Genomic DNA, 56,727 nt, shown 5'->3' on the forward strand with positions numbered 1-56,727 from the left:
CCAAATGACCAACGGATCCCACCTTTACGGGGGTCCGCATCACAGATAAGGATCGACGCGTGAGTCAACTCCGAGCGCTGTTGGTCGGCGGCAGCGGCCCGACCGGCCCGCACGTGGCCGCCGGGCTCGCCAAGCGCGGCTACGCGGTCACCCTGTTGCACCGCGGCACGCACGAGTTGCCGGAGCTGAACAGGTTCGAGCACATTCACGCCGACCCGCACTTCCGTGAATCGCTGGACGAGGCGCTCGCCGGGCGCTCGTACGACGTCGTGGTCGCCGCGTACGGCCGGCTCCGGGTGGTGGCCGACGCCGTCGCGGGGCGCTGCGGCTCCCTGGTCGCCGTCAGTGGGCTGCCCGCCTACGCCGGCTACCACGAGCCGGGCCGCCTCGCGCCGCACGGAATGCCGGTCCAGGCCCGGGAGGACGCCGCCGACATCGGACGGGCGACGCGGCCCGAGGACGTGGCGGCGGAGGGCGGCGGCGAGGCGTTCTCCCGAAAGATCCGCGCGGCGGAGCACCATGTGCTCGAGCTGCACGAACAGGCCGCCTTCTCCGCCTCGATCTTCCGCTATCCCTCGATCTACGGACCGCGCCAGGTCTACCCGCGGGAGTGGTCGGTGGTCCGGCGGGTCCTCGACGGGCGCGACCGAATCATTGTGGCCGACAACGGACTTACCGTCACGATGCGCTGCGCGGCGGTGAACGCCGCTGCGTACCTACTCGCGGCCGTCGACCGGCCCGACGCCGCAGCCGGTGAAATCTTCAACATCGGCGACCGCGACCAACTCTCGATGCGTCAGTGGGTCGAGGTCTGCGCGGCGGCGGCCGGAGGCGCGCTGCGCCCGGTCTCGCTGCCCTTCGACCTGGCAGGCCCCGGCCGTGGTCTCTACCCGCTCTCCCACGACGATCATCTGCTGGTCGACGTCCACAAGGCCGCCGACCTGCTGGGCTACGTCGAGCCGACGCCGGCCGTGGTGGCGTTGGCCGAGACGGTGCGCTGGTACGTCGAGCATCCGCCGGTCGAAGGGGCTGCCGATGCGCTGGCCGATCGCTTCGACTACGCGGAGGAGGACCGACTCGTCGAGGCGTACCGTCGCGCGACGGCGGCCCTGCGCGCCGAGCAGCCGCCGGCCGCGAGGGTCGTGCACCCGTATGCCCACCCCAAGGTCGCCGGGCAGCGCGACCACCGCGACCGATGAGCCTGGTCAGCGAGCAGATGCGAGCCTCGCTGGGGGCTGTGGCCGATTGGCGGGTGTCGTTCCCCGTCGCCGCCTCCGACATCCGGCGGTGGGCGATCGCCGTCTACTACCCGGATCCGCCGCCGGCGCGTTTCGTCGCCCCCGGCGGCGGACTGCTCGTGGCGCCCGAGGAGTTCAATCCCTTCGCCTGGGTCGTGGCCGACCGGATGGTGCCCGCGGTGGCGCCGTTGCTGCGCGACACCGACCGGCTGGAGAAGGCGATCGGCATCGCCGGCCCTGGACTGCGACACCAGATCAACGGAGGCAGCGAGGTCGTCTACGGCGCCCCGGTACGTCCGGGCGACGTGATCCGCTCCGAGACCCGTCTGCACTCCTACCGCGAGAAGACCGGGCGGATGGGGCCGATGCTGGTCACGGTCATCGAGGTGGAGTGGACCAACCAGGACGGCGCTCGCGTCAAGCTCGGCCACGACACCTCGATTCGCTACTGATCCGGAGGAGCCACGATGAGCGCGAGAGTAGAGGTGCGGGTCGGCGACGTGATCGCCGCCGGTGCGCGCCGCACCGGATACCCGGAGTGGAACCGCTTCGCGGCCGTCAACGACGAGTTCGTGCCGATCCACATGGACGACGACGAGGGTCGCAGAGCCGGCTACCCCGGTGCCATCGCGATGGGCAGGCTGCACTGGTCCTACGCTCACCGGATGCTGCGCGAGTGGCTGCCCGGGGCTCGGGTGGTCGCACTGGCCCTGCAGTTCCGCGGCCCGACGCTGCGCGGCGCGCTCTTCGACGTCAAGGCCCGCGTCACCGAGGTGCGCGAGGAGGCGGGAGACCGTCTGGTCGACCTCGCGCTGTGGATCGAGGACGAGGCGGGCACCGTACTCGCGCCCGGTACGGCGACCGTCGCGGTGCCCTGAGGCGCCGCGACGGTCGCGCGTCAGCGCCCGCGGATCAGCGGTAGCCCACACCCGCGACCGAGTGCATCGGCTCGCCCACGACGACCACGCCGGCGCCGATCAGCTCCTCGATCTCCGCACCCGACAGTCCCGCCTCGCCGAGCAGTTCGCGACTGAACTCGCCGTGGCCGGTCGCCCGCATGACCGGGTACGGCGCATGGCCGCTGAAGGTGACCAGGCGGTGGGGAAGGAAGGTCGAGTTGCCGTCCGGCCAGACCAGCTCCGTGACGTGGCCGTCGGCCAGCAGCTCGGGGTCGTCGACCACCTCGCGGAAGTCGCGTGCGCGGACCGCGGCGCCGCCGGCCCTGGTCACGGCTGCCACTGTTTCGGCCGAGGTAAGCGCGCTGATCGCCGTCCCGATGAGCTCGGCGAGCGCATCCGCACCCACCTCGGCGCGGGAGACCTCCGGCAGCAGCCCTGCGTCGACCGCCTGCGCCGTCGAGTGCAGGTGCACCCTGACCCAGCCGTCCGCGCACGGGTAGAACCGGGACAGCGGCCCGGGCCCGGGAAAGTCCCGGCCACCGGTCTCGGCGGCAGGCCGGCCGGCGTAGCGGACCAGCTCACCGCTCTGCATGAACGTCGCGGCGACGGCCAGCGAAGAGGTGACGTGCTGACCGCCGCGGCCTGCGGCACGCTGATAGAGCGCCGCGCAGGTGCCGAGCGCGGCCAGGCACGCGACCGTCACGTCGTTGATCGCCAGCGTGGAGAAGACCGGCTCGGCGCTGCCACCCTGGGCCTTCATGATCCCGGTCAGCGCCTGGACCACCGGGTCGTAGCCGGGCCGGCTGCCGAGCGGACCGTCGGCGCCGTACCCGGTGATCGAGGTGGTGACGATGTCGGGTCGGCACTCGGCGAGCGTCGCGTGGTCGATGTGCAGGCGCTCGAGGACGCCCGGTCGGTAGTTGTCGAGCACGACGTCGCTCGCCGTCACGAGCCGCAGGAAGGCGTCGTACCCCTGCGGATCGCGCAGGTTGATGCCGAGCCCGCGCTGGCCACGGGCGATGCCGTAGCCACGCACCCGCAGCTCGTCTCCGGTCACCGTCTCCACCTTCGCCACGTCCGCGCCGAGCGCGGCGAGCAGCATTCCGGCGTACGGTCCGGCCAGCACCGTGCCGAGATCGGCGACCTTGATGCCGGCCAGGGGACCGGTTCCGGTGGGCGGCGCGTCCAGCGGCGAGGGGAGGCCGGCGCGCGGCTCGGCCCAATCGGCGTCGTCGGCGAAGATCCGCGCCCGGTGCTCGCGAAGGCCACCGCGGGACAGTTCGGCGCCGACCCCGCCGGTCACAGCGTCGCCGACGAGCGGGTCCTCGAGCTCGACGCGCTGGCCCAGCGCGGCGACCTGCGGATGGTCGAGCCAGTCGTCGCGGTCGCCCACGAGGCTGACCGGGCACCCGGCGGCGGTGAGCTCCTCGAGCCACACGGCGCGGGTACGGCGCGAGAACGCCTCGGCCAGTCGCGCGCGCACCCAGTCCCTGTTGCCGGGTGCGTAGAGCCGCTCGCGCACACCGTCGATGCGCGGGTCGACGACGATGTCGGTGGTGCCGAGGTGCTCGAACGCGATGTCCTGGAACTTCGAACCCAGCGCGCCCAGAAACAGCCACTCGCCGTCGGCGCAGCGGTATGTCCCGAACGTCGGGTTGGGGCCGCCGGGGCCGACGGTGGTCGCCGGGAGCGGCTCGGTCGGGCTGACCAGCATGGTGGTGATCGTGGTGACCATCGAGCCGTGCAGCGGGTCGACCACCACCCGCTGACCGCGGCCGGTGCGGATCTTCTCGACTAGCGCGGCGATGCCACAGGTGGCGCCCCAGGCGCCCTGCATGGACGACAGGAAAGGGTAGACCTCGTCGACCGGCCCGCCGCCGAACGAGGTCTGCCGCCGCGCTGCGCCGAAGTCGGCGGAGACCATCCGGTCGCGGGTGTAGGGGTCGAGCCCGTCCTGCTCGTCGTGCCACAACGGCAGGTGCAGGTGGACCAGGCCGGCCGGAGGCTCGTCGTCCAGGCCGAGGCCCAGCGCGGCCGCCGTGCGCGCATCGGTGGTGAGCACCAGGTCGGCGTCCGCAACCAGGGCCGAGCCGCGCTCACGCGGCACGATCGTCTTGTTGCGATGCCAGGCCACGGCCCCGGGCAGGTCCGCGTCCGAGGGATCGTCGAGCCGGATGACCTCGGCGCCGTAGTCGCCGAGCGCCATCCCGGCCAGCGGGCCCGCCACGCCCCGGCTCGCGTCGAGCACCCGCACGCCGTCCAGTGCCGGACGCTCCGAGGTCATCTGGGTCGTGTCGTCCACGGTCAGCCTCTCGATCTTCATAATAGTTCTGCTAACTATGTGCAATCTACATCACTAGTGATGGAAGCGGTTAAACAGTTGTGTTCAAGACATGGTTGAATCGAAGAACCCCGACACGTCCCAGGAGGCGCACATGGTCCGCGAGCTGAACCACTGGATCGACGGCAAGAGCGTTCCGCGAGGAGATCAGGAGGCGCTGACCGTCTCCGGCCCCTTCGACCGCAGCCCGATCGCCCGGATCGCTCTCGGGAGCCGCGACCACGTCGACCTGGCAGCGGACGCCGCACGTCGTGCCGCCCGCGCGTGGGCGGACCGAGCACCGGTCGAGCGTGGCCGGCTGCTGGCGGCGGTCGCGCGTGCGCTGCGCGAGCGGGCCCAGGAGTTCGTCGACGTCGAGGTCGAGGAGACGGGCAAGCTCGTCGCCGAGATGCGCGGCGGCCTCCAGGTCGCCGCCGACTACTTCGAGTACTACGGCGGCGTGGTCCGGGCACTGTTCGGGGAGACGATCAACCTCGGCGCCGGCGATCACGCGTTCACCAGCCGCGAGCCGTACGGCGTGGTCGCGGTGATCACCCCGTGGAACGGGCCGCTGACCCAGGCGGCCCGCGGTCTGGCGGCCGCACTGGCCGCCGGCAACACCGTGGTGATCAAGCCCTCGGAGTTCACTTCCGGCACCACGGTGATGCTGGCGCAGCTCTGCGAGGAGGTGGGCGTCCCGGCCGGCGTGGTCAACGTGGTGCTGGGTGCGGGGCCGGAGGTCGGCGGCACCCTGGTCGAGCACCCGTCGGTGCGACTGGTCGCGTTCACCGGCTCGGTCGTCACCGGCAGGCGGGTGGCCGAAAGCGCTGCCCGACGGCTGATCCCGACGATCCTGGAGCTGGGCGGCAAGTCCGCTAACGTGGTCTTCTCGGACGCCGACCTGGATCGGGTGGTCGACAGCGCGCTGACCATCTGCACCGGCGCGGGTCAGCAGTGCGCGGCGCTGAGCAGGCTGCTGGTTCAGGACGAGATCCACGATGCGCTGCTCGAGCGCGTGGCGGCACAGATGCGGGCCAGGGTCCCGGGGGAGCGGCTGGCGCCGATGACCACGGAGGCTCAGTTCGAGAAGGTGATCGAGTATTTCGACGTCGCCGCGCAGGACGGCGCCCGTCTGGTGACCGGGGGGCACGCCGCGGGCGGCGCGCTCGCGGCGGGACGCTACGTGGAGCCGACGGTGTACGCCGACGTCACGCCCGAGATGCGGATCTTCCAGGAGGAGGTCTTCGGTCCGGTCCTCGCCGTGAGTCGCTTCGCGACCGAGGGGGAGGCGATCGAGCTGGCCAACGACTCCGAGTACGGCCTGGTGGCCGGCGTCTGGACCGGTGACTCCGCCCGCGCCCTGCGGGTGGCCTCGCGGCTCGAGGCCGGCCAGGTGATCGTCAACGGCGGTCGCACCGGGATCGAGACGCCGTTCGGCGGCTACAAGGCGAGCGGGCTGGGGCGCGAGAAGGGCTTCGAGTCGCTGCTGCACTACACCCAGCTGAAGACCACCGTCGTCTCGACCCGGTGAGCACCGGTTCCGCAGGGACACCGCGCAGCGGTGTGCTATCCATGCGCCATGTCTCGTGACCAGGACCTGACCAGCGTGGACGAGCTGCTGCTGCGGCTCGTCCGTTCGGTGCGCCGACCGTCGTACCGCCGGCGCATCCTCGAGGGCGTCTCACACATCCCGGGGACCGAGGCGCTGCGCGTGCTGCGCGCTGTCGAGCTGCGCGAGCAGCGCGGAAAGCTACCTTCCATCAGCGATGTGGCCGATGATCTCGAGATCGAGCAGTCGACCGCCAGCCGTGCGGTCAACGCCGCCGTCGAGCGCGACCTGGTGGTCCGGGCCCCCGACGCCGACGATCTGCGTCGTGTCGTGCTCCGGCTCACCGAGTCCGGACGGGGCGCGCTGAGCACGGCCACCGCGAACCGGATGGCGCTGATCGAGGAGATCACCGCCGACTGGCCGGCCGCGGACCTGCATGACCTGGCCCGGCTGCTCGAGCGGTTCGTGGCTCGCTACGAGGCCGTCGAGCCGCCGCTCTGACCGATCCACCCCACGCTATCATGTTGCACATTATTTACATGCAGCATACATGCATCTATGGTTTCATCATTGCTCCATAAGAGAACGGCAGGGGAGAAGTGATGAGCACAGTTGAGTACGACCTCGTGATCCGCGGTGGTGAGGTGCACGACGGCACCGGCGCCGAGGGAGTGATCGCCGACATCGCGGTCAAGGACGGTGTCATCGTCGTCGTCGGCGAGGTCGCCGGACGTGGTGCCGAGGAGATCGACGCGGCCGGCCGGATCGTGACGCCGGGCTTCGTCGACATCCACACCCACTACGACGGGCAGGCGGTCTGGGACGACGCCACCGCCCCCTCGTCGCACCACGGCGTGACGACAGTGGTGATGGGCAACTGCGGCGTCGGCTTCGCTCCGTGCAAGCCGGAGCACCGCGACGGGCTGATCGAGCTGATGGAGGGCGTCGAGGACATCCCGGCACCCGTGATGCACCAGGGCCTGACCTGGACGTGGGAGACATTCGCGGAGTACCTCGACGTCCTGGAGCGCACCCCGCGCGACATCGACATCTGCGCACTGGTGCCGCACGCGCCGGTTCGAGTCCATGTGATGGGGGAGCGGGCGTTCAAGCTGCTGCCGGCGCTGCCCGAGGACGTCGAGCAGATGCGCGTCATCGTCGCCGACGCGATCCGCGCCGGCGCGTGGGGCGTGTCGACCAGCCGGTCGACGGCGCACAAGAGCGTCGCCGGGGACTACACCCCGACGCTCCTCGCCCGCGAACGTGAGATCGTCGGCCTGGCCATGGGCATGGCCGACGCCGGCCGGGGTCTGTTCGAGTTCGTCGCCGAGGTGCAGGACCCCGACGTGATCGGCGAGTTCGAGATGGTCCGCCGCGCGCTGAAGAAGTCGGGGCTGCCGGGCGTCTACAGCCTGGTGCAGAGCGGTCAGACGGCGGATGCGAACCAGGACCTGTGGCGTGACCTGCTCGCGTACTCCGGGGCGGCGAAGGACGACGGCGTCGACCTGCGCCCGGTCGTCGCGCCGCGAGCGGTCGGCCTGCTGATGGGGCTGGAGGGAAGCCAGAACCCGTTCTCGGCCACGCCGAGCTACCGCGCGATTGCCGATCTTCCGCTCGTCGAACGGGTGGCGCGAATGCGCGATCCCGAGGTGCGCCGCCGGATCCTCTCGGAGGATCCGTACGCCGAAAGCGCCTGGCCGCTACTGGAGTTCCTTTCCTACAGCCGGATGTACCGCTTCGAGAACCCGCCGAACTACACCCCCGACGTCGCCAACTCGCTGCAGGCGATCGCCGACCGCGAGGGGCGTCCGGTGCAGGAGGTGGTCTATGACGTCCTCCTCGAAGACGAGGGGATGGGCTTCATCCACGTCCCGTTCGCCAACTACGCCAGCGGCGACCTGCGGGTCTGCCAGGAGATGCTGGAGGACCCCAACTCGATCATGGGCTTGGGCGACGGTGGCGCGCATGTCGGCTTCATCCTCGATGCGGGCTTCCAGACCTGGATGCTGACCTACTGGGTCAAGGAGCGCGGGGTCATGGCGCTGCCGGAGGCGATCCGCCGGATGGCCTCCGACACCGCGGACGTGATGGGCCTGGCCGACCGCGGCCGGATCCGCGAGGGACTGCGGGCCGACCTCAACGTGATCGACCTCGGCCGGCTCACCTTCGGCTCGCCGTACATCGCCCACGACCTGCCCACCGGCGGAAAGCGGCTGATGCAGAAGGCAATCGGCTACGAGCACACGATCGTCGCCGGCCAGACCGTCTACCGCAACGGCGAGGACACCGGGGCCCGACCGGGACAGCTCGTCCGTTCCGGTCGCTGACGGCGCTTCGCCGGGCCGGCCCTGGGGTCTGCCCATCAGGATGTCGATGGCGTCGACGGCCCGGCGAAACGGCCGTGCTCACGGCGCGAGCGTGCCGCGCTCGTCGGTGAGAAGCGGGCGGTCGTAGGAGGTGTCGCTGCGGTCGCGCGCGACAGTGCCGTTCCGCCTGCGGTCGACCGGCGGCAGGTCGGGGGTCGTGACGCCGCCGGTCCACTCGACCATCGAGATGCGGTGGGCGATGCGCCACTCGCCGTCGCGGCGTTCGAACCGGTCGACGTAGCGCCCACCGTGCAGCGTGACGGGCGTGCCCGACCGGTTCTGCCCGACCATCACGAAGTAGGTCTCGGTGTGGGCGACGTCGCCGTCGATCTCGCAGGTGTGGTTGGTGATGTAGTGCTGCTCGCCGTGATGGCTCGCCCGGTGGCCGGCGAACGCCCAGGGGATGAACTCCTCGACGGTGCCGCGGAAGATGCCGTGGTCGTCGATCGCGCCGGGGTGGTACGCGGAACGCAGCAGGTCCTCGTCGAGCCGGTCGACGCCGCGGGTGTAGCGCAGCAGCGCATCGTGGATCTCCTGGCGGTCGAGCAGGTCCTGCAGGCGGCGGGGGTCGGGCGCTCGGTGGCGTGTGTCGGTCGTGGTCATATCGATGACGTTAATGATGTTGAAGTTGTCATACAATGGCTTCCGGCCGCTATCGTGGCCGGATGAGCGACTTTCCTGTGATGAACTACCGTCTCCTGGGCCGCAGCGGCCTGCGGGTCTCCGATCTGGCCCTCGGCACGATGACCTTCGGGGCCACCACCGGCTGGGGGGTCGAGGAGCAGACGGCTCGCGAGCTCTACGAGCTGTACCGCGAGGCGGGCGGCAACTATCTCGACACCGCCAACCAGTACGCCGCCGGCGCGAGCGAACGGATCGTCGGCGAGCTGGTCGCGGGTCACCGCGACGAGGTGGTGATCGCCTCGAAGTACACCAACGCCGCGCCCGGCAACGGCGACCCCAACGCCGGCGGCAACCAGCGCAAGAACATGGTCACGTCGGTGGAGGAATCCCTGCGCCGACTGGGCACCGACCATCTCGACCTGTACGTCGTCCACTCCTGGGATCTGCTCACGCCGGTCGAGGAGGTGATGCGCGGTCTCGACGACCTGGTGCGTGCGGGCAAGGTCCTCTACCTCGGTGTCTCCAACACCCCGGCCTGGGTGATCGCCCGCGCCAACACCCTGGCCGAGCTGCGTGGCTGGACTCGGTACGTCGGCCTGCAGATCGAGTACAGCCTGCTCGGCCGCAGTGCCGAGGCCGAGTACATGCCGATGGCGGCCGATCTCGGGCTCAGCGTGCTGGCCTGGTCACCGCTGAAGAATGGTCTCCTCACCGGAAAATACGCCGGCGGAGGCGGACAGGACTCGAGGCTGTCCAGCGAGGTGTGGGGCTCTCCGGCGATGGCGTGGGCCGACCCCCATGGCAGTGCTGCGGGGCCGGTCGTCGAGACTCTCACCGCAATGGCCGCCGAGCTCGGCGTGACCCCGGCCCAGCTCGCGCTGGCGTGGCTGCGTCACCGGGAAGTCCACGTGGTGCCGATCGTGGGTGCCACCAGTGCGGGCCAGCTGCGCGACAACCTCGGCTGTCTGCAGCTGGCGCTGACTCCGGAGCAGGTGGCGCGGCTCGACGAGGCGAGCGCCGTACCGCTGGCCTATCCGCATCACTACCTGGCCAGCCCGATGGCTCGCTCGTACCGCTCCGCAGGCATGTACGACCGGATCGCCCGGTGACGGTGCCACCCTCGCTGCAATTGTGTTCTTGCTTACTATCAATTATGTTATAGAAAAATAAACATAATACGGAGAAGGTTTGACATGACATCGATGCTGGAGCGAGCGGAAACCAACGGTCTGCCGATCCATCGCCTCGACCTGGAGACCGACGAGCGACTGGGCATCGACCCCTTCGCCGTCTGGGATGAGGCGACCAAGGTCGGCGGCCTGTTCTACAGCCCGGTCAACCGCGGCTATCTGGTTGCCGCCGACTACGACACGGTCAAGCACGTGCTGCAGGACCCGCACACCTGGTCGAACCTGCCGAGCTCGATCGTCTACACCAAGCAGGAAGTCATCCTCGACGTCCCGCCGATCACCATGGACCCGCCGGAGCACACCAAGTACCGCAGGGCGCTCGCACCGCTGTTCGGGCCGAAGGCCGTGGCACACCTCGAGCCACGTATCAGCGAGATCTGCCACGAGCTGATCGACGCGATCGTGGCCAAGGGCAGCTGCGACTACGCCAAGGACTTCGCCGCCAAGCTGCCGGCTCTCTTCTTCCTCGAGTGGCTGGGCATCGGCACCGAGGACGTCGACCGGATGTTCCACCTCGCCGAGCGCGCCACCTTCGAGTTTCCCACCCAGGAGGAGCGAGACGACATCGAGTCGCAGATCGACACGATCGTGCGCGGCGCGATGCACGACCGGCGCACCAACCCGCAGCCGGGTGACCTGGCCACCGCATTCGTGAACATGCGCGTCGACGACGAGGAGATTCCCGAGGACCTGCTCGTCGGGATGGCGAAGCTCGCGTTCATCGCCGGCCAGGAGACCACGTCCAGCCAGCTCGGCTTCATCATGTGGCACCTCGCCAGGAACCGGGCGGATCGGCAGTTCCTCATCGACGACCCGACACGCATCCCGGGGGCGATCGAGGAGCTGATGCGCTTCTACAACACGGGCGGCTCGGCGGGCCGGGTGGCCAAGCAGGATGCCGAGATCAACGGGTTCCCGGTCAAGGCAGGTGACCGGATCTTCATTGCCCGCTGCGGCGCGGACCGACAGCTGGCCCCCGACGTGCAGCTGACTCGAACCGGCGTTCCACACTCGGCCTTCGGCCTCGGCGTGCACCGCTGCCCGGGCTCCCACGTCGCCCGTCTGGAGATGCGCATCGGGCTCGAGATCTGGCACGAGCGGATCGGCGAGTACCGGATTCCCGACGACTTCGTCGAGAACTACCGGTACGGCAGCTTCATGCAGCAGCTCCACCACCTGCCCCTCGAGTTCGAGGTCGCGTCCCGCTGAGGCGGGCGCACCCGACCCCGATACCCGAACTCACGAAAGGGAATCACGATGACCGAGAGCACCACCGACGAGAAGCAGCGCCTGCGACTGCGCATCGACACCGACCTGTGCGTCGGCCACGGCCGCTGCTACACACTTGCGCCCACCTGGTTCGACACCGACGACATCGGCTACGGGCAGGTCAAGGACGTCGCGATCGGCCTCGACGAGCGCAGCGCGGCCGAGGATGTCGCGGCCGCCTGCCCGGAGGGCGCGATCAGACTCGACGTGTCCTGAGGCTTTCGCCGGGAGTCCGGAAGGACTCCCGGCGAGCCGGACGGTACGAACCGGACCGCATGAACGAGAGGAGCCCGGGCCGATGGCCCGGGCTCCTCTCGTTCGGTTCGCGTCGCCGTCAGCGCCGCTCGGCCAGGATGATGTCGGCGGCGATCCACGCCAGCGCCATCGTGGGCGCATTGTTGTTGCCCGACGGCTGATCCGGGAAGACCGACGCGTCGATCACCCGCAGTCCCTGCGTGCCCCGGACCCGCAGCGAGGCGTCGACCACGTCGTCCTCGTCGGGGCCCATCGCGCAGGTGCCCAGGCCGTGTGCGCCGGCGTTGCCCTGGTTGATGCCGTACTGGATGATCTCGTCGTCCTCGGCGATCTGCGGTCCGGGCTGGAGCTCCTCGACGACGTACTTGGCGAACGGCGCGGTCGCGGTGATCTCGCGCGCCTTGCGCAGCGCCTTGACCAGCATCCGCCTGTCCTCTTCGGTGCTGAGGAAGTTGGGCTCGAGCCGCGGTACGGAGTCCAGCCCGGGGCCGGTGATGTGCAGCGAGCCTTGACTGGTCGGGTACATCGGGAGCGCGACGTACTTGGCGCCGGGGAACGTGTCGACCACCATCCGGCCGGTCATCGGATTGACATCCGAGGTGGAGATCGGGGTGAAGAAGCACTGCGTGTCGGGGTACTCCGAGGCCGGGTCCGACTTGTAGATCGCGCTCAGTGCGTAGCCGCCGTGCGCGATCATGCCGCGACGGGTGAGCAGGTACTTGAAGCCGGACCACAGATAGCGGGGGGTGGAGGAGGCCTCGGTGTTGTAGCCCTTGACACCGGCGAGCCGGTACTGCAGAAGGATGCCGCGGTGCTCCTTGAAGTTCTCCCCGACCTTGGGGCTGGCCACGCGGCACTTCACGCCGGCCTTCGCCAGGATCTCCGGGTTGCCGATACCGGAGCGCTCCAGCAGCAGCGGGGAGTCGAAGGCGCCGCCGGCGACCAGCACCTCGCGGCGCGCGGTGTAGGTGACCAAACTGCTGTCCTTGCGCCGGCAGGAGACGCCGGTGACGCGGGTGCCGTCCAGCACCAGCTGCTCGGCCTCCGTATGGGTGACGACGGTCAGGTTCTTGCGGCGCCGGGCCGGGCGAAGGTAGGCGCGCGCCGCGCTCATCCGGGTGCCCTTGCGGGTGTTGGAGGCGACGTAGGACGTGCGCTCGCCGCCGCTGCCGTTCATGTCCTCCTCGAACGGCACCCCGTTCTGCGCGAAGGATGCGATCAGTGCGTCGCAGGTGGCCTCGCGGGGACCGGCAATCTCGATGTCGACCGCGCCCCCACCGCCGCGGGTGGCGCTCGGCCCCAACTCGTGGCGCTCCATCTTGCGGAACGCGTCGAGGAACCGCTGCCAGTTCCAGCCGGTGTTCCCGGCCTTCTCCCAGGCGTCGTAGGAGTCGGCCCAGCCGCGGTTCCAGACCATGCCGTTGATGGTCGTCGAGCCGCCGATCACCCGGCCGCGCGGCAGGTGCTCCACGTGGCCGTCGGGGAACTGCACCGTTGCGAACGTCTTGGAGTACTTGCGGTTGGTGAGGGTGAAGTAGAAACCCTTCGGCACCAGGTGGATCAGATTCGCGTCGCCGCCGCCCGCCTCGATGAGCAGGACGGCGTTGCGCGGGTCCTCGGTGAGCCGGCTGGCCAGGAGGCAACCGGCCGCGCCGGCGCCGACGATGATGTAGTCGAAGCTCGTGGACTTCGGTGGGCGGGGCATGCGGTGTCCTTTCGGCGCTCTCAGCGCAGGTTGCGGAAGGTGGCGCGGATGTCGGTCACCACGTCGTCAGGTCGCTCCATCGCGCCGAAGTGGCCGCCGACCTCGTGCACCCGCTGGTGGGCGATCTCGGCGTACATGGCGGGCAGCCAGTCGAACGAGGCCCCCGGTGGGTTGTCGTCGCGGAAGATCGACAGACCGGCCGGGGCCTGGATTGCCGGCGTGCGGTCATGGTCCGGCTGCCACGGATGGGTGGCCGCCTCGTAGTAGAACCGCGCCGCGCTGGGGTAGCTCTGGGTGATCCAATAGAGCATCGTCGAGGTGATCAGGAAGTCCGGGGGGAAGACGTCCTCGAGCGGCTGTGCCGGGTCCATCCAGGCGAGCCTGCGTTCGGTGAGCCAGGCGAGCAGGCCTGCGGGGGAGTCGTTCATCCCGTGCGCGATGGTCTGCGGATGCACGATCTGCGGCACGAGGTGGCCGACCCGGCGCTTCTCCCACGCCACCACCGCGGCGCGGTTCTCCGGGGCGGCCGCGTCCGCGGCCTTCTGCAGCAGGTTCCACGGCCGATCGGAGTTCCAGCCGGCGGGGAACGAGATCAGGCTGGTGAGGTGGATGCCGAGCACATGGTCGACGTACTTGTGGCCGAGCTGAGCGGTGACCTGGGCGCCCCAGTCACCCCCGTGCGCAGCGAACCTCTTGTAGCCGAGGACGTCGCGCATCAGCCGCACCCACAGGTCGGCGGTGGTGACGAAGTTGACGCCCGCGCGGCTCAGCGGCGAGGAGAACGCGAAGCCCGGCAGCGAGGGGATCACCACGTCGAACGCGTCGGCCGGATCCCCGCCGAAGGATGCCGGGTCGGTGAGCGGGCCGATCATCCGGTGGAAGTCCCAGAACGTCCACGGGAAGCCGTGGGTGAGCAAGAGCGGCGTCGGGTCGGGGCCGATGCCGCGGACGTGCACGTAGTGGATCGGCTGGCCGTCGATGTCCACGCGGAACATGGGCAGCTGGTTGAGGGCGCTCTCCTGGGCCCGCCAGTCGTAGCCGGTGCGCCAGTACTCGACCAGGCCCTGCAGCCGTTCGGTGGAGACCCCGTAGCGGCCGTCGCCGTTACCGATGTCGGGCGCGAACCGGGTCGCCGCCAGCCGGCGGTCGAGGTCGGCGAGATCCTCGTCGGACACGTCGACTCGGAAGGGAACGGGCGAGGTCATGGTGCTCCTGGGCAGCTGGGACGGTGGAGATGGTGGGGTGCGGGTCACGGACCGGGGCAACATCACGGCCCGTGACCCGCCGTCGAGGGGCCGGTCTCAGTGGACGAGGAACCCGCGGTAGTTGTCGTCGCGGGCGTTCTCGAGGTTCTGGACGAACTCCGGCAGCGATCCGATGTAGGCGACGTAGACGCGGGGCTTCCCGGGAATGTTGTCGCCGAAGAAGATCGACTTCGCAGTGGCCTGCAGGGTGCCGGCGGCGGTGTCGGCGACCTGCTTCGTCCAGACGGCCTCGGCCTCGGGGTCGGCGTCGATCCGCTGCCAGCCCTTCGTGAAGAAGTCGTCGACGACCTTGGTGACCCACTCCACCACGGGCTCGGAGCAGCGTGGGCCGTTGCCGTGGCCGCCCTTGCCGTGCGGACCACCCTCGATGAAGAGGTTCGGGAAGCCGGCGACCTGCATGCCCATGTACGTGTGCGGGCCGTCCTTCCACTTGTCGCGCATCGTCTGCCCGCCGATGCCGCGGATGTCGATCTTGTTCAGCGCACCGGTGAAGGCGTCGAAGCCGGTGGCGAAAATGATCGTGTCCACCTCGATCTCGCCCTGCTCGGTGAGGACGCCCTTCTCGGTGATCTCCGTGATCGGGTTCTCCTTCAGCAGGACCAGGTCGACGTTGTCCTTGTTGTAGGTCTCGTAGTAGTTGGTCTCGCAGGGCACCCGCTTGGTGCCGAAGTAGTGGTCGTTCGGGATCAGTTTCTCGGCGATCTCGGGGTCGTTGACACGCTCGCGGATCTTCTCGGCGAGGAACTCGCAATAGATCTTGTTCGCCTCGGCGTCGTAGGCCAGGTCGTTGTAGAGCCCGATCCACTTGGTGAAGCCCGGTGAGTTGAACGCCTCCTCGTAGCGGGCGTCTCGCACCTCGGGCGCGACCTCGGTGGACTTCACCGGGTCCCAGCTGTGCAGGAAGCCGCTGAAGGTCTGCCGCAGGTACGGGAACATGTCCTGGTAGCCGGCGCGGATCGTGGCCATGTCGTCGTCGGAGAGCGGTCGGTTACGCAGCGGGACGGCCCAGTTGGCGGTGCGCTGGAAGACCGTCAGGTGGCCGGCGGTCTTGGCGACCTCGGGGATCACCTGGACGCCGGTGGCGCCGGTGCCGATCACCGCGATCCGCTTGCCCTCGAAGCCGATCTCCTCGTCCTTGGGCCACAGCGAGGTGTGGTACCACTCGCCCTCGAACCGATCCAGGCCGGGGATGCGCGGGAAGTTCGGGTCGGAGAGGATGCCGGTCGCCATGATCACGAAGCGGGCGCGGTACACCTCGCCTGTCGTCGAGTTCAGCGTCCAGCAGTTGGTCTCCTCGTCGAAGACCATGCTCTCGATCCGGGTGTCGAAGTCGATGTCGCGACGCAGGTCGAGTTTGTCCGCGACGTGGTTGTAGTAGGACTCGAGTTCGGGCTGGCCGGCGAACATCTCCTTCCAGCGCCACTCCTCGAGCAGCTCCTCGTCGAAGGAGTACTGGTAGGAATGCGACTCCGAGTCGAGCCGGGCGCCGGGATAGGCGTTCCAGTACCAGGTGCCGCCGACCCCGGAGCCGGCCTCGATGACCCGAACCGACCGACCGAGCTCGCGTGCCAGCTTCAGCTGGTACATCCCGGTCAGGCCGGCACCGACGATGACGACGTCGTAGGAGCGCACTCCCGCCTCGTCCGGCTGACCTCCTGACACGTCGGGCCTGGTCGCGATCTCGGTCATGGTTCCTCCAATAGAAGTCGGTGCCGACGGCCGGTAGTGCGCGGCCAGTCGTGGTAGTCCAACCCTGATGCTATCCGGTATCTCGTCCAAAACACCACAGTCGGATGAGTGTAAACATAATAGTAGGTGGTTGACGTCTCGGATTGCGGCACAAGGCCGAAGCTCCTGTGGGCCGGTCCGAGCCTATCCTCCAAGCATGTTATAGTAATGGTACTAACGAGTTATGTTGCAGCTGGGAGGTCAGTCCTGTGAGAGTGGGCATCATTGGTGCAGGTATGTCGGGGCTGTTCCTCGCGCATCACCTTGCCGAGGCCGGGATCGAGTATCAGATCTTCGAGAAGCGGGCCGGCGTCGGTGGCACCTGGTACGACAACACCTACCCGGGTCTGCACGTCGACGTGATCACCCGCTCCTACGAGTTCCCGTTCGCGCGGAAGAACTACTGGTCGAAGCGGTATGCGCCGGGCACGGAGATCCGCCGCTACCTGACCGACTTCGCGCGGGAGAGGGACGTCGTCCGACACGTGCGATTCAACACCGAGGTGCGGCAGGCCGAGTGGGAGGACGACGCCTGGACGCTGACCCTGCCCGACGGCAGCACCGAGGTCTTCGACGTCGTCGTCGCCGCGACCGGGTTCCTGCACGTGCCCAAGCGACCGACCTTCCCGGGCACCGACACGTTCGAGGGCCACAGTTGGCACTCCTCCGAGTGGGACCACGGCGTCGACCTGACCGGCAAGCGGATCGGCGTCGTGGGCACCGGCTCCAGTGGCATCCAGATCGTCAGCGAGCTGGGCAAGCAGGGCCACGACGTCAAGCACTTCATCCGAACGCCGCAATGGATCCAGATCCGGCAGAACAAGAAGATCTCGCCGCTGGAGCGGGTACTGCTGCGGGTGCCCGCGCTGGCCGGCTACTGGGACCGACGGGTCGCCACGCTGCGCGTGGCCACCGAGGGCTCGGAGACCTGGCGGCTGATCCCCGGCGACGAGCGGACGGTCCAGACCCAGCGCTTCTACGACGAGCTGGCCGAGGCCGTCCCGGACCCTGTCCTGCGGGAGAAGCTCACGCCGAAGGACCCCCCGGGCTGCAAGCGGATCCCGAAGTCGCCCGACTACTACCAGGTCGTCCAGCGGCCCAACGTCACACCGGTCTTCGGCGGCGTACAGCGGGTCGAGCCGAACGGCATCGTGGACCCCGACGGCACACTGCACGAGCTCGACGTGATCGTCTACGCGACCGGCTTCGACACCCACGCCTACATGCGGCCGATGGAGGTCGTCGGACCCGGTGGCCTGACCATCGAGAAGATGTGGGCCGACGGCGTCTACAGCTACCGCGGCATCGGCCTGCCGGGCATGCCCAACTTCTTCCTGCTCAACGGCCCGTTCGCCCCGGTCAACTCGGTGGCCATCCCGACCTGCCTGCGTGACGAGGTCGGTTTCCTGATGCAGCTGCTGGCCACCATGCAGCGCGAGGGGCGGGCGCTGGCGCCTTCCGCGGAGTCGACCGCGGCCTTCTGCGACACCGTTCGGTCGGCGCTTCCGGGCACCACCTATTCGCTGTGTGACAACTGGTACACCGACAAGGGCGGGGTCGCCATCATCTGGCCCTTCACCCGCCAGCAGCACGCCGATCAGTACGCCGCCGCCGACATCGCCGACTTCGAGCGGTTCCCGGCGCGTCGCGAGCTTGCGGCGCCCGTCCGAGCCTGACGGCACTGGATCGCGTCCTGACGAAATGACTGGAGAACCCCGATGACTACATCCCAGACAACCGAAGACCAGGCCAAGCCGGGTGCACTCGCAGGCATACGCATCGTCGAGGTCGGCGACCGGATCGGCGAGTACTGCGGCATGGTGCTGGCCGGCCTCGGCGCCGAGGTGATCAAGGTCGAGCCCCCCGAGGGTGCCGAGAGCCGCCGGATGGGTCCGTTCGTCGACGACGTGCCGGACCCCGAGCGCTCGCTGCACTTCTGGACCTACAACCGCGGCAAGCGCTCCGTCGTACTCGACCTCGAGACGCCCGAGGGCCGAGCCGGGTTCGTCGAGCTGGTCGGCGCCGCCGACGTGCTGCTCGACGCGACGCCGCTGGGCTACCTCGAGGAGCGGGACCTCGGCAGCGCCACGTTGCGCGACCGGGACCCCGCCCTCGTGGTCGCGCGGATCACCCCCTTCGGCGAGGAGGGGCCGCGCAAGGACTGGAAGGCCAGCGACCTGGTCCACCTCGCCCTCGGTGGCCAGGTGATGAACAACGGCTACGACCCGGACCCGTCGGGGAAGTACGACCTGCCGCCGGTGGCACCTCAACTGGACCACTCCTACGCCGTTGCCGGCGAGCAACTCGCCTTCACCGTCGTCGCCGCGCTGATCAGCCGGCGTCGCACCGGCCAGGGGCAGCACCTCTCCTGCGCGGTGCACGAGGCGATGGCGAAGAACACCGAGGGCGACCTGATGTCGTGGGTCTGCCTGCGCACGCCGTTCCACCGCCAGACCTGTCGACACTCCGCGCCCGGGGTCTCCATCCACCGCTCGATCTTCCAGACCAAGGACGGCCGCTGGATCCTGGCCTCCACGCGCAACGCCAAGCTGCTCGGCCCGTTCCTGGACAGCTACGGGATCGGCGACGAGATCAGCGACGGCAGCGACGAGAAGACCAAGGACTCCCGCGTGCTGCCGGGCATGGAGGGCGGCGCCGCTCGCAACATGGACGCGGTCGAGCACACCGTGCGCCGCTACCTCTTCGACGACGTACCGTGGCGCGAGGCCCAGGAAGCCGGCCTCATGTGGGTGCCGGTGCGTAAGCCCCACGAGTCGGCGTACGACGAGCATTGGCTCGAACGTGGCACCTACGGTGACATCGAGCACCCGGAGTTGGGTCGCTCGCTGCGATACCCGCTGAGCAAGTGGATCTCGACCGAGAACGGCTGGGTCACGCCCACCCCTGCCCCCAAGCTGGACGAGCACCGCGACCTGCGGTTGAGCCTGACACCCCGGCCGATCGAGCGGGTGCCGCTCCTCCTGCCCGAGCGGCTCTCCACCCATGGCAAGCCGTGGGCGCTCCAGGGGGTACGCATTCTCGACTTCACCTGGATGCTCGCCTCGGCAGGCGCCACCCGGTTCCTGGCTTCCCTGGGCGCCGACGTGATCAAGGTCGAGTGGCACAAGAACCTCGACCCGCGCCGCGGTGGCAACCCGGTCGGCGGACGCGCGGCGCGCGAGCGGGCGACCGGCCCGGTGCCCTCGCAGTGGCCTGCCGACCTCGGCGGCCCGGTCGGCGCGCAGTACAACAACAAGAACCCTGGCAAGCGCGGCATCTCGCTCAACGTGAAGCACCCCAAGGGCCTCGAGCTGGCCCGCCGGATGGTCGCGGAGAGCACCATCGTCGCCGAGGGCTTCTCGCCGGGCGTGATGGAGAGCTGGGGACTGGGCTACGACGAGCTGCGCAAGATCAAGTCCGACATCATCTATGCCAAGCAGTCGGGCATGGGCACGAAGGGCATCTACGGCCGGTTCCGCACCATCGGTCCGGTGGCACAGGCGTTCGCCGGCACCTCGGAGATGAGCGGCCTCGGCGACCCGTTCCCGCCGGCCGGCTGGGGCTACTCCTACCTGGACTGGTACGGCGCCTACAGCTTCGCGCTGGCCCTCCTGAGCGCCGTGTACCACCACGACGTGACCGGGCAGGGACAGGCGATCGACGCCTCGCAGAGTGAGGTGGGCATCTTCATGACCGGCGTTCCGGCCCTGGACTACCAGATCAACGGGCGGGTCTGGGAGCGGGCGGGCAACCGCTCGCCGTACGCGACCGCCGCGCCCGAGGGGCTGTACCGCACCCGGGGGGACGACCGCTGGATCGCCATCACGTGCCAGAGCGAGGGCGACTGGATCGCCCTTGCCAAGGAGGCATGCCATGTCGAGTGGCTTTCGCAGGCGGAGTTCGCGACCGCCGAGGACCGGCACCGCAACCGCGAGGCGCTCGACGCGCTGATCCAGGGATGGACGTCGGAGCAGGAGCCGTTCGAGCTGATGCAGCGGCTCCAGGCGGTCGGCGTACCCGCCGGTGTCGCCCAGACCGCGCAGGATCGGGTGGAGAACGACCCGCAGCTGGCGGCGATGGAGTGGCTGACCGAGCTCGACGCCACCAACTTCGGCCACTGGCCGGTGGCGGCTCCCTCGGTGAAGATGAGCGACACCCCGCAGCACGCAGGCGGCCAGGTCGGCCGAGGCGCCCCGACGTACGGCGAGCACAACTACGACGTCTACGAGGAACTGCTCGGGCTGAGCCGCGACGAGGTCGACGAGCTGGCGGCGGAGGACGCGATCTGATGGCGGCAGCACAGCTCGGCGGCGCGATCCGCGGGCGGACCGCGATCGTCGCCGCCGGCAACACCGCCCAGGGCACGATCCCGGGCATCTCCGCCGACGAGCTGGCGGTCGAGGGTCTGCGGATCACCCTGGCGGAGGCGGGCATCGACAAGTCGGAGATCGACGGGCTGATCACCTGCAAGTCCTTCGGCGGGTTCGGGATCGACACCGAGATCGGCCGGCTGGCGGGCCTCAACCCGGCCTACAGCGCCACCCTCGACTACGGCACCTGCAACTTCTCTCTGCACCTGGCCTGCGCGGCGATCGACGCGGGTCTGGCGAGCGTGGTCGCGATCGTCTACGGGACCAACCAGCGCAGCGCAGGGAACAAGTTCGGTCATCCCCTGGGGCGCCAGGACGAGGCGTCGGTCTACGGCTTCCTGAACGTCGCCGGGCCGGCGGCGATGGCGTTCCGCAGGCACCAGCACCTCTACGGCACCACCGAGGCGGATCTGGCCGAGATCTCGGTCTCCCAGCGCCGGTATGCGGTGGACAACCCGTTGGCGATCTTCCGGGAGCCGACGTCGGTCGAGGACTACCTGGCGGCGCCGTACCTGGTGGCCCCGTTGCGTCGCCCGGACCTGTGCATGATCTCGGACGGCGCGGCCTGCCTGATCGTGGCTCGGGCCGATCGGGCGGCGGAGCTGACCGACAAGCCGGTGCACGTGATGGGCATCGCCCAGCAGACCGGTCTGCGCGACCGGCAGAACGCCGACCAGTGGCTGCGGCCCTGGATCCAGCAGGTGGCCGAGCGGATCTATCCGGCCGCCGGCATCGAGCGGGAGGCGGTGGACGCCCTCTACATCCAGGACCCCACGAGCATCTGGGTTCTCCAGATGCTCGAGTACTACGGCTTCGTCGAGCCGGGCGGTGTCGGTGAGGCGTTCCGGTCGGGTGCCGTCGGCCATGGTGGGCGGCTTCCGCTCAACACCAACGGTGGGCAGCTCTCCGAGGCGTACATGTGGGGCTTCCTGCACCTGTGCGAGGCGGTCAGACAGCTGCGCGGCGAGGCGGGGGAGCGACAGATCGAGGGCCTGCGCACGGCGCAGTACTGCTCGACGTTCGGATTCATGAAGGCAGCCAGCACAATCTTGTCGACGGAGGCGTCGTGAGCGGATATGAGACCCCGGAGACCCAGGACGACTCCCGGTTCTGGGACGCGGCCGCGGAGGGCAGGCTGGTCTTCCAGCGGTGCGATAGCTGCGCATTCGTGCGCTGGCCTGCCGCCGGCGTCTGCCCTGAGTGCATGGACCGCGGGTATACGTGGGAGGAGGTGGCTCCGCGAGGCACGGTGTGGAGCTACGCCGTCTATCACCGGGCCTATGCCGGTTACCTGCGCGAGCGGGTCCCGTACGACGTGGCCCTGGTCGAACTCGAGTGCGGGGTGCGGCTGCTGACCACCCTGACCGGCTTCGACGACGGCGCCGACCCGATGGGCGCTGCGGTCGTCGCGCGCTTCGAAACGGTCGGCGAGCACCAGCGCGTGCCGGTTTTCGGGCCGGCCTGAGGCCGACGTCGCCGAGGTGGTGCTCTTCCTCGGCGACGCCCGGGAGTCGAGAGTAGGCCGGTCAGCGACCGGGCAGAATCGCGGGCACCGCCTGGTAGAAGAAGCCCACGCCCACGTGGTCCGAGCGCACCGTGCGATCGAGGTCGATCCGGTGGCCCGGCAGCAGGTCGAGGACGGCCTCCACCTCCAGGCGGAGGACCGATCGCGCCAGGTGCAGGCCCATGCAGCGGTGCACGCCCCAGCCGAATGCGACGCTCTTGGATCGATCGCGATCCAGGTCGATCCGCTCCGGGTCCGGGAAGGCGGCGGGGTCGTGGTTGGCCGCCATGTTGACGAACAGCGCCCAGTCGCCGGTCCGCATGCTGACCTCGCCGAGGTGGGTGTCCTCGGTGACCCGTCGGGCCACGGCGGTGACGGGCGTGTAGATGCGGATCACCTCGTCGATGGCGGCCGGGATCAGGTCCCGGTCGGCATCGAGGCGCTCGTGGAGTTCGGGCTCCCGCGCCATCTGCACGAGTAGTGCGGTGAGCGCGCCGCTGGTGGTGTGGAAGCCGGCGAGCAGGAGGAAGACGACGGTGTCGCACACCTCCTCGTCGTTCATCGGCTCGCCGTCCACGATCGGCTCGGTGGCGAGCACTGTCATCAGGTCCGCACGAGGATGCGTCCGCCGGTCCTCGGCCTCGAGGAGGATCTGCTCGCGGATCCAGCGGTTGCCCGCGGCGTTCTGCTCGATGATCGAGGGATCGGTGCTCGCCTGGTTGCGCAGACCGCGTGCCATTACGTCGAGCAGCTCCTCGCGCCGGGACCTGTCCCAGCCGAGGATGCCGAGCGTGACGGCGCCGGGGGAGACGTCCGCAAGGTCGGAGACGAAGTCCCAGCTGCCGCGGTCCGCGAGGCCGGTGACGATCTCGGTGACCAGGGTCGCGATCTCGGGCTCGCGCCGGGCCACCTCTGCCTTGCTGAACCACGTGTTCAACACCCGCCGGTACGTCGAGTGCAGCGGCGGATCGACGCCCACCGGGATGTGGCGGGTGCCGAACGGGTTGGCCGGGATGGCGGGACCGAAGCTCGAGGAAAACCGGCCGTAGTCGGCCAGTCCGTCGATGATGTGCTGGTGGTCGGTGACCACCCAGAATCCGTCGTGGGCGGTCGACCAGGCGACCGGCGCCTCGGCGCGCATATCCGCCAGTGTCTCGAACGGACGCAACGCGAACTCCGCCGAGTGGTGTGAGAAGTCGGTGACGGTCAGGTCGGACATCGCGGCTCCCGGAGGTAGTGGTCAGGGCTGGTCGGTGACGCTGATGGCCAGGCGCGGACAGCCGTCGACCGCGCGCTCGACGAGCGCGCGGTGGTCCTCGGACACCTCGCCGTCGGGTCGGAGGGCGTCGGCGAGCACCCGGGCCTGGTCGTTCTCGTCGAGGTCGAAGGTCAGCGGAGCGAGCGCCTCGCACACGGCGTTCCCCTCGCACAGCTCCCGGTCGATGCTGATCCGCATGCTCACGCCTCCTGCGGCAGATCGGCGGGCACGGACAGGTAGAAGTAGCCCTGACCCATGTGATGGGAGAGCACCGAGTTCTCCAGGTCGATCCGGTAGCCGGGCAGGAGGTCGAAGACGGCCTCCACCTCCACCCGCAGGATGAGCCTGGCCAGGTGCAGGCCGAGGCAGCGGTGCACGCCCCAGCCGAACGCGACGCTCTTCGCACGGTTGCGGTCGAGGTCGACTGCCTCCGGGTCGGAGAAAGCGGCCGGGTCGTGATTGGCCGCCATGTTCACGAAGAGCGTCCAGTCGCCCTCGCGCATCCGGACGCCGCCGAATTCGGTGTCGGCGGTGACCTTGCGTGCGTGTGCGGTGGCGGGAGAGTAGATCCGGATGATCTCCTCGATCGCGTTCGGGATCAGGTCGCGGTCCTGCTGCAGTCGGACCTTGTCGTCGGGGTGGCGCTCCAGGTGGGTCATCAGCGCAGTGAAGGCGCCGCTGGTCGTGTGGAAGCCGGCGAGCAGGAGCAGAACGACGCAGTCGCACAGCTCCTCGTCGGTGAGCGGCCGGCCGTCGGCGATCGACTGGGTGGCGAGCACCGTCATGAGGTCGTCGCGCGGCGTGGCACGGCGGTCGTCGGCCTCGGCGAGGATCTGCTCCCGGATCCAGCGGTTGCCTGCGGCGTTCTGCTCGATGACGTCGGGATCGGTGCTGGCCTGGTTGCGCAGCGCCTGGGTCATCACGTCGAGCAGCTCCAGCCGCCGTTCGGTGTTCCAGCCGAGGATGCCCAGCGTGACGGCGCCCGGTGAGACGTTGGCGAGGTCCGCGACGAAGTCCCAGCTTCCGCGCTCGGCCAGGTCGGACACGATGCCGCGCACCATCTCCTCGATCTGCGGGGTGCGGGCGGTGATGTTCGCCTTGCTGTACCAGTCGTTGAGCACCTTGCGGTACACGCTGTGCACGGGCGGGTCCATGGCGACCGGGATGTGACGGGTGCCGAAGGGGTTGTCGGGGATCGCCGGCCCGGACGAGGAGGAGAACGTCGCGTAGTCGGCGAGCCCGTCGACGACGTGCTCGTGGTCGGTGACCACCCAGAAGCCGCCGTGTGCGGTCGACCAGGCGATCGGGGCCTCGTTGCGCAGCTCCTCGAGCACCTGGAACGGGTGTTCGGCGAAGTGTGGTGAGTGGTGGTCGAAGTCGGTCAGGACGGCGTCGGTGGGGGCGGTCATCGGTCTCCTCGGGCACTCCGGGTCAAGTCACTACAATGTTTCAACACAACTGTGGCATCAGTGGAAAATCTTGTCAACGAGGGAGTTGGGGCCGATTGCTCGCAATCGCTTTTGTGTTGCGTTATCGTGTACTAATTGTGTCCGACGTACTTGCCGATGAGCGCGTCGCGAGTGCCACCCACCCGAATACGGAGAGCTCAAGCACATGACGTTCGTGATCTCGCAGGGATGCTGCAACGACGGGTCGTGCATCGCCGTCTGCCCCGTCCAGTGCATCCGCCCTCGTCCCGGCGACCCCGACTTCACCACCACCGAGCAGCTGTACATCGATCCGGGCACCTGTATCGACTGCGGCGCCTGCATGGACGAGTGCCCGGTCGAGGCGGTCCACTCCGACTGGGACCTGCCCGAAGAGCTGTCGGACTACATGGCGATCAACGCCGAGTACTTCGTGGTCAATCCCCTCGTCGGGGTCGGCGCGCCGACCTTCACCCGCCGAATGCTGCCGCAGGACAAGGCCTCGCTGAGCGTCGCCATCGTCGGCACCGGGCCCGCGGCGTGCTACGCGGCCGCCACGCTCAGCGACATCAAGGGCGTCTCGGTCACCATGCTCGAGCGGCTGCCCACGCCATTCGGGCTGGTGCGTGCCGGTGTCGCACCAGACCATGCCAAGACGAAGAAGATCGTCGACCGGTTCGCCGGCGTGCTGTCCCGGCCCAACGTGACCTGCTACTTCAACGTCGAGGTCGGCAAGGACATCGCGGTCGAGGAGCTGCTCGAGTATCACCATGCCGTGCTCTGGGCCGGCGGTGCGAGGGACGACCGCAAGCTCGGCATTCCCGGCGAGGACCTTCCCGGGGTGCACGCCGCCCGGACGTTCGTCGCCTGGTACAACGGCCACCCCGACCACGCGACCGAAAGCTTCGACCTCAGCGGCGAGCGAGTCGTGGTGATCGGCAACGGCAACGTCGCCCTCGACGTCGCGCGGACGCTGCTGCGTCCGGCCGACGACTTCCACGCCACCGAGATGGCCCAGCACGCCATCGCCGCGCTCGCCGGCAGCAGCGTCACCGAGGTGGTCGTCGCCGCCCGGCGCGGCGCCGAGCACGGAGCGTTCTCACAGGGTGAGCTGCTGGCGCTGGAGAAGCTCGAAGGGATCGCCGTCGTCGCCGAGCGCGACGAGGTGGCGGACCGCGGTAGTGGGCGCAAGCACGAGGTGCTGCTGCGCGCCGTGGACCGTGACGGCGCCGAGGGGCCGGTGATCCGGTTCCGGTTCGGTCTCGAGCCGATCTCGGTCGAGGGCGAGAACGAGGTCGAGGCGATCACCTTCCGCCGTCCCGACGGGACAACCGAGCGTGTCGAGACCTCGCTGGTGTTGCGCGCCATCGGCTACCGCGGCACCGCGGTCGCGGGCCTGCCGTTCGACGAGACGACCGCGACGCTGCCGAACGATGCCGGCCGCGTCGTCGACCCCGAACGCGACGAGGCGGTACCGGGCCTCTACTGCTCCGGCTGGATCAAGCGCGGTCCGCGCGGGATCATCGGGAGCAACAAGCAGGACGCCGAGGAGACTGTCGACAGCGTCCTCCACGATCTCGCCGCCGGTCGGCTCTCCGATCCGTGCCGCACGCCCGACGAGCTGGAGAAATTGCTCGCGGACCGGGTCGAGGACCTGCTCGACAAAGCGGCCTGGGGGCGCATCGACTTGGAGGAGAAGCGCCGGGGACGGGAGAACGCGCGGCCGCGGCAGAAGCTGGTGACCATCCCCGAGCTGCTCGCGGCATCCCGGGCGCAGGCATGAGCGCAGGGCCGGTAGCGGCCGCCGAGATCGTCGAGGTCGGCGGCGCCGCCATCGCCTACCGGCGTCTCGGGTCGCCCGCGGCCGACACCGTGCTCCTCGTCCACGGCGGGGCCGCACATTCCGGCTGGTGGACCGAGGTTGCTCCCGTGCTGGCCCGCGAGCACCACGTCGTGGTGGCCGACCTGAGCGGGCACGGCGACAGCGGGCACCGGCCGGCCTACCGCGCCGAGCTCTGGGCCGAGGAGATGGCTGCCGTGTTGCGCGCCGCGCGAGCAGGCGCGGGCGACGGAGGCAGCACCTCGGCGGTGGTCGGCCACAGCATGGGAGGTCTGGTCGCTGCCGCGACGGCCGCCCGCTTCCCCGAGCTCGTCGACCGGCTGGTCCTGGTCGACACGCGGTTGCCCCTGCGGGAGCTCCCGCCGCCGACCACGACGGCACGGGTCTTCGCCACCGCGAAGGAGGCGCTCGACCGGTTCCGGCTGCTGCCCGACCGGACGAATGCCGACCCGCAGCTGCTGCAGGAGGTCGCCCGCTCCGGGCTCGTCGAGGCCGGCCCGGGGTGGCGGTGGAAGTTCGACCCGGCTGCGCGTCGCCGGCTGAGCAACGACGGCGTACGTGCGGACCTGTCGGCGGTGCTCTGCCCGGTCGGCTACCTGTACGGCGCGCAGACCGACATGGGTGGCCCCGACTCGGTGTCCTGCCTGGAGAAGTGGCTGGGGCACGCGGTACCGGTCGAGGTGGTACCCGATGCCTTCCACCATGTCCCGCTCGACCAGCCGGCACGCTGTGCGGAGGCGATCGAGCGCATGCTCGCCGGGCTGGTCGACCGATGAGCGGGTGGCGGGCGGTCGCGGACCTGATCTCGCGTTGGCTGGTGCCGCGGTATCCGCCGCTGATCGCCGGAGAGCGCTACATCTGCGACCTGAGCGGGGTCGGAAAGCGCCTTGCGGATCTCCGGTTCCTGCGGCTCGACGAGTGGGTGGAGGCGTGCGGCGAGGGCGTGCTGCACCAGGGCGGCTCGGCTGTGTTCGTCGGTGCGCGGGGCGACCGTGTCGAGATCTCCCGGGCGAACGTGTTGTGGCGGCACGACGAGCATCCGCGGATCGTGGCGGCGACCTGCAGTCTCGCGTTGCCACTGGTCCCGCCCCGTCGTCGGCCGACGCCGGTCTGGCGTGTCGGCTCGACGCGTATCGACGTCCCCGGCATGGTCGAGCTGGGTCGCTTGATCGACGGAGGGCAGTGAGCGATGGGCGGCCACGCGAACGACGGCGACATCACGCCGTTCGAGGTCCACGTCGCGGACGGCGTGCTCGACGACCTTCGGCAGCGGCTGGCACTGACTCGATGGCCCGACCAGATCCCGGGCTCGGGATGGGAGCGCGGAGCCGACGGCGACTACCTGCGCGCCCTGGTCGACTACTGGCGCGACGACTTCGACTGGCGCGCGGCCGAGCGCGTGCAGAACACCTGGCCGCAGTTCCTCACCACGCTCGACGGGGCACGCGTCCACTTCTTCCACGTGCGCTCGCCGCATCCCCAGGCGAGGCCGCTGATGCTGACGCACGGGTGGCCGAGCACGCCGCTGGAGTTCCTCGAGGTGATCGGTCCGCTGACGGATCCGACGGCATACGGCGGACGAGCCGAGGACGCCTGCCACGTGGTCGCGCCGTCGCTGCCCGGGTTCGGCTGGAGCTTGCCGACGACGGAGAGTGGCTGGCATCCGGGCCGCATCGCGCGCGCCTGGCTCGAGCTCATGACGCGCCTGGGATACGAGCGGTTCGCTGCCCACGGGACCGACTGGGGATCGGTGGTCTCCACCGCGATGGCCAGGGAGGCGCCCGAGCGACTCGCCGGCCTCCACCTCACCCTCCTCGTGAGCGGACTGCGCCCCCGCAACGGCGTGCTCACACCGGAGGAGGAGCACCAGCAGCAGGCGAACGAGGCACTGCGCGCGACCGAACTCGGCTACGTGATGCTCCAGTCGACCAAGCCACAGACGCTCTCGTACGCGCTCGCGGATTCGCCTGTCGGTCAGGCGGCATGGATCGTGGAGAAGCTGCGCACGTGGACCGACTGCGCCGGGGACCTGGAATCCGTCCTGACCAAGGACGAGATCCTCACCAGCGTGACGACCTTCTGGGCGACCGGGACCGGCGGCTCGTCGGGACGGCTATACCACGAGGCTCGTCTGGCCGCACTCGGCTCGACCCCGCCGCAGGGCCGGATCGAGGTGCCGACCGCAGTCGCCCTGTTCCCTCGGGAGCTTTATCCGACGTCCCTGCGGATCGCCTCGGACCACTACAACATCGTGCGGTGGACGCCGATGGCACGAGGCGGCCACTTCGGTGCGTGGGAGCAGCCGGAGCTCCTGGTCGCCGACCTGCGTGCCTTCCTCGCCGGACTCTAGGGCGCGCTGCGGAGTGTTCAAAAGTGGAGATACCAGAGGAGAAGTCATGATGATTCCGCTGTGGATCGGCCGTACGGCCGTGATTGCGCTGTCGGCTGTCGATGGGGCATTGGTCGACGGGGCATTGGATACTCGCGGTCTGAAATCCGTAGTCCGATGAGCCCCCACCGCACAGCCACCCGCACCGGGGTGAGGCGATACCCGCGACGACCCGACAGGAAACCGACGGAATCGCAGATCATGGTCGACTTCGCCTCGATGTGGCAGCCGTGGGGCGGCGCGCCCGACGACGACATCCTCGTCCGCTTCGGCCTGCCCGAGCACGCGTTCTACCAGCGGCTGGCCAACATCCTGACCCGTGGTCGTGTTCGGCTCACGCCGCACCGAGCGAGTTCGCTCTTCGAACTGTGCGAACAGAAGCTCTCGATCTCCGACCCCGACCAGACCCCTCCTGCGGCTTCGCCACCCGTGAGTACTTGTTAACCTTCCGCGGTTAATAAGTACTCACGGGCGCGAAGCGCACAGGAAACTCCCAGCCTCCGTCCAGAGTGATCGCAGCGTCCGGGCTGAACCTTGGACCCATGACGACGAATTCCCTCTCCCGAGCACCGGGCGCCATGGGACGACTCGAGACCTCCGGAACTTCCGAGACCGCGCCCGTGCTCGACGTTGTCGTGCCGGTCTACAACGAGGAAGCAGGACTCGAACGTTGCGTGCGCCGGCTGCGGCGGCACCTCGACGAGAACGTTCCCTACACCGCCCGCATCACCATCGCCGACAACGCCAGCGTCGACGCCACCCTCGCCGTGGCCCACCGCCTGGCCGCCGAGATCGACGGCGTCCGCGTCGTGCATCTCGACGAGAAGGGGCGCGGCCGCGCCCTGCGCGCGGTGTGGAGTGCCTCCGACGCCGAGGTGGTGGCGTACATGGACGTCGATCTGTCGACGGACCTCAACGCCCTGATGCCGCTGATCGCACCGCTGCTGTCGGGGCATTCGGACCTCGCGATCGGCTCCCGGCTCGCCCGCTCCTCGCGGGTGGTCCGGGGCCCGAAGCGCGAGTTCATCTCCCGCAGCTACAACCTCATCCTCCGCAGCGCGCTGCACGCGCGGTTCTCCGACGCGCAGTGCGGGTTCAAGGCGATGCGCGCGGACGTCGCGCAGCGCCTGCTGCCGTTGGTCGAGGACACCGGATGGTTCTTCGACACGGAATTGCTGGTGCTCGCGGAACGCGCGGGCCTGCGCATCCACGAGGTCCCCGTCGACTGGGTGGACGACCCGGACAGCCGCGTCGACATCGTCGCGACCGCGGTCGCCGACCTCAAGGGTGTGTGGCGGGTGGGCCGGGCGCTGTCTACCGGATCGCTGCCGATCGGCAGTCTCCGGGACAGCTTCGGACGCGAGCCGCTGGTGCCCGGGGTTCCCCGCGGCATGGTCGGGCAGTTGGCCCGGTTCGCGGTGATCGGGATCGCCTCCACCGTCGCGTACGCGCTGCTCTACCTGGTTCTGCATCCGGTCCTGGGTGCGCAGTGGGCCAACGCCGTCTCACTGCTCGTCACGGCCGTGCTCAACACGGCCGCGAACCGCGCGTTCACGTTCGGAGTGCGCGGATCCGAAGGCGCCGCCCGGCACCAGATGCAGGGTCTGCTCGTGTTCGGGTTCGGACTGTTCCTCACCAGCGGTTCCCTGTTCGTCCTGCACTCGGCGGCCCCGGACGCGTCCAAGCACGTCGAACTCGCCGTCCTCGTCCTCGCCAATCTCGTTGCCACCATCAGCCGTTTCATAGCCCTTCGCTGGGTGTTCCGGAACGCTCGCCCCGAAGGAGTTCACGCATGACGACGACCCTCGAGCAACCGAAGGTCGAAACGCCCGAACCTCCTCCCGCCCGGCGGAGGTGGGAGCCCTGGGCGCTTGCCGCACTGCTCGTCGGGACGGCGGTCGCGTACATCTGGGGGCTCGGCGCCTCCGGCTGGGCCAACTCGTTCTACGCCGCCGCGGTGCAGGCGGGTTCGGAGTCGTGGAAGGCGTTCTTCTTCGGTTCCTCCGACGCAGCCAACTCCATCACCGTCGACAAGCCGCCGATGTCGCTGTGGGTGATGTCGTTGTCGGTCCGGATCTTCGGCCTCAACACCTGGGCGATGCTGGTACCGCAGGCGCTGCTCGGCGTCGGTTCCGTCGCTCTGCTGTACGCGACGGTGAAGCGGTGGTTCGGGGCCGCGGCCGGTCTGCTCGCCGGTCTGGTGCTCGCACTGACGCCGATCGCGGTGCTCATGTTCCGGTTCAACAACCCGGACGCGCTGCTGGTGCTGCTGATGATCGCGTCCGTGTGGGCGATGCTGCGTGCCGTGGAGGACGGACGCACCCGGTGGATGGTGCTGACCGGCGTGTTCGTCGGGCTGGGGTTCCTCACCAAGCAGCTTCAGGTGATGCTCGTCGTCCCGCCGCTCGCCCTGACCTACCTCCTCGCGGGACCGCCGAAGTTCGGCAAACGCCTCGCCCAGTGCTTCGCCGCGCTCGGCGCGATGATCGTCTCCGCGGGCTGGTGGTTGCTGACCGTCGAGCTGTGGCCGGCGTCGTCGCGGCCCTGGATCGGTGGTTCGCAGAACAACTCGATCCTCGAACTCACGCTGGGCTACAACGGTCTCGGCCGGTTGAACGGTGAGGAGACGGGCAGCGTCACGCCCGGTGGCGGCGCGCGTGGCGAAGCCGGAGCAGCATTGGGCGACGCCATGGCAGGCGGGGGCTTCCCCGGAGGCGGCCCCGGCGGTGGCGGCGGAATGTGGGGCAGCACCGGCATCACGCGCATGTTCGAGTCGGCTCAGGGCGGTCAGATCGCCTGGCTGATCCCGGCCGCGCTGATCCTGCTGGTCGCCGGTCTCGCAGTGCGCGGCAGGGCGCCACGCACCGACACGCACCGTGCGTCGTTCGTCGTGTGGGGACTGTGGCTGCTCGTCACCGGACTGACGTTCAGTTTCATGGCGGGAATCTTCCACGCCTACTACACCGTCGCGCTCGCACCGGCCGTCGCCGCGCTGGTGGCGATCGGTTCGGTGACGCTGTGGCGGCGACGCGACACCCTGTGGGTGCGTGCGGTTCTCGCGGTGACCCTGCTGGCCACCGCGGCCATGTCCTGGGTTCTGCTCGGGCGCAGTGCGTCGTTCGTGCCGTGGCTGAAGTGGGCCGTGGTCGTCGCCGGTGTTCTCGCCGCGGTGGCCGTGCTGATCCCGGCGCTGACCAGGGGCCGGATCGCGGCCGTCGTCATGCTGGCCGCGCTGTTCACCGGGCTCGCCGGACCGACGGCGTACGCCGTCGACACGATCGCGACGCCGCACACCGGTTCGATCGTCTCGGCCGGACCCACCGTCGAAGGCGGTCGCGGTGGCTTCGGCGGAATGGGTGGCCCCGGTGGCATGGACGGTGCCGGACGCATGGGCGGGCGCACCGACGGCGGCGCCGCGCCCACGATGCCGGGAGGTGCGGCTCCCGGCATCGCTCCCGGTGCCACCTTCGGCGCAAGTGCCACCGACAGCATGGGCGGTATGGGTGCCATGGGCGGCGGCGCCGCCGGGGGACTGCTCTCCGGCAGCAACCCGAGCCCGGAGCTCGTGGCGTTGCTGGAACAGGATTTCGACAACTACACCTGGGTGGCAGCGGCGATCGGTTCCAACAGTGCGTCGGGGTACCAACTCGCCACCGAGGATCCGGTCATGCCGATCGGCGGGTTCAACGGCAGCGATCCGTCACCCACGCTCGAGCAGTTCCAGCAGGACGTGGCGGACGGGAAGATCCACTACTTCATCGCCGGCGGCCGAGGCGGCGGAATGGGTGGCGACGGCACCGCGTCGGAGATCTCCACCTGGGTGCAGGCGAACTTCACCGCCGTCACCGTGGACAGCGTGACCCTGTACGACCTCACGTCCTGACCCGAAACCCCCTGTGAGTACTTGTTAACCGCCCGCGGTTAACAAGTACTCACAGGGGTGTCAGAACGAGATCTCGGGCGTGCGGCAGATGAGCAACCTCCGCACGTGCCCCGACTCGTCGAGCTGTGCCGAGGTGTTGAACGACGCCTCGAATTCGCCGTTCCGGGTGGTGCGTCCCAGCGCCAGCTCGACGTCACCCACCCGCGAGCCCGCGAGGATCTCGTGCACCAGCACGCTCTTCTCGCGTTGCTGCAGGTACCCGACGAGACCTGCGCGATCGCCGACGAATTCGGCTGCCTTCCCGCCGCCGGTGGAGAATTGGACCGACATCCGGAAGTCGTCGGTGATCATCGTCAGGACGCGGTCGGGATCGTCCGAATCCATGATCGCGAACCATGCGACCAGCACGGGCGTCGATGACGTCCTCGGGTCCAGGTCAGTCGCGCTTGCCATGTGCCAACTCCCTTGTGAGAATGCTGAATTCGGTGTCGAAGGACACTTCGTACGCGTCGATGGTGCCGTCGGCGCCTAAGTGCATGGCGGCGAGGAAGTAGCCGGTCGTCTTCGTCTCGTTCTCGACGACGGAGCCGTAGGCGAACTGGACGTCGCCGGCGCTGCTCGTCCGCAGCAGCACGTGCCGTCGGTCGACCGGGGGTCGTCCCCGGAGGTAGTCGAGCATGTCGGCGCGGCTGTGGCCGCGACGGACGGTACCGGGAAGGAGTATGGCGAACTCGATCGATTCGTCGAGCAGGGCAACCGCGTCTTCGATCCGGCCGCTGTCGAGGATCGCGTAGTACTGCTCGATCACGAGTGCATCGGTCATGAAATGAACTTAGTTCAACATGGGTGGGTCTGTCGAGAGTCCTTGCCGTCTCGACTTCTGCGAAACTAAACTGAACTCACGTCAATTTACAGGAGAGTTCAATGCAGTCCTCCCTTTCCAGGCCCTGGCCCGAGACCGAACCCGCGGCGATGACCCCCGCCGCCGAGCACGAAGACATCCGCGACGTCATGCGCCGCCTGCTCGACTGCCACTCGACCCTCGAGGACGGCCGACTCGCCGCCCGGTCCCGGGTCGGCTATTCCCCCGAGTTGTGGTCGCTGCTCGTCGAGGAGATGAACGTCGCGGCCCTGACGGTGCCGGAGGATCGCGGCGGCCTCGGATACAGCGTGGTCGAACTCGGCATCGTTCTCGAAGAATGCGGGCGCGCGCTGGTCTGCGAACCGGTGCTCACGTCCGCCACGCTGGGAGTGCACGCCCTACTCGCGGCCGAAAGGTCGCGCACGGTGGACGAACTGCTCGACCGGGTCGTCCGGGGCGAACTCGTCGCGACGGTGACGGCCCTGAGTGGGCAGACCGATTTCGTCGACGCCACGCGCGCCGGCCACCGATGGTCGCTGTCCGGTCGCGCGACGAATGTCGTGCAGGGCGGCGCCGCCGATGTCGTCGTGCTGCTCGCGCACGCCGACGACGGACCCGGCCTCTACGCGGTTGATCTGCGGACCGCGACGGTGCGGCGAACAGAACTTCCGGTGGTCGACCCCAGCCGGCGGCAGGCGAATCTGCTCTTCGACGACGCGGAGGCGGTGCGTCTCGCCGGACCCGGTGACGCACCGCGCGCGGTCGAGACGTTGCAGAGCCTCGGAGTGATCGGACTGGCCTGCGAGCACGTCGGCGTGATCGACCGATTGCTGGACAGTACACGGGAATACACCATGCAGCGACGCCAGTTCGGGCGGGCGATCGGCTCCTTTCAGGCTGTCAAGCATCGACTGGCGAACACTCTCGTCGAGCTCGAGAAGGCGCGATCTGCGGCGCGGTACGCGGCCGCGGTGTTCGCGGAAGACCCGGGCGCCGCGGCACTTCCGGCCGCTGTCGCGGGTGCGGTCTGCACCGAGGCCGTGATCGCCACCGCGATGGAGGCCGTGCAACTGCACGGGGGAGTCGGCTTCACCTGGGAACACGCGACGCACTCCTATGTTCGCCGCGCGCTCGGAGACGAACCGCTGCTGGGGGATTCGCGGGCGCACCGCGGGCGGATCGCGGATCTCGTCGGACTTTGACATCGGGCCGGCTGCTGCCGGCAGAATCCGACGCTCTTCGGCCCCGCTATTGACGGACCACCTCCCACCCAGTAGAACTGAAGTGAATCCAGTTCAGTTTCATTCCTCGAAAGGACCCCGACATGGTGGACACCGACCACATCGTTCTCGAGAAGGACGGCGACGTCGCCCGCGTGTGGCTCAACCGCCCGCACAAGAAGAACGCGGTCACCGTCGAGTTGCTGCACCGCCTCGACGAGATCATCGTCGAGGTCGACAACGACCCCGAACTCAAGGTGCTGGTCCTGCGTGGACGCGACGGCACGTTCTGCTCGGGATTCGATCTCGACGAACTGCGGGAGAAGTACGTCGGCTCCACCACCGCGATGGATGTCGCGGTGCTGTCGGCCCGGGTGTGCGACCGCCTGTACTCGATGAACACCCCGTCCGTCGCAGTCCTCGAAGGCTTCGTCACCGCAGGCGGATTCGAGCTGATGATCTCCTGCGACTTCGCGATCGCAGCCGAGGACGCCCGGATCGGCGACTTCCACATCCGCCGCGCACTGTTCGGTGGCGCGGGCCCGATCTACCGGCTGCCGCGCATGATCGGCGTTCGCAAGACCAAGGAGCTCATGCTCACCGGCAAACTCCTCACCGGCAAGGAGGCGGAGGCCTTCGACCTGATCAACGCGTCGGCGCCGGCCGACGACCTGGACAAGCTTCTCGCCGAGTTCATCGCGCCGATCGTGGACAAGAGCCCGTTCATGATGAAGCTCACCAAGATGTGCATCGACCGCGGTCTCGACGCGGACATCCAGTCGCTCATGGTGATGGAGCACCTCGCCGTCGGCAACGCGCTGCAATCGGAGGACGCTCGCGAAGGCGTGAACGCGTTCCTCGAAAAGCGTGAGCCGAAGTGGGTCGGTCGCTGATCCGACCCCGACGACGAATCCCGAGGAGAGAGTGACGATGGGCGAGACACCCACCGCGCCGGCGCTCGAAGCGAGCCGCTGCGCCCACTGTTCGACCGTCGCGTTCCCGGCTGCCACCGTGTGCTCGAGGTGCGCCGGGCCGGCGATGTCGCCGTTGACCTTGAGTGCACGCGGAACGGTCTGGGCGTACACGGTCCAGCGGTTCGCCCCGAAATCGCCGCCGTATGTTCCGCCGCCGGACGGGTTCTCACCGTTCGCGGTCGGCTACGTCGAACTCCCCGAGGGAATCAGGGTCGAAGGCGTTCTCGACTGCCACGACTTCGACGAGTTGGACGACGGGGCGCCGGTGACCTTGGTCGCCACGGCACCGGTGCCCCGGTTCGCCACCGACGCCTATCTGAAGGAGACCCGCTGATGTCCACCGTGTCGATCATCGGGGCCGGACTGTCGAAATTCGGGCGCCAACCGGACAAGACCGGCCGCGGGCTCGCCCTGGACGCGATCGCGTCCGCCCTGGCCGACGCCGGCATCGCATGGACCGACGTTCAGGTCGCGTTCGGTGGCAGCGACGGCTCCGGGCTCGCCGACACTCTGGTGTCCGAACTCGGACTCACCGGAATCCCGTTCACCAATGTCAAGAACGGTTGCGCGACAGGGGGTAGCGCACTGGTGTCGGCCGTCAACGCCATTCGTGCCGGCGCCGCCGACATCGCACTCGCGGTCGGCTTCGACAAGCACCCGCGCGGCGCGTTCGACCCGGCGCCACAGGACTGGGGTCTGCCCGTCGGCTACGGCGAGGCGGGTCTCATGGTCACCACCCAGTTCTTCGGCATCAAGATCGCGCGGTACATGCGCGAACACGGAATCAGCGCCCCCACACTGGCCGCCGTCGCGGAGAAGGCGTATCGCAACGGCTCCCTGAACCCGAATGCCTGGCGGCGTGAACCCATGTCGGCCGAGACGATCGCCGCCGCGGACATGGTCAACGACCCTCTGACCCGGTACATGTTCTGCTCACCCGGCGAGGGCGGTGCGGCCGTCGTCGTGGCGAGCGAGACCGCCGTCCGGCGACTCGGCGGACGACCGGTGCACCTGCGGGGCATTTCGGCGGGCACCCGCCGGTTCGGCTCGTTCGAGGTGTTCGGCCCGTCGATACAGGGCGCGGGAACCCCGTCGAGCGTGAGCACGTCCACCGCGGCCGCCGCATTCGAGCAGGCCGGACTCGGACCTTCCGACGTGGACGTCGCGCAACTCCAGGACACGGAGAGCGGCGCCGAGATCATGCACATGGCCGAATGCGGATTCTGCGAACACGGCGAGCAGGACAAGCTGATCGCCGCGGGGGAGACGGAAATCGGCGGTCGGATCCCGGTCAACACCGACGGCGGTTGCATCGCGAACGGGGAACCGATCGGCGCGTCCGGCCTCCGGCAGATACACGAGATAGTCACGCAATTGCGCGGTGAGGCCGGTGCCCGGCAGGTCCCCGGAAACCCGCGGATCGGATTCACCCACGTCTACGGTGCGCCCGGGATCAGCGCCTGCACCGTCCTGTCAGTCTGAGGAAGAGCCATGAATCAAGCAACGATGCCCGGCCTGGACCAGTTCGTGGACGACGCCCGCGCGTGGCTGCGAACGGTCGCCGAACCGCGCACCCAGATCAAATGGGGGGTGGGACCCGACTCGGTCGCCGTCTTCGAGAACTGGACCGCTGCGCAGGAACGCGAAGAGACCGACCACATCCGGGCGTACGAGCAGACGAAGTTCGACGCCGGCTGGGGTTCGATGAACTGGCCGGTCGAATTCGGCGGCCGCGGACTGCCGATGTCCTACGTGCTGGCCTTCCGGCGGGAGGAGAACTGTTTCGACGTGCCCCGCCGAACCGAAATGTTCTCGGTCACTCAGCAACTGGTAGCACCGGCCATCGCCCAGTGGGGAACGTCCGAGCAGTGTGAGCGGTACGTGCGGGCGATGCTCCGCACCGACATCATCGCCTGTCAGCTGTTCTCGGAAACCGAAGCCGGGTCCGACCTGGCGGCGGTCCGGACGAGAGCGGTCGAGCGGGACGGCCGGTGGACGATCACCGGGCACAAGGTCTGGACGTCCGGCGCCCGGGTCGCCGACGTCGGGGTCGCGGTGTGCCGAACCGACCCCGACGCGCCCCAACACAAGGGCCTCACCGTCTTCATGGTCCCGATGGACGCTCCCGGCGTCACCGTCCGGCCGATCCGCCAGATGACCGGGGGCAGTTCCTTCAACGAGGTGTATCTCGACGGCGTCGAACTGTCGGACGACTACCGGCTGGGGCCGGTGGGGCAGGGCTGGCCGGTCGCATTGACCGTGCTGGCCGCCGAGCGCCTCGACGCCGGGAATCTCGGCCTGGCCAACGCGGACCAGGCCGTCGAACTCGCCCGCCACCTGGGCCGGGAGCTGTCCGAGATCGAGCGCGACAAGGTCGCGGATCTGGTGACGCGCAGCTATGTCCAGCGGGTGACGGGCATGCGGGTGGCCGCCGCCGTGGTCGCCGACAAGGACCCCGGCCCGGAGGCGTCGGTGGGCAAGTTGCTCGCCACCGACACCATGGCGCGCACCTCGGAGGTCGTCCGGATGCTGCTGGGGCGCGACCTGATCGCCGACTCGGGCGAGTGGGGAACGTTCGCGTGGACCGAGCACGTACTCGGCGCACCCGGCTACCGCATCGCAGGCGGCACCGACGAGATCCAGCGCAACATCCTCGCCGAGCGCGTGCTCGGCCTGCCGAGGGAGCCCCGCCCGTGAGTGCAACGATCACCCTCGACGACCGTGTGGCGCGTCGCCTGCGCGAGCAGAACCCGGGCCTGGACGTCGGCCCGCTCGAGCCGTTGCCCGGCGGGCACTCCGGACTGACCTACAAGGTCCGGACCGGTGGGGGCGACCTCGTCGTCAAGGCTGTGCCGGAGGGGCAGCGTCCCATCGGGCGGCACGACATGGTGCGCCAGGCGAGGATCATGGAAACGCTCGGCGCCACAGCGGTTCCCGTGCCCCGCATCGTCACCGTCGACGAGGACGGTCCGGCGTGGTTCGCGATGGAGTGCGTCGCCGGGGAATCCCTCGAGCCGGTGCTCGATACACCGGCGGTCGAACCGGCCGTCGCTGCCGCGCGGATGCGCCGGGCCGTCGAGGTGCTCCCGCTGCTGCATGCGGTGCCCCTCGACACGATCCCGGCCGCCGGTGGTCCGTTGTCGCCGGCCGCCGAGCTGGCGCGGTGGCAACGCACCCTGGGCGCCGTTCCCCCCGAACTCGTCAGTGGGGGCGAGAAGTTGCTGCGTCTGCTCGCCGCCGACGTCCCGGACGGGGTTGCGCCCACGTTGGTGCACGGCGATTACCGGCTCGGCAACATCATCGCGCGGGGCACGGAGCCGGCGGCATTGATCGACTGGGAGATCTGGAGCGTGGGCGATCCGCGGGTCGAGCTCGGCTGGTTCCTCGTCTTCGCCGACGGCGCGAACTTCCCCGGGGTGGGGCGCGCGGTGCCGAACCTGCCGAGCGAGGACGAGCTGATCGACCTCTACACCGGGGACGCCCCGGCACTGCCGGACATGAACTGGTTCAACGCACTCGGCCGTCTGAAGATGGCCGCGATCATGGGCCACAACCTGCGCAGGCACCGAGAGGGCCGCCACCACGACCCCGATCAGGAACGGCTGCCCGACACCATCTCGCAGCTCATTCGCAGCGGCACCGCACTACTTGCCTGACCACTCTTTCGCGCACCGCTCGAGGCGCTGACAGGAACAGAAAGGACGACACGTGGACTTCGGATACTCCGCACGCACCGAGCGACTGCTCGAGCAACTGCGGACCTTCATGGAAGAGCACGTCTATCCGGCCGAGGCCGTGTACGACGAGCAGATCAGGTCGAACGACAACCCGCACGAACAGCCGAAGGTCATGCTGGACCTGCAGGCGAAGGCACGGGAACTCGGACTGTGGAACCTCTTCATGACGCACGGCGAATGGGGCGCCGGGCTCACCAACCTCGAGTACGCCCCTCTTGCCGAGATGGTCGGACGGTCGGTGATCGGCAACGAAGCGATCAACTGCTCGGCGCCCGACACCGGCAACATGGAAATCCTGGCCATGTACGGCACCCCGCAACAGCAGTCACGCTGGCTCGCGCCGCTCCTGGACTGCACGATCCGGTCGGCGTTCGCGATGACGGAACCGGAGGTGGCGAGTTCGGACGCCACCAACATCACCTCGACCATCCGCCGCGACGGCGACGAGTACGTCCTGAACGGCCGGAAGTGGTACACCTCGGGCATTCTCGATCCCGACTGCAAGCTCGTCATCTTCATGGGCAAGTCCGATCCCGACGCCCCGACGTACCGGCAGCAGAGCATGATCCTGGTGCCGGCGGATGCTCCCGGCATCGAGGTGCTCCGCGATCTGCCGATGTTCGGCTACCGGGACCGTCTCGGCCACGGCGAGGTCCAGTTCACGGACGTGCGGGTGCCCGCCGACCACATGCTCGGCGCCGAGGGTGACGGTTTCGCGATCGCGCAGGGCCGGCTGGGGCCGGGGCGCATGCACTACGCGATGCGGGCGATCGGCATGGCCGAACGCGCCCTCGAGCTGATGTGCCGACGAACCCTGCAGCGCACCGCGTTCGGTGGACCCCTCGCCGATCGCGGTGTGGTGCGTGAGTGGATTGCGCGGAGCCGGATGGAGATCGACCAGATCCGGCTGCTGGTACTGCAGTCGTCGTGGCTGATGGACACCCGCGGCAACGCCGCGGCCCGCTCGGAGGTCGCCGCGATCAAGGTGGCCGCGATGGAGGTTGCGCATCGCGTGGTCGACCACGCCGTCCAGGCGCACGGCGCCGCGGGCGTGAGTGACGACACGATCCTGGCCCGGCTGTACGCGATCACCCGGGCACTGCAGATCGCCGACGGCCCCAACGAAGTCCATCTGCGCACGATCGCGCGCCTCGAACTGAAGAAGTACGCATGAACACGACACAGGAGTTGACGGGCAAGGTCGCACTGGTCACGGGGGCGACCCGCGGGCTCGGATACGCCATCGCCGGCGGCCTCGCCGCCGCGGGAGCCACCGTGATCGTGTCGAGCCGCAAGGAGGAGGCGTGCGTCTCCGCGGCCCGTGCGATCGTCCGGGACACCGGTGGAATCGCCGAACCGCTCGCACTGCACGTCGGCAGGTGGGACGCGATCGAAACCGCGGTCGACCACATCGTCACCCGATTCGGAAAGCTCGACGTCGTCGTGAACAACGCCGGCATCGCACCCCTGTCACCGACACTGGAGTCGGTGTCCGAGTCGCTGTTCGACAAGACGATCGAGGTCAACCTCAAGGGACCGTTCCGGCTGATGGCGGTGGCCGGCGCCAGGATGAGCGCGGCCGGAGGCGGTTCGATCATCAACATCTCGAGCATCGGCGCGGTGCGGCCCAGCCCGCCCGAGGCGATGTATGCGGCGTCGAAGAACGGCCTCAACGCGCTGACGATGGCGTTCGCGCAGGAATACGCGCCCCGGGTGCGGGTGAACTGCATCATGCCGGGCGGATTCGCGACCGACATGGCTGCCGACTGGGACGACGAGTTCGTCGGCAAGATCGTCGACCGGCTGCCCGCCGGACGGCTGGGGCATCCGGATGAAATCGCCGGCCTCGTCGTGCATCTGGCCGGGGACCGTGCCGGCTACACCACGGGCGCCCTGATCCCGGTCGACGGCGGACGCACCGCCGTCTACTGACGCCCGTGCCACGAACAGGAGTAGGAGCCAACCACATGCAGGTACCCGAGCTGTTCCAGCTGAGCGGTCGCGTCGCCGTCGTCACGGGTGCGTCGTCCGGACTGGGAATGGGATTCGCGCGGACGCTGGCCGCGGCAGGCGCCACCGTCTACGCGGCCGCCCGCCGCATCGATCGGCTCGAGGCACTGGCAGCGGAGGTCGACACCGTGGTCCCGGTCGAATGCGACATCACCGTCGACGCCGACCGCCGCCGCCTCGTCGACCGCGCCCGCGAGCGAACCGGCCACGTCGACGTCCTGGTCAACAATGCCGGCAAGCCCGGACCTCCGAACGCGGAGGACGAAACCGCCGACGGGTTCTCGTCGATCCTCGACGTCAACCTCGCGGCGGGTTTCCATCTGGCCACGTATGCCACGTCGACCGTTCCGGAGGGCGCGGGAATCTCGATCATCAACATCTCCTCGGTGATCGGTCTGGTGTCCACCGCTCCCATCGGCGGTGCGAGCTACGCGGCGTCGAAGGCGGGCATTCTCGGGCTGACCCGCGAGTTGGCGGGTCAGTGGGGCAGGCGGGGCGCCCGTGTCAACGCCGTCGTGCCCGGATGGTTCGATACCGAAATGACGGACGGACTGTTCGGCAACCAGCGCTCGGCCGACTGGGTGCGCCGCAACACGATGCTCGGCCGCGGTGGCCGGGCGGGCGAGGTGGACGGCGCCGTGCTGTTCCTCGCATCGGATGCTTCTTCGTATGTCACCGGACAGGCGCTCGTCGTCGACGGCGGCTGGGCAGCCAGGTAGGCGACGGGACCATGGCCATCGAGATGATGCGTGCAGTGCGCCTGACCACCTGGGGCCGGCCCGTGGAGGTCCAGCGCGTCCCCGTCCCCGAACCGCGGGGCGCCGAACTGCTGATCGAGGTCCGGGCCGCCGGGCTCTGCCGATCCGACCTGCACGTCATGGACGCGCCCGCAGGTGCGTTCGACTACCCGCTCCCGCTCACACTCGGGCACGAGGTGGCCGGGGCCGTGGTCGGCGCGGGCCCGGACGCCGACAGGTCGTGGATCGGCGAGTCCGTGGTGGTCCACGGCGTGTGGTCCTGCGGGGAGTGCCGCAACTGCAGGCGGGGCCGGGAGAACTACTGTCACGACCTGCGTCCGCGGGCGGACGGCAGGCTCGCGGCGATCGGCAACGGTCTCGGGCACGACGGCGGTCTCGCCGAGGCCATGATCGTTCCCTCGGAGCGGTTCGTGGTGCGCACCCGGGGGCTCGCTCCCGAGAGTGCCGCCCCGCTCGCCGATGCCGCCCTGACCGCCTACCACGCGATCCGAACGAACCGGGACCTCGTCGACGGGCACTCGGTCACCGTCGTGGTCGGTGTCGGGGGACTGGGCCATCTCGCGGTCCAGATCCTTCGCGCTCTCGGCGCCGGCACGATCATCGCGGTCGATCCACGCGAGGACTCGCGCGACCTCGCCCTCCGGTTGGGGGCGGACCGGGCGGTGAGCGAGGTGGCCGATTCCGGCACCGAGCCTCGCTCCGCCGACGTGGTGTTCGATTTCGTGGGATCCCCGGACACGATGGAATCGGCCGCGCAGTTGCTCGGCCCCGGTGGCCGCCTGGTGGCCGTGGGCAGCGGGGGCGGCCGGCTCACGGTCGGCAAGGACCTCGGACTGCCCGGCGGCTGGCAGGTCAGCGCCCCGTTCTGGGGAACCCGCGCCGACCTCGAGGCGGTGGTCGACCTCGCGCAACGAGGGCTGCTGAGCGTCGAGTCGACGGCGTACCGATTGGACGACGCCGTCGACGTGTACGACCGGCTGCGCCGCGGAGCGATTCGCGGGCGCGCCGTCCTCGTGCCGTGACCGACGACGTCTGCGCACTACCGCGCACGATGACCGAGAATGACAGTGGTTCGCTGAACAGGAGGATTGCGGGATGTGGGAGTTGGCTCGCGAATTCGTTGCTCGCGCAAAGAATTCGCCCGATGAGATCGCGGTCGTCGACGCCTCGGGCGAGTACACCGCCGCGCGCATCGCCGCGGCGGCGACCGAACTTGCCGCTCTGCTGGACACCGCTCGCGGGGGTTCGCCCACCGTGCTCGTCCAAGCGGACAACAGCTGGCGGACGCTGACCGCGGCACTCGCCGTCGGTCTGCGCGGCGGCGTCGTCGCAGTGTTCAGCAGGCACGCCACCCCGTCGGAGTTCGCCGTGGCCCTGCACGACATCGCACCCGACGTGGTGATCGCCGACCCCGGGTCCCTCGAGCACTGGGGCGCGTCGGACGACCACTTCAGCGAAGAGGCGACCGCGCTGGACGGCTGGTCGATGCGCTGGTCGCGGACACCGGTCAGCGACGTCGCCCGGTGGAACGGCGGGATCGCGATCGCGATGACGTCCGGGTCCACCGGACACCCCAAGTGCGTCGTGCAGTCGGAATCAGCGATCCGCTATGCCTGCCGCTGCACGATCGACGCCGTCGGCCTCGAACCCGGAGACCCGGTTGCCGCGTTCGTCCCGCTGTCGTCGGTGGCCGCATTCTGCTTCGGGCTCTACCTCCCCACGATGCTGGCCGCGCCGATGGTCTGCATGGACGGCTGGAAGCCGGCAGCCGCCCTCGAGGTGGTCAGGAAACACCAGGTCGCCTGGACGATGCTCGTCCCGACGATGGCGCTTCAGCTGGCCGTCGCACCCGACGCGGCGGGCGCGCTGGCCTCGCTGCGGGCGATGACCGTCGGCGGCGGCCCGATGGACGCCGGTGCGCTCGGTCGCGCCGAGCGGATTCTCGGGACGACGTTCCTGCGGGTGTTCGGGATGTCCGAGTGCCTCGGGCACACCACCCCGCTGCCGTCGGACGCGCCGGACATACGCCTCGGACGGGACGGCAGGCCGTTCCCCGGCACCGTTATCCGAGCCGTCGACGAGCAGGGCGCTCCGCTGCCACCGGGGCGGGTGGGCGACGCGCAGGTCAGCGGGCCCTCCCTCTTCGTCGGTTATGCCCGAGCCGGGGTTCCCGCGCCGCCCGGACTCACCGCGGACGGGTTCCTGCCCACCGGCGACCTCGTCGAGATCGCGGACGACGGGAGCATCCGGGTCATGGGGCGGCAGAAGCAGATCATCATCCGCGGGGGCCGCAACATCGACATCAACGAGGTCGAAGCCGCCATCGCCCGCATCCCGACCGTGTCCCAGGTGTGCGTGGTACCGGTGCCGGACGAACTGCTCGGTGAACGCGCCGCAGCCCTCGTCGTGAGCACGGGTGCAGCGATTACCCTCGGTGAGGTGGTTGCGCACCTCGGTGACATCGACTTCCCCAAGTTCAAGTGGCCGGAGTTCGTCTTCACGATCGACGATCTGCCGCAGAACCGGGTCGGCAAGCTGTCTCGACCGGATGCGGTGGACCTCGCAACACGCCTGCTCGCCGGTACCGAGACCACCTGATCTTCACCCGACCTGACCTCAGTTCAGGTAGTCTTACCGGTACCGACCCGACGACAAATGGATGGGGATCCCGTGTCCGTAGAAGCCATGACGCTCCGCGATGGTCCGCGTTCCAAGCGCGGGCTCATCCTCACGGCCGCAATCGAGCGCTTCGGGGAAGTGGGCTTCGAGCACACGAAGTGGGCGTCGATCGCCGACGAGGTCGGTATCGGCCAGACCGCGCTCTACCACTACTTCGAATCCAAGGCGCACTGCCTGCTGACGATCATGCGTCTCGAACTGGCGCAGTCGCTCGAGCGATTCACGACCGCGATCGAGGGCATCGACGACCCGGTCGAGGCGTTGAGCGCCGCCATCACCAGCGCCCTGGAAGCGACCCCCCGCGACGCCCTGCAGCGTCGGATCCTCCAGAGCCACATGGATCTGCTGGCCACACCCCGTCAGTCCGAGAAGGAAGAAGCCGAGCGCCAGACGTCACGTGCGCTGGTGAATTCGATCGAAGAGGCGTGGTCTCTCCTCATCGCGAAGGGGATGGGTGCCGGGGCCTTCGCCGACGCCGATGCGCGTTTGATGGCCCGACTCGTCCTCGGGCTCGTCGTCAGCGTGTGGCGCTGGTACCGGCCCGACGGCGACATGACACTCGACCAGCTCAACCGGCACGTTCGCGACGCCACCCTGCGTATCGTCCGCGGGTGACCCGCGGAGATCGGGGAGTGGCTTTTGCGCACCCTCAATAATTGAACCTAATTCATGTCAGTAATGGAGAGATGATGTACAACTTGATCGTCCTGGCCGCCCGTCCGCACGACTGGAGCCACGAGCAGTTCATCCAGTGGTGGCGCGGTGAGCACGCCGACGTGACCTATCCGCTTCCCGGCCTGCGACGCTGGCAGCACACCGAAGTGCTGGACGCGATGGACGACCGGTCCCGGGAATGGGACGGTGTGTCGATCCTGAGCTTCGACTCCCGCGAGGACCTCGATGCCGCGCTCGCCAGCCCGGAATGGCAAGCCGCAGTGGAGAACGTCGGCAAGATGCGCGGAAAGCGCATCCTCGTCATGGGCGAGGAGAAGACGATGGTCGAAGTGGACAGCGCGACATCATGAGGGCGGGGTGGATGGAGCCGGGCTGCTACGAAGTGGCGCCCGGTGTGCATCGAATACCCCTCCAGATGCCCGGTGACGGTCTCGGGGCCGTGAACGTCTACGCCCTCGAGACCCCGGACGGCCTGGCCCTCGTCGACGGCGGCTGGCGAGTCGGCACCACGTTCGAGGAGATGGAGCGGGCACTGCTCCGGATCGGCCACCGCCCCGACCAGATTCACGACATCTACGTCACCCACGTGCACCGCGACCACTACACGTTCGCCGTCGAACTCCGCCGCCGTCACGGTTCACGCGTCCACCTCGGAGTCGCGGAGGCGGACGGTCTGGCAGCGGTCGGCGCCCTCGGCAGCAACGTTCCGACGGATTCGCTGCACGAACTCCGCCGCGCGGGAGCCCCCGTCCTGGCAGACACCGTCGAGACCCTGACCGCCGCGGAACCGTTCTACCCCGCCGACTGGGAAGAACCCGACCACTGGCTCGCCGCGGGTCCACTCCCGATCGGCCGGCACACCCTCGACGTCGTGCACACCCCGGGCCACACCAAGGGACACATGGTGTTTCACGACGTGGATCAGGGGCTGCTGTTCAGCGGCGACCACGTCCTGCCCTCGATCACGCCGTCGATCGGCTTCGAGTTGGGCGAGTGGGACCTGCCGCTGGGGCGCTACCTCGACTCGCTGTCCCGGTTGCTCGACCGCCCCGATTCGCAGCTCCTGCCGGCACACGGAGATCCGGCACCGAGCGTGCACCGTCGAGTAGAAGAGCTTCTCGCGCACCACGACCAGCGATTCGATGCCATGCGCAACGCGCTGATCTCTCTCGGGCAGGGGACCGCGACCGCCGTGGCACACGTGGTCACCTGGACTCGTCGCGAAAGGCCGTTCACCACGCTCGACCCGTTCAATCAGATGATCGCCACCTGTGAGACCCTCGCGCACCTCGACACCCTGGTCGACCGCGGCCGGCTCACCGTCCGAAAACGAGACGGCCACGACGTCTTCTCGGTCGTCTGAGTCGACGTCGTCTCCGTGCTCTGAGTAGAAAGGATTCCCGTGCAGAGTCGTGAACTCACACTGGCACACCATCCCCAGGGGAGGGTTCGACCGTCGGACTTCCGCCTCGACGTGGTGACGGTTCCCGAAGAACTCGGGCCCGGTGACATTCTCGTGCGCAACTCGTGGTCGTCGATCGACCCGTCCGTCAGGATGCGGCTCGGCCCCACCGGCCCCGCCGGCTACCTGCCGCCGTTCCACATCGGGGAGACGCTGACCGGGTTGGCTGTCGGGGAGGTACTCCGGTCCCGTGCCCCCGGCTTCGAGCCGGGCGACACGGTGCTGCACATCAACGGTTTTCGTGAGTTCGCCGGGATCCGGCAGGACGGTGACACCCTCGCCGGTGCCGGTGGTGTGACGCGACTCGACACCGGCGAGCACCCGCCGCAGGCATATCTCGGAGCGCTCGGCAGCGCCGGGCTCACCGCGTACGTGGGATTGCAGTGCATCGGTGAACTCGCAGGCGGAGACGTCGTGTGGATCTCGTCGGCGGCCGGAGCGGTCGGCAGCCTCGCCGCACAGATTGCCAAGCTCCGAGGTCACTACGTGGTCGGCAGCACGGGATCCACCGAAAAGGTCCGGTTCCTGCTGGAGGAATTGAATCTCGATGCCGCGTTCGACTACCACACGCCGGACCTGACGCGGGCCCTCGACAGTGCGGCACCCGACGGCATCGATCTGTATTTCGACAACGTGGGCGGAACGCATCTCGGGGCCGCCCTGCATCGCCTTCGGCCGGGAGGCCGAGTGGCCATGGCCGGCGCCGTCGCGTCCTACGACGCCGAGACGGCGGCAGCAGGTCCGGACAACCTCTTTCAGATCGTGTCGAAGAGCCTCACGGTGAAGGGTTTCCGGGCCGGTGCCTACGACCACCTGCTCGGCGACATGCGAGCCGAGGTCGGGGCCTATCTCCGCGACGGGCGGCTCGTGGCCGAGGAGACCGTGTTCGACGGTCTCGAGTCGGCGCCGGACGCCATCGTCGCGATGCTGCGCGGCCGCACCGTGGGAAAGACACTGTGCCGTCTGCGGTGACGACCCAGCCGCACAGCAAACCCAGCCGCACAGCAAACCCAGCCGCACAGCAAACATGGCCTCCGCATCGCGCGGAGGCCATGTTCGTCTGCCGGGGTTCAGGCGGCCGTCCACCCGCCGTCGGCGTAGATCTCCGATCCGGTGACGAAGGTGGAGTCGTCGCCGGCGAGGAAGGCGACCGCGGCCGCGATCTCCTCGCCGCGCCCGAGCCGGCCCATCGGCGTGCCGGCCAGCATCTCGCGGTGACGCTCGGTGCCCTCCCACCGTTCGAGCAGCGGTGGCGTCGCGATGAATCCCGGGTGCAGCGAGTTGACCCGCACGCCCGCTTTCGCCCAGTGCAGGGCAGCGTTCTTCGTCATCGTGCGGACGGCGCCCTTGGCGGCCGCATAGGCGATACTGTTGCCCAGGCCACCCACGGTTCCCAGGATCGAGCACATGTTCACGATGGAACCGCCGCCGCTGCGCTCGATGAGGGGGCCCGCATGTTTCATGCCCAGCCACGTGCCGGTCTGGCCGATCCCGATCACACGATCCCAGTGCGCTCGGGTTTCGTCCTCGGCTGTTGCGACACTGCCGATGGCGGCGTTGTTGACCAGGGCGTGCAGTGCGCCGAACGTCCCCTCGACTGCCGCGACGACCGCCTCCCACTGTTCCTCGGAGGAGACGTCGAGGGCGTGCGCGGCATGTCGCTCGGGCCGGGCGAGAGTGCGGAGCAGGTCGTGGCAGGCCGATTCGTCGAGATCGGTGACGACGACGTGGGCGCCTTCGTCGGCAAGCCTGCGGACTATCTCGACGCCGATCCCACCGGTCGCACCCGTCAGCAGGACGACCTTGTCGCGAAGCCGGTCAGGTCCCACACTCATCTGTACTCCTCGTCATTCGTTCGGATCGGGCAGGACATTCCGATATCACAGGTTGCTCAACACGTTCCGGCCACCGACGAGCATCGCGAACACGACGCCGATGCTCGTCACGGCCGTCATGAGCAGCGCCATCGCCGCCACCAGCGGGTACGAACCGTTCTCCCACAGGTCGAACAGCAGTGTGCCCATCACCTGTGTCGTGGCGGCACGGACGAGCAGCGAGGCGGCGAACTCGTGGGTCAGCAGGATGAACATCAAGGCGACGGCACTGAGCACGGTCGGTCTCATCAGCGGCAGAATCACCCGGAGATTGGTGACGAACGGGCTCGCGCCACTGGTCGCCGACGCCTCGGCGTAGGTCTCCCCGAGCGACAGCATCGCCGTCATCTGCATCCGGGTGGAGAACGGCACCATGAGCACGACGTACACGAGGATGATGACCGCTTTGGTGCCGTAGAGGATCAGCGGAGGCTGTGTGTAGGTCAGCAGGAACCCGACACCGAAGATCACCGCCGGAATGCCCAGGGGGAGAGCCGTGATCACGTCACCGATGGTCCCCAGGACCCGGTGCTTGCGGCCTCGTACGAGCAGAGTGGCGGTGAGATAGCCGATCGGCACGCAGATCGCCACTGCGACGACGGAGGTGAGAAGACTGGTGAACACCGAGTCGACGATGCTCGCCGTCTGGAAGAGTGCCCGGAAGTTGTCGAGCGTGAACAGATTCCAGGACAGCGATTCCGACCAGTACGGAGACACCGCCACGATGGCGAGCCCGATCAGCGGAACGACGAGTGCGAGAATCGCGTACACGGAGATCGCGGCGGCGGCCCAGACCGAGCGACCGGTGTTCGGTGCGAACGCTTTTCCGCCGTGGGTGACGAAGCGCTTCTGATTGCCGAGAAGCATCTTCTGCGCGAGCACGACGACGATTCCGAAGATGACGAGCGGTGATCCCGCGGCCGCCGCGGCGGCGAAATCGGCAGGCGACTCCGACACACGGCGGTACATTTCGGTGGTGAGCACCTTCACGCCCGCGTTCTGCCCCAGCAGGAGCGGCCCGGTGAACTGGCCCAGTCCGAGAAGCAGCGCGATTCCGCCGCCGTACACCAGGGACGGGCGAAGCAGGGGAAGCACGACGCGAAAGAACACCCCGAGCGTCGACGAACCGCTGATCTGTGCGGCCTCGAGGTGTTCCGAACTGATGTTCTGCATTCCCGCGCTCACGAACAGGTACACGAACGACGTGAGCCCGAAACCGGTGAGAATGATGATCCACGGGGTGCTGTAGACGTCGATCGGTCCGGAATCCACGGTGTTCCACCAAGGAAGTGTGCGCAGGAGCGCGTTCAGGTACCCCGGCCCCGGAGAGAGGAGGAATGCCCACCCGACCACGTTGGCGACCGCGGGCATCACGATGGGCAGGATGGGAACGATCCGGAGAAAGCTGAGCCGGCGTGGCAGCCTGGTGGCCGCGAACGCGAGTACCGTTCCCAGCACCATCGCGATGGCGAGCGACGTGACGGCGAGGGCGATGGTCGTCCGGATGGTCTGACCGATGTCGTACCGCCCGTACTGGGCCTGATATCCGCGAGCGCCGTCCTCGAACGCCAGCGACTGCAGGCGGAACAGCGGGAGCACGACGAGGTACGCGAGAAACGCCAGCAGCGCGCCGTACCCGAGCCGGGTCCGCCACACCGCGCTGACGACGAGCGGCCGCGCGCCACGGCTCACTGCGACGGTAGCCATCATGCCTCCGATCGGGCTGCGGCCCGGGCGAGTTCGGGAGCGTGCAGATCGACGTGCCCGTCGGGGTGCGGGAACACGCGTAGTGCGTCGGGGGAGAAGCTGACCACCAGAGGAGATCCCGTGGCGGCGCCGCGCAACCAGGGCCCGTGCCGTCCCGCATCCGCGCGCAGGTACAACCGCTCACCGCCGGCATCGACCGTCACGTCGAAATAGCGGCCGCCGTACTCCGAGGTGACGAGTTCACCGGTCAGGCCGACATCGCCCGGGGCGACCTCGTCGAGCGAACGATGCAGAGCCAGGTCGTCGGGGCGCATTCTTCCCAGGGCCGCGTCGCCGCCGATGTGTCCGCCCTGGATGCCCGCCGCATCGAGATCTACCGGGGTGCCCGCGCGCGTCGTCCAGCCCTCGTGCCGCCGGACGAGTTCGAGTCGGTTGGCCATGCCGATGAACGCGGCGACATAGTCGGAGGACGGGGACTCGTAGACCCGCTCCGGGGTGTCGTACTGCTCGATCTTGCCCGCCCTCATGATGGCGAGCCGGTCTCCGAGCGCGAACGCCTCGGCCTGATCGTGGGTGACGAATACGGCTGTGAAGCCGAGACGTTGGTGGAGCTGATGGATCTGGGACCGCACCTGATCGCGCAGTCGCGCATCGAGATTGCTCAGGGGTTCGTCGAACAGCACCAGGTCGGGTTGTGCGACCAATCCGCGCGCCACCGCCACCCGCTGCTGCTGCCCACCGCTGAGCTGGGAGGGATACCGGTCGAGCAGGGCCCCGCAGTCCACCATTCCCGCGGTGGTTTCGACCTGGCCGGAGGCCATGGCGCTCTTCATCCGGCGGACCTTCAACGGGTACCGGATGTTCTCGCGCACCGTCATGTTCGGCCACAGCGCGTAGGACTGGAAGACCATGCCGATGTTGCGCTTGTACGCCGGAACATTGATCCGGGCCGATGCGTCGAAGACGGCGTGGTCCTTGAACGTGATCGACCCGCCCTCGGGTGTCTCGAGGCCGGCGATGCAGCGGAGCGTGGTCGTCTTCCCGCAACCGCTCGGGCCGAGCAGGACGAGGAATTCACCGTCCTCGATGTCGAGGTCGAGTTGGTCGACGATGGTGTTGGACCCGAAGGTCTTGGTCAGGTTGGAAACCCTGAATTGCGATGTCACCTGGCACCTGCTTGGTTGCGAGTGGTTTGTCTGAGAGGGCGTCCGTCCGGGCTCCCGGGTTCGAAGCGTCGGTCGGAGATAAAGTGAATTCAGTTCATTTCAGCGTAGCGGCGGGAAGCCCGGCGGGCAAGGAGTTGCCCGCCGGTCCGTCACGACGACGAGAGCTTGGGAGTCCTGGCGCCCGCCGAGGTTCCACCGTCGATCATGAGATCGGTGCCGGTGACGTAGCTGCTCTCCTCGCCCGCGAGGAACAGGATGGCCTTCGCCACCTCGAGCGGCAGACCCCGGCGCTGCATCGGAATACTTTTCACATACGCATCCATGTCGTCGTCGGCGAAGCCTGCGCCCGCGGTGATGGCCGTGTCGATACTGCCCGGGCACACCGCGTTGACCCGGATGTTCTTCTCCGCGAACTCCAGCGCCGCAACGCGGGTCAGGGCCCGAACGCCGAACTTCGACGCGCCGTACGCACCGAGTTCGGCGGTCGCGAGGACACCGCGCAGCGAGGACAGGTTGACCACCGACCCGCCTGCGGTCATCGCGGCGCCCGCGGCCTGCAGCCCGAGGAACGTGCCCACCAGGTTGAGGTCGATCATGCGGCGCAACTCGGCGAGCGAGGTGTCCATGATCGACGCCTTGGACGCGGCGCCCGCCGAGTTGACGAGAATACGCAGTCGGTGGCCGCGGTCCGCCATCTCGGCGGTCACCCGGGACCAGTCGGCTTCGTCGGTCACGTCCAGATGCCGATAATGGGCTCTCGCACCGAGTTTCGCCGCGACACTGTTGCCCAGGTCGTCGTCGACGTCGCACAGGTACACCGTCGCGCCGTGTGCATGGAAGAGTTCCGCGGTCGCGGCGCCGATCCCTCGTGCCGCACCGGTGACGAGAGCGCAGGTGTCACGCAGTCGCGCGTCGTGTGACGTCACTGGATGAATCGCTTTTCCCAGTCGGCCTGGTATTCGGTGAGCGATTCGGGCGTCAGATCGGACGGGTTGGGCAGTGCGATGTCCTGGGCCCGCGCGACGCTGCCTTCGATGCCGGGAAGAGCGCTCGCGTAGCCGAGCGACAGCGCCTTCTGGCCGGCCGGCGTGACCATGAAGTTCGCCAGTACCTGAGCCGCATTCGGGTGCGGCGCCGCCGACAGGGCGTGCGTGAACCAGGGTGTTCCCCATGGCGGCGTGGGTAGAGCCCAGTCGACGGGCGCACCCGATTCCTTCTCCCGCACCAGCGGTTGCACCACCGGCGTGGCGACGATCTCGCCGGACGTCAAGGCCTGGGCGACTCCCAGTGCGCTCGGGTAGATGCGCGGTTTCAGTTCGGCGAGTTTCTGGAGATAGCCGGGGCCGAAGTTCTTTTCGAAGAAGCGGTAGAAGTCGACGTAGGAGGCGATACCCGACGGGTTGACGATGCCGATCTTGCCCTTCAACGCCGGGTCGAGGAGGTCTTGCGGCTTCTGCAGGCCGCCGGGAAGTGCTGTCGTGTTCCATCCGAGGGAGAACACCGCCGCGCTGGTCAGGAAGAACTTGTCGGAGATGATGCTCTTCTGTGGTTCGTACTCCGGCGCGTCGAACGCCGGGCCGACGAGGTCGGTCGAGTACGTGCCCGACTCCGCGGCCGTCTCGATCCAGGCGGAGTCGGTGAGCATGTGGACGTCGGCCGTGCCGCGTTTCGTCTGATTCTCGACCTCGACCTTCGGGTTGATGTCGGCGTCCGTTCCCCGGACGTATTCGAGGGAGATCTCGGGATACTCCTGCTCGAATGCCACTTTGAGCGCCTCGAGATTGGCGGGATTCTGGCTCGAGTACAGCAGTACGCTGCCTTCGCTCTTGGCTGCGGCGACGACGTCGTCCCACGTGCCCGACACGGGTTGACTGACACCGGACCCGCCGGATCCGCAGGCGGCGGAAGCGAACGCGGCGACCACCGCGACCGCCATCAGCTTTATCGGCACACTTCTCATGGCATGAAAGTCCTTCCGGAATCGGTTCGCCGGATGCGAAACCGTGTATTCGTTTGCGGAGCGAGGGATCGAATGCGCGGCGACGGCCTACGACGAGAGCCTGTGAAGCAGCGCGGCGACCTGATCGGGAATCGTCACCATGGCCATGTGGCCGGATTCGAGAAAGACGGTATCGCCGCCGACGACGGCGGCCGATCGCTCCTGCAGTTCGGGCGGATAGCAGGCGTCCTTCGTCAACCGTACGTATGTGCGGGGTATGTCGGCCCGAAGGCCGGACAGATCGACGGACTCGGTGAGTAACGCGGCGGAGTCGTCGACCAGCTGGTCGATCATCCAGCCGGTCTGCTCGGCGTCCATGTCGTTGCAGAGCATCGCTGTGGCGCCCACAGGATCCTGGCGATAGACACCGCCTCGTACCGACTCTTCCACTGTGGCGCGGACGTCCGGGTCGATCTGGTCGAGCACTCGCGTGCCGTCGGCCGGGACGACGGCGGAGAGGAAGACGACGTGCCGCAGTCGGCCCGCGAGCGCCGGCATGACCGGCGTGGCCGTCACTCCGGCGAATGAATGTGCGACCAGAACGATTTCCTCGAGGTTCGCCGCCTCCACATCCTCGACGACGGCCGCGGTGCAGTCGGCGAGGGTGACGGACCTCAGGTCGGCGGACCGACGTCTGCCCCGTCCGGGGAGATCGACTGCGAGAGTGTCGCCTTCGAGCAACGGCAGGAGTGGGTCCCAGCAGGAGGCGCCCATTCCTGCGCCATGGATGAGAACGAACGACATGATTCCCCTCAACTTGAACTGATATCAGTTTGAATCTAAAGAAGTTGCCGTGTGATGTCAATCACCTGCTAGCGTGAAGTGAATCCAGTTCAGTTAGGAGCATTCATGACGTCTCCACGTGCTGCTCGGCCGTTGCAGCTCGGCCCGCTCCGGTTGGCGAACCGTCTCGTCGGGACGGCGCACGCCTCGGGAGCCGTCGCCGGCGGTGTCCCGTCGCCCGGCGACGCAGATTACTGGCGCCGCCGGGCGGCGGGCGGGGCGGCGATGCTGATCGTCGGCGGCACCGTGGTGTCACCGAACTCGGCCAACCGCAACGGCAACATCACCGAGGCCTGGCGTCCGGACGTCGTCGCAGGCCTCGAGGCCCGGGCGCGGGCGATCACCGAGGAGGGGGCCGTGGCGGCGTGCCAGTTGGTGCACCTCGGTCGTGAAACGCTCGGCGCCGAACTGTGGAGCCATCCCGTGGCACCGACCGTCGTCCGCTCGCCTCGCGAACCGACACGTCCCCGCGCACTCGGGCCCGCCGAAGTCGACGGGATCGTCGACGCCTTCCGCGCATCCGCTGTTCACGCGTGGTCCGCGGGATTCCCCGTCGTCGAACTGCACGCAGCCCACGGATACCTGCTGGCGCAGTTCCTCTCGCCGGTCACCAACTTCGGCCCCGACGCCGCGACGGTCTCGCAGCGGGTGCGGATCCTCGACCGCATCGCGGCCGCGATCCGCGACGCGTGTCCCGGTCTCGTCCTCGGTGTGCGCGTCTCCGCCGAAGGGGGCGAAGAGGCCGGCCTCGGCATGGACGGGCTGTGCGAGCTCCTTCCGCACCTCTCCGGCTTCGACTACGTTAACGTCACCGTCGGCGTCCGCACCACCTACGTCCGGGACATGGCCGTCACCGACCCGCCACTGCTCGACGCGGTCGGACGGTTGCGCGCGGCCGTCGCGACACCGCTGCTCGTGTCGCAGTCCTTCCGCACCGGCGCGTCCATCGACGCCGCCCTGCGGTCGGGTGCCGACCTCGTCGGCGTGGCACGACCGCTGATCGCGGACCCGCACTTCCCGCGGAAGATGCTGACCGGCCGGGAATCCGCGATCCGCCCGTGCGTGTCCTGCAACGAGGACTGCCGGGCGTTCGACCCGGTCCTGCTCTGCTCGGTCAATCCGGAACTCGCTCCGCCGGGCGAGTCCGCGCGCCCGGCGTACCCGCTGACCCTGGGCCCGACGCGCCGGTCCACGGACCGGCGCCGGATCGCCGTCGTCGGTGCGGGCCCGGCCGGTCTCGAGTGCGCGATGCGACTCCGGTCCGACCACGACGTCACCCTCTTCGAGGGCCGCGACCGGATCGGGGGTCAGCTCGCGATCGCCGCGGATGCACCGCACCGCAGCGGCTGGCGTCGCCTCCTCGACTACTACTCCGGCAACCTGTCGGGGGTGACGATCCGGCTGGGCCACCGGGTGAGTGCCGCTGAGCTGGAGGGCTTCGACGACGTGGTCCTGGCGGTCGGGGCCGAGGAGGCGCTGCCCCGTGAAGCGGCGGGAACGACGTCGCTGCTCACGTCGCAGGCACTGGCCGGGGGAGGGGAGCCTTTGCGCGGCGCCGGCCACGTCGTCGTGGTCGACGACGGATTCGGCCTCTGGCCCGCGGCGAGTTCGGTCGAAGCCGCACTCGCCGCCGGTGCGGGCCTCGTGACGGTCCTGACGCCGGCCGCGGCCTTCGCGTCGGGCCTCCCCGCAGAGGGGCGCGTGCAGTACCTGCGCCGGCTGTCGGGCCAACCGGTCGACGT

52 protein-coding genes (1 of these 52 only partly in view) are annotated in these 56,727 nt (G+C 68.8%); 36 read left to right on the top strand and 16 right to left on the bottom strand.

The features are described 5' to 3' along the window. The first annotated feature begins 59 nt into the window (after positions 1-59). Genes P3H15_RS26640 through P3H15_RS26650 form a run of 3 tightly spaced genes read left to right on the top strand, consistent with a single transcriptional unit; the run spans position 60 to position 2,116 of the window. Entirely contained in the window at positions 60-1,199 is a 1,140-nt protein-coding gene (locus P3H15_RS26640) for an NAD-dependent epimerase/dehydratase family protein (protein ID WP_276139979.1), read from the top strand. Further along, positions 1,196-1,690: a MaoC family dehydratase N-terminal domain-containing protein gene (locus tag P3H15_RS26645; protein ID WP_276139980.1), complete on the top strand. Its 495-nt coding sequence runs from the start codon at positions 1,196-1,198 to the stop codon at positions 1,688-1,690. The genes P3H15_RS26640 and P3H15_RS26645 overlap by 4 nt, the downstream gene beginning before the upstream one ends. Positions 1,691-1,705: 15 nt before the next feature. Then, on the top strand, positions 1,706-2,116 hold the full coding sequence (locus P3H15_RS26650) for a MaoC/PaaZ C-terminal domain-containing protein (RefSeq protein ID WP_276139981.1): 411 nt from the start codon (positions 1,706-1,708) through the stop codon (positions 2,114-2,116). Positions 2,117-2,150: 34 nt separating this feature from the next. Here P3H15_RS26650 and P3H15_RS26655 read toward each other — a convergent pair whose 3' ends face one another. Then, positions 2,151-4,460 carry a CoA transferase gene (locus tag P3H15_RS26655; protein ID WP_276139982.1) on the bottom strand — a complete coding sequence of 770 codons (2,310 nt, stop codon included), beginning with the start codon at positions 4,458-4,460 and terminating at the stop codon, positions 2,151-2,153. A gap of 70 nt (positions 4,461-4,530) precedes the next feature. Here P3H15_RS26655 and P3H15_RS26660 point away from each other — a divergent pair, with 70 nt between their 5' ends. From P3H15_RS26660 to P3H15_RS26670, 3 genes are all read left to right on the top strand, one after another. Continuing rightward, the gene (locus tag P3H15_RS26660) at positions 4,531-5,988 is read left to right on the top strand and encodes an aldehyde dehydrogenase (protein WP_276139983.1); all 1,458 of its coding nucleotides are present in this window, start codon (positions 4,531-4,533) and stop codon (positions 5,986-5,988) included. Between the two features lie 48 nt (positions 5,989-6,036). Further along, positions 6,037-6,507 carry a MarR family winged helix-turn-helix transcriptional regulator gene (locus P3H15_RS26665; RefSeq protein ID WP_276139984.1) on the top strand — a complete coding sequence of 157 codons (471 nt, stop codon included), beginning with the start codon at positions 6,037-6,039 and terminating at the stop codon, positions 6,505-6,507. A 101-nt stretch (positions 6,508-6,608) separates the two neighbouring features. Further along, the gene (locus P3H15_RS26670) at positions 6,609-8,333 is read left to right on the top strand and encodes an amidohydrolase family protein (protein WP_276139985.1); all 1,725 of its coding nucleotides are present in this window, start codon (positions 6,609-6,611) and stop codon (positions 8,331-8,333) included. A 78-nt stretch (positions 8,334-8,411) separates the two neighbouring features. Here the strand turns inward: P3H15_RS26670 and P3H15_RS26675 are convergent, their stop codons facing one another. Further along, positions 8,412-8,975 carry a nuclear transport factor 2 family protein gene (locus P3H15_RS26675; protein WP_276139986.1) on the bottom strand — a complete coding sequence of 188 codons (564 nt, stop codon included), beginning with the start codon at positions 8,973-8,975 and terminating at the stop codon, positions 8,412-8,414. A gap of 62 nt (positions 8,976-9,037) precedes the next feature. Here P3H15_RS26675 and P3H15_RS26680 point away from each other — a divergent pair, with 62 nt between their 5' ends. The 3 genes from P3H15_RS26680 (at position 9,038) to P3H15_RS26690 (ending at position 11,671) form a co-directional block, all read left to right on the top strand. Next, positions 9,038-10,105 carry an aldo/keto reductase gene (locus P3H15_RS26680; protein WP_276139987.1) on the top strand — a complete coding sequence of 356 codons (1,068 nt, stop codon included), beginning with the start codon at positions 9,038-9,040 and terminating at the stop codon, positions 10,103-10,105. A gap of 84 nt (positions 10,106-10,189) precedes the next feature. Continuing rightward, a complete protein-coding gene (locus P3H15_RS26685) occupies positions 10,190-11,395 on the top strand; it encodes a cytochrome P450 (RefSeq protein WP_276139988.1) in 1,206 nt (401 codons plus the stop codon). A 48-nt stretch (positions 11,396-11,443) separates the two neighbouring features. Continuing rightward, positions 11,444-11,671, top strand: a complete 228-nt coding sequence (locus P3H15_RS26690) for a ferredoxin (RefSeq protein ID WP_276139989.1) — start codon at positions 11,444-11,446, stop codon at positions 11,669-11,671. Between the two features lie 118 nt (positions 11,672-11,789). Here the strand turns inward: P3H15_RS26690 and P3H15_RS26695 are convergent, their stop codons facing one another. The 3 genes from P3H15_RS26695 to P3H15_RS26705 all read right to left on the bottom strand — a co-directional run bounded on the left by P3H15_RS26695 (position 11,790) and on the right by P3H15_RS26705 (position 16,369). Continuing rightward, positions 11,790-13,415: a GMC family oxidoreductase gene (locus P3H15_RS26695; RefSeq protein ID WP_276139990.1), complete on the bottom strand. Its 1,626-nt coding sequence runs from the start codon at positions 13,413-13,415 to the stop codon at positions 11,790-11,792. 20 nt (positions 13,416-13,435) lie between these two features. Beyond that, a complete protein-coding gene (locus tag P3H15_RS26700; protein WP_276139991.1) occupies positions 13,436-14,620 on the bottom strand; it encodes an epoxide hydrolase family protein in 1,185 nt (394 codons plus the stop codon). Between the two features lie 96 nt (positions 14,621-14,716). Then, positions 14,717-16,369 carry an NAD(P)/FAD-dependent oxidoreductase gene (locus P3H15_RS26705; RefSeq protein WP_276139992.1) on the bottom strand — a complete coding sequence of 551 codons (1,653 nt, stop codon included), beginning with the start codon at positions 16,367-16,369 and terminating at the stop codon, positions 14,717-14,719. A 254-nt stretch (positions 16,370-16,623) separates the two neighbouring features. Between P3H15_RS26705 and P3H15_RS26710 the strand changes: the two genes are divergently transcribed. From P3H15_RS26710 to P3H15_RS26725, 4 genes are read left to right on the top strand one after another with little or no spacing between them, the layout of a single operon-like run. Further along, positions 16,624-18,084, top strand: coding sequence for an NAD(P)/FAD-dependent oxidoreductase (locus P3H15_RS26710; RefSeq protein WP_276140050.1), 1,461 nt, complete (start codon positions 16,624-16,626; stop codon positions 18,082-18,084). A gap of 42 nt (positions 18,085-18,126) precedes the next feature. After that, positions 18,127-20,697 (top strand): CoA transferase, encoded by a 2,571-nt coding sequence (locus P3H15_RS26715; protein ID WP_276139993.1) that lies wholly within the window; start codon positions 18,127-18,129, stop codon positions 20,695-20,697. After that, complete coding sequence (locus P3H15_RS26720; RefSeq protein ID WP_276139994.1) at positions 20,697-21,848, top strand: thiolase family protein; 1,152 nt, start codon at positions 20,697-20,699, stop codon at positions 21,846-21,848. The genes P3H15_RS26715 and P3H15_RS26720 overlap by 1 nt, the downstream gene beginning before the upstream one ends. Next, positions 21,845-22,243 (top strand): Zn-ribbon domain-containing OB-fold protein, encoded by a 399-nt coding sequence (locus tag P3H15_RS26725; RefSeq protein WP_276139995.1) that lies wholly within the window; start codon positions 21,845-21,847, stop codon positions 22,241-22,243. Before P3H15_RS26720 ends, P3H15_RS26725 begins: the two co-directional genes overlap by 4 nt. A 61-nt stretch (positions 22,244-22,304) precedes the next feature. Here P3H15_RS26725 and P3H15_RS26730 read toward each other — a convergent pair whose 3' ends face one another. From P3H15_RS26730 to P3H15_RS26740, 3 genes are read right to left on the bottom strand one after another with little or no spacing between them, the layout of a single operon-like run. Further along, positions 22,305-23,501, bottom strand: a complete 1,197-nt coding sequence (locus P3H15_RS26730) for a cytochrome P450 (protein WP_276139996.1) — start codon at positions 23,499-23,501, stop codon at positions 22,305-22,307. A gap of 21 nt (positions 23,502-23,522) precedes the next feature. Beyond that, positions 23,523-23,738 carry a ferredoxin gene (locus tag P3H15_RS26735; RefSeq protein WP_087557781.1) on the bottom strand — a complete coding sequence of 72 codons (216 nt, stop codon included), beginning with the start codon at positions 23,736-23,738 and terminating at the stop codon, positions 23,523-23,525. 2 nt (positions 23,739-23,740) lie between these two features. After that, the gene (locus P3H15_RS26740; protein ID WP_276139997.1) at positions 23,741-24,949 is read right to left on the bottom strand and encodes a cytochrome P450; all 1,209 of its coding nucleotides are present in this window, start codon (positions 24,947-24,949) and stop codon (positions 23,741-23,743) included. Between the two features lie 205 nt (positions 24,950-25,154). On the opposite strand from P3H15_RS26740, the gene P3H15_RS26745 reads away from it, so the two are divergent. The 7 genes from P3H15_RS26745 to P3H15_RS26775 all read left to right on the top strand — a co-directional run bounded on the left by P3H15_RS26745 (position 25,155) and on the right by P3H15_RS26775 (position 33,079). Beyond that, entirely contained in the window at positions 25,155-26,750 is a 1,596-nt protein-coding gene (locus P3H15_RS26745; protein ID WP_276139998.1) for an FAD-dependent oxidoreductase, read from the top strand. Next, positions 26,747-27,583 carry an alpha/beta fold hydrolase gene (locus tag P3H15_RS26750; protein WP_276139999.1) on the top strand — a complete coding sequence of 279 codons (837 nt, stop codon included), beginning with the start codon at positions 26,747-26,749 and terminating at the stop codon, positions 27,581-27,583. Before P3H15_RS26745 ends, P3H15_RS26750 begins: the two co-directional genes overlap by 4 nt. Continuing rightward, the gene (locus P3H15_RS26755; protein ID WP_276140000.1) at positions 27,580-27,993 is read left to right on the top strand and encodes a hypothetical protein; all 414 of its coding nucleotides are present in this window, start codon (positions 27,580-27,582) and stop codon (positions 27,991-27,993) included. The genes P3H15_RS26750 and P3H15_RS26755 overlap by 4 nt, the downstream gene beginning before the upstream one ends. Before the next feature lie 3 nt (positions 27,994-27,996). Next, positions 27,997-29,157 (top strand): epoxide hydrolase family protein, encoded by a 1,161-nt coding sequence (locus tag P3H15_RS26760; protein ID WP_276140001.1) that lies wholly within the window; start codon positions 27,997-27,999, stop codon positions 29,155-29,157. A 240-nt stretch (positions 29,158-29,397) separates the two neighbouring features. Next, entirely contained in the window at positions 29,398-29,640 is a 243-nt protein-coding gene (locus tag P3H15_RS26765; protein ID WP_276140002.1) for a hypothetical protein, read from the top strand. 98 nt (positions 29,641-29,738) lie between these two features. Further along, entirely contained in the window at positions 29,739-30,992 is a 1,254-nt protein-coding gene (locus P3H15_RS26770; protein ID WP_276140003.1) for a bifunctional glycosyltransferase family 2/GtrA family protein, read from the top strand. Beyond that, positions 30,989-33,079 (top strand): glycosyltransferase family 39 protein, encoded by a 2,091-nt coding sequence (locus P3H15_RS26775; RefSeq protein ID WP_276140004.1) that lies wholly within the window; start codon positions 30,989-30,991, stop codon positions 33,077-33,079. Before P3H15_RS26770 ends, P3H15_RS26775 begins: the two co-directional genes overlap by 4 nt. A 60-nt stretch (positions 33,080-33,139) precedes the next feature. Here P3H15_RS26775 and P3H15_RS26780 read toward each other — a convergent pair whose 3' ends face one another. Both P3H15_RS26780 and P3H15_RS26785 read right to left on the bottom strand, forming a co-directional pair. Beyond that, positions 33,140-33,532 carry a hypothetical protein gene (locus P3H15_RS26780; protein WP_276140005.1) on the bottom strand — a complete coding sequence of 131 codons (393 nt, stop codon included), beginning with the start codon at positions 33,530-33,532 and terminating at the stop codon, positions 33,140-33,142. Next, positions 33,516-33,902 carry a hypothetical protein gene (locus P3H15_RS26785; RefSeq protein WP_276140006.1) on the bottom strand — a complete coding sequence of 129 codons (387 nt, stop codon included), beginning with the start codon at positions 33,900-33,902 and terminating at the stop codon, positions 33,516-33,518. The genes P3H15_RS26780 and P3H15_RS26785 overlap by 17 nt, the downstream gene beginning before the upstream one ends. Before the next feature lie 101 nt (positions 33,903-34,003). Between P3H15_RS26785 and P3H15_RS26790 the strand changes: the two genes are divergently transcribed. From P3H15_RS26790 to P3H15_RS26860, 15 genes are all read left to right on the top strand, one after another. After that, the gene (locus P3H15_RS26790; protein WP_276140007.1) at positions 34,004-35,143 is read left to right on the top strand and encodes an acyl-CoA dehydrogenase family protein; all 1,140 of its coding nucleotides are present in this window, start codon (positions 34,004-34,006) and stop codon (positions 35,141-35,143) included. A gap of 122 nt (positions 35,144-35,265) precedes the next feature. After that, entirely contained in the window at positions 35,266-36,054 is a 789-nt protein-coding gene (locus tag P3H15_RS26795; protein WP_276140008.1) for an enoyl-CoA hydratase/isomerase family protein, read from the top strand. A gap of 37 nt (positions 36,055-36,091) precedes the next feature. Then, positions 36,092-36,469 (top strand): Zn-ribbon domain-containing OB-fold protein, encoded by a 378-nt coding sequence (locus P3H15_RS26800; RefSeq protein WP_276140009.1) that lies wholly within the window; start codon positions 36,092-36,094, stop codon positions 36,467-36,469. Next, positions 36,469-37,617, top strand: coding sequence for a thiolase family protein (locus P3H15_RS26805; protein ID WP_276140010.1), 1,149 nt, complete (start codon positions 36,469-36,471; stop codon positions 37,615-37,617). Before P3H15_RS26800 ends, P3H15_RS26805 begins: the two co-directional genes overlap by 1 nt. Before the next feature lie 9 nt (positions 37,618-37,626). Beyond that, complete coding sequence (locus P3H15_RS26810; RefSeq protein ID WP_276140011.1) at positions 37,627-38,832, top strand: acyl-CoA dehydrogenase family protein; 1,206 nt, start codon at positions 37,627-37,629, stop codon at positions 38,830-38,832. Further along, on the top strand, positions 38,829-39,791 hold the full coding sequence (locus P3H15_RS26815; protein ID WP_276140012.1) for a phosphotransferase family protein: 963 nt from the start codon (positions 38,829-38,831) through the stop codon (positions 39,789-39,791). Before P3H15_RS26810 ends, P3H15_RS26815 begins: the two co-directional genes overlap by 4 nt. A 52-nt stretch (positions 39,792-39,843) precedes the next feature. Then, positions 39,844-41,046 (top strand): acyl-CoA dehydrogenase family protein, encoded by a 1,203-nt coding sequence (locus tag P3H15_RS26820; protein ID WP_276140013.1) that lies wholly within the window; start codon positions 39,844-39,846, stop codon positions 41,044-41,046. Then, complete coding sequence (locus tag P3H15_RS26825; protein WP_276140014.1) at positions 41,043-41,804, top strand: SDR family NAD(P)-dependent oxidoreductase; 762 nt, start codon at positions 41,043-41,045, stop codon at positions 41,802-41,804. The genes P3H15_RS26820 and P3H15_RS26825 overlap by 4 nt, the downstream gene beginning before the upstream one ends. Positions 41,805-41,839: 35 nt before the next feature. Then, a complete protein-coding gene (locus P3H15_RS26830; protein WP_276140015.1) occupies positions 41,840-42,601 on the top strand; it encodes an SDR family NAD(P)-dependent oxidoreductase in 762 nt (253 codons plus the stop codon). Positions 42,602-42,612: 11 nt separating this feature from the next. After that, on the top strand, positions 42,613-43,662 hold the full coding sequence (locus P3H15_RS26835) for an NAD(P)-dependent alcohol dehydrogenase (RefSeq protein WP_276140016.1): 1,050 nt from the start codon (positions 42,613-42,615) through the stop codon (positions 43,660-43,662). Positions 43,663-43,735: 73 nt separating this feature from the next. Then, a complete protein-coding gene (locus tag P3H15_RS26840) occupies positions 43,736-45,238 on the top strand; it encodes a class I adenylate-forming enzyme family protein (RefSeq protein WP_276140017.1) in 1,503 nt (500 codons plus the stop codon). Positions 45,239-45,325: 87 nt separating this feature from the next. Continuing rightward, positions 45,326-45,934 carry a TetR/AcrR family transcriptional regulator gene (locus P3H15_RS26845; protein ID WP_276140051.1) on the top strand — a complete coding sequence of 203 codons (609 nt, stop codon included), beginning with the start codon at positions 45,326-45,328 and terminating at the stop codon, positions 45,932-45,934. Positions 45,935-46,008: 74 nt separating this feature from the next. Beyond that, complete coding sequence (locus P3H15_RS26850) at positions 46,009-46,344, top strand: EthD family reductase (protein ID WP_174705508.1); 336 nt, start codon at positions 46,009-46,011, stop codon at positions 46,342-46,344. Positions 46,345-46,355: 11 nt separating this feature from the next. Beyond that, positions 46,356-47,357: an MBL fold metallo-hydrolase gene (locus P3H15_RS26855; RefSeq protein WP_276140052.1), complete on the top strand. Its 1,002-nt coding sequence runs from the start codon at positions 46,356-46,358 to the stop codon at positions 47,355-47,357. A gap of 39 nt (positions 47,358-47,396) precedes the next feature. Then, complete coding sequence (locus P3H15_RS26860; protein ID WP_276140018.1) at positions 47,397-48,428, top strand: NADP-dependent oxidoreductase; 1,032 nt, start codon at positions 47,397-47,399, stop codon at positions 48,426-48,428. Between the two features lie 98 nt (positions 48,429-48,526). On the opposite strand, the gene P3H15_RS26865 is transcribed toward P3H15_RS26860, so the two are convergent. From P3H15_RS26865 to P3H15_RS26890, 6 genes are all read right to left on the bottom strand, one after another. After that, positions 48,527-49,291, bottom strand: coding sequence for an SDR family NAD(P)-dependent oxidoreductase (locus P3H15_RS26865; protein WP_276140019.1), 765 nt, complete (start codon positions 49,289-49,291; stop codon positions 48,527-48,529). A gap of 45 nt (positions 49,292-49,336) precedes the next feature. After that, complete coding sequence (locus P3H15_RS26870; RefSeq protein WP_276140053.1) at positions 49,337-51,037, bottom strand: iron ABC transporter permease; 1,701 nt, start codon at positions 51,035-51,037, stop codon at positions 49,337-49,339. Further along, entirely contained in the window at positions 51,037-52,203 is a 1,167-nt protein-coding gene (locus tag P3H15_RS26875; protein ID WP_276140020.1) for an ABC transporter ATP-binding protein, read from the bottom strand. The genes P3H15_RS26870 and P3H15_RS26875 overlap by 1 nt, the downstream gene beginning before the upstream one ends. A 149-nt stretch (positions 52,204-52,352) precedes the next feature. Next, complete coding sequence (locus P3H15_RS26880; protein WP_276140021.1) at positions 52,353-53,129, bottom strand: SDR family NAD(P)-dependent oxidoreductase; 777 nt, start codon at positions 53,127-53,129, stop codon at positions 52,353-52,355. Then, on the bottom strand, positions 53,126-54,163 hold the full coding sequence (locus tag P3H15_RS26885) for an ABC transporter substrate-binding protein (RefSeq protein WP_276140022.1): 1,038 nt from the start codon (positions 54,161-54,163) through the stop codon (positions 53,126-53,128). The genes P3H15_RS26880 and P3H15_RS26885 overlap by 4 nt, the downstream gene beginning before the upstream one ends. Positions 54,164-54,250: 87 nt before the next feature. Then, positions 54,251-54,946 carry an alpha/beta fold hydrolase gene (locus P3H15_RS26890; RefSeq protein WP_276140023.1) on the bottom strand — a complete coding sequence of 232 codons (696 nt, stop codon included), beginning with the start codon at positions 54,944-54,946 and terminating at the stop codon, positions 54,251-54,253. 105 nt (positions 54,947-55,051) lie between these two features. On the opposite strand from P3H15_RS26890, the gene P3H15_RS26895 reads away from it, so the two are divergent. Continuing rightward, positions 55,052-56,727: the 5' portion of an FAD-dependent oxidoreductase gene (locus P3H15_RS26895; protein WP_276140024.1), read on the top strand. It continues 259 nt past the right edge of the window; only the first 1,676 of its 1,935 coding nucleotides appear in the window; it begins with the start codon at positions 55,052-55,054; its stop codon lies beyond the right edge, outside the window.

The organism is Rhodococcus sp. T2V, assembly GCF_029269925.1.
Classification (GTDB): Bacteria; Actinomycetota; Actinomycetes; order Mycobacteriales; family Mycobacteriaceae; genus Rhodococcus_F; species Rhodococcus_F koreensis.

Coding starts and splice junctions, on each gene's coding strand:
- P3H15_RS26645 (WP_276139980.1), top strand. CDS start 1,196: ATGAGCCTGGTCAGCGAGCAGATGCGAGCCTCGCTGGGGGCTGTGGCC.
- P3H15_RS26650 (WP_276139981.1), top strand. CDS start 1,706: ATGAGCGCGAGAGTAGAGGTGCGGGTCGGCGACGTGATCGCCGCCGGT.
- P3H15_RS26655 (WP_276139982.1), bottom strand. CDS start 4,460: ATGAAGATCGAGAGGCTGACCGTGGACGACACGACCCAGATGACCTCG.
- P3H15_RS26660 (WP_276139983.1), top strand. CDS start 4,531: ATGGTTGAATCGAAGAACCCCGACACGTCCCAGGAGGCGCACATGGTC.
- P3H15_RS26665 (WP_276139984.1), top strand. CDS start 6,037: ATGTCTCGTGACCAGGACCTGACCAGCGTGGACGAGCTGCTGCTGCGG.
- P3H15_RS26670 (WP_276139985.1), top strand. CDS start 6,609: ATGAGCACAGTTGAGTACGACCTCGTGATCCGCGGTGGTGAGGTGCAC.
- P3H15_RS26675 (WP_276139986.1), bottom strand. CDS start 8,975: ATGACCACGACCGACACACGCCACCGAGCGCCCGACCCCCGCCGCCTG.
- P3H15_RS26680 (WP_276139987.1), top strand. CDS start 9,038: ATGAGCGACTTTCCTGTGATGAACTACCGTCTCCTGGGCCGCAGCGGC.
- P3H15_RS26685 (WP_276139988.1), top strand. CDS start 10,190: ATGACATCGATGCTGGAGCGAGCGGAAACCAACGGTCTGCCGATCCAT.
- P3H15_RS26690 (WP_276139989.1), top strand. CDS start 11,444: ATGACCGAGAGCACCACCGACGAGAAGCAGCGCCTGCGACTGCGCATC.
- P3H15_RS26695 (WP_276139990.1), bottom strand. CDS start 13,415: ATGCCCCGCCCACCGAAGTCCACGAGCTTCGACTACATCATCGTCGGC.
- P3H15_RS26700 (WP_276139991.1), bottom strand. CDS start 14,620: ATGACCTCGCCCGTTCCCTTCCGAGTCGACGTGTCCGACGAGGATCTC.
- P3H15_RS26705 (WP_276139992.1), bottom strand. CDS start 16,369: ATGACCGAGATCGCGACCAGGCCCGACGTGTCAGGAGGTCAGCCGGAC.
- P3H15_RS26715 (WP_276139993.1), top strand. CDS start 18,127: ATGACTACATCCCAGACAACCGAAGACCAGGCCAAGCCGGGTGCACTC.
- P3H15_RS26720 (WP_276139994.1), top strand. CDS start 20,697: ATGGCGGCAGCACAGCTCGGCGGCGCGATCCGCGGGCGGACCGCGATC.
- P3H15_RS26730 (WP_276139996.1), bottom strand. CDS start 23,501: ATGTCCGACCTGACCGTCACCGACTTCTCACACCACTCGGCGGAGTTC.
- P3H15_RS26735 (WP_087557781.1), bottom strand. CDS start 23,738: ATGCGGATCAGCATCGACCGGGAGCTGTGCGAGGGGAACGCCGTGTGC.
- P3H15_RS26740 (WP_276139997.1), bottom strand. CDS start 24,949: ATGACCGCCCCCACCGACGCCGTCCTGACCGACTTCGACCACCACTCA.
- P3H15_RS26745 (WP_276139998.1), top strand. CDS start 25,155: ATGACGTTCGTGATCTCGCAGGGATGCTGCAACGACGGGTCGTGCATC.
- P3H15_RS26750 (WP_276139999.1), top strand. CDS start 26,747: ATGAGCGCAGGGCCGGTAGCGGCCGCCGAGATCGTCGAGGTCGGCGGC.
- P3H15_RS26755 (WP_276140000.1), top strand. CDS start 27,580: ATGAGCGGGTGGCGGGCGGTCGCGGACCTGATCTCGCGTTGGCTGGTG.
- P3H15_RS26760 (WP_276140001.1), top strand. CDS start 27,997: ATGGGCGGCCACGCGAACGACGGCGACATCACGCCGTTCGAGGTCCAC.
- P3H15_RS26765 (WP_276140002.1), top strand. CDS start 29,398: ATGGTCGACTTCGCCTCGATGTGGCAGCCGTGGGGCGGCGCGCCCGAC.
- P3H15_RS26770 (WP_276140003.1), top strand. CDS start 29,739: ATGACGACGAATTCCCTCTCCCGAGCACCGGGCGCCATGGGACGACTC.
- P3H15_RS26775 (WP_276140004.1), top strand. CDS start 30,989: ATGACGACGACCCTCGAGCAACCGAAGGTCGAAACGCCCGAACCTCCT.
- P3H15_RS26780 (WP_276140005.1), bottom strand. CDS start 33,532: ATGGCAAGCGCGACTGACCTGGACCCGAGGACGTCATCGACGCCCGTG.
- P3H15_RS26785 (WP_276140006.1), bottom strand. CDS start 33,902: ATGACCGATGCACTCGTGATCGAGCAGTACTACGCGATCCTCGACAGC.
- P3H15_RS26790 (WP_276140007.1), top strand. CDS start 34,004: ATGCAGTCCTCCCTTTCCAGGCCCTGGCCCGAGACCGAACCCGCGGCG.
- P3H15_RS26795 (WP_276140008.1), top strand. CDS start 35,266: ATGGTGGACACCGACCACATCGTTCTCGAGAAGGACGGCGACGTCGCC.
- P3H15_RS26800 (WP_276140009.1), top strand. CDS start 36,092: ATGGGCGAGACACCCACCGCGCCGGCGCTCGAAGCGAGCCGCTGCGCC.
- P3H15_RS26805 (WP_276140010.1), top strand. CDS start 36,469: ATGTCCACCGTGTCGATCATCGGGGCCGGACTGTCGAAATTCGGGCGC.
- P3H15_RS26810 (WP_276140011.1), top strand. CDS start 37,627: ATGAATCAAGCAACGATGCCCGGCCTGGACCAGTTCGTGGACGACGCC.
- P3H15_RS26825 (WP_276140014.1), top strand. CDS start 41,043: ATGAACACGACACAGGAGTTGACGGGCAAGGTCGCACTGGTCACGGGG.
- P3H15_RS26830 (WP_276140015.1), top strand. CDS start 41,840: ATGCAGGTACCCGAGCTGTTCCAGCTGAGCGGTCGCGTCGCCGTCGTC.
- P3H15_RS26835 (WP_276140016.1), top strand. CDS start 42,613: ATGGCCATCGAGATGATGCGTGCAGTGCGCCTGACCACCTGGGGCCGG.
- P3H15_RS26840 (WP_276140017.1), top strand. CDS start 43,736: ATGTGGGAGTTGGCTCGCGAATTCGTTGCTCGCGCAAAGAATTCGCCC.
- P3H15_RS26845 (WP_276140051.1), top strand. CDS start 45,326: ATGACGCTCCGCGATGGTCCGCGTTCCAAGCGCGGGCTCATCCTCACG.
- P3H15_RS26850 (WP_174705508.1), top strand. CDS start 46,009: ATGTACAACTTGATCGTCCTGGCCGCCCGTCCGCACGACTGGAGCCAC.
- P3H15_RS26855 (WP_276140052.1), top strand. CDS start 46,356: ATGGAGCCGGGCTGCTACGAAGTGGCGCCCGGTGTGCATCGAATACCC.
- P3H15_RS26865 (WP_276140019.1), bottom strand. CDS start 49,291: ATGAGTGTGGGACCTGACCGGCTTCGCGACAAGGTCGTCCTGCTGACG.
- P3H15_RS26870 (WP_276140053.1), bottom strand. CDS start 51,037: ATGGCTACCGTCGCAGTGAGCCGTGGCGCGCGGCCGCTCGTCGTCAGC.
- P3H15_RS26885 (WP_276140022.1), bottom strand. CDS start 54,163: ATGAGAAGTGTGCCGATAAAGCTGATGGCGGTCGCGGTGGTCGCCGCG.
- P3H15_RS26890 (WP_276140023.1), bottom strand. CDS start 54,946: ATGTCGTTCGTTCTCATCCATGGCGCAGGAATGGGCGCCTCCTGCTGG.